This is a genomic window from Marinihelvus fidelis (assembly GCF_008725655.1).
GTDB lineage: Bacteria > Pseudomonadota > Gammaproteobacteria > Xanthomonadales > SZUA-36 > Marinihelvus > Marinihelvus fidelis.
The window spans coordinates 166193-220290 of sequence record NZ_VYXP01000004.1 but is presented as its reverse complement, the minus strand read 5'-3'; the positions used below and the strand labels follow the sequence as shown (position 1 = coordinate 220290).

General features: G+C 62.4%; 62 protein-coding genes and 3 tRNA genes (1 of these 65 cut by a window edge). 23 read left to right on the top strand and 42 right to left on the bottom strand.

The genetic code is table 11. From position 1 onward, the window contains the following. Positions 1-55: 55 nt before the first annotated feature. From F3N42_RS07465 to F3N42_RS07415, 11 genes are all read left to right on the top strand, one after another. Positions 56-313, top strand: a complete 258-nt coding sequence (locus tag F3N42_RS07465) for a type II toxin-antitoxin system prevent-host-death family antitoxin (protein WP_150863790.1) — start codon at positions 56-58, stop codon at positions 311-313. Next, on the top strand, positions 301-618 hold the full coding sequence (locus F3N42_RS07460) for a type II toxin-antitoxin system RelE/ParE family toxin (RefSeq protein ID WP_150863789.1): 318 nt from the start codon (positions 301-303) through the stop codon (positions 616-618). Before F3N42_RS07465 ends, F3N42_RS07460 begins: the two co-directional genes overlap by 13 nt. Before the next feature lie 89 nt (positions 619-707). Continuing rightward, complete coding sequence (locus tag F3N42_RS07455) at positions 708-1007, top strand: hypothetical protein (RefSeq protein WP_150863788.1); 300 nt, start codon at positions 708-710, stop codon at positions 1005-1007. Between the two features lie 102 nt (positions 1008-1109). After that, positions 1110-1475, top strand: a complete 366-nt coding sequence (locus F3N42_RS07450; protein ID WP_150863787.1) for a transposase — start codon at positions 1110-1112, stop codon at positions 1473-1475. Beyond that, entirely contained in the window at positions 1472-2326 is an 855-nt protein-coding gene (locus tag F3N42_RS07445) for an IS3 family transposase (protein WP_150863786.1), read from the top strand. The genes F3N42_RS07450 and F3N42_RS07445 overlap by 4 nt, the downstream gene beginning before the upstream one ends. Positions 2327-2461: 135 nt before the next feature. Then, positions 2462-2701 (top strand): addiction module protein, encoded by a 240-nt coding sequence (locus F3N42_RS07440; protein ID WP_150863785.1) that lies wholly within the window; start codon positions 2462-2464, stop codon positions 2699-2701. Continuing rightward, entirely contained in the window at positions 2698-2997 is a 300-nt protein-coding gene (locus F3N42_RS15905) for a type II toxin-antitoxin system RelE/ParE family toxin (protein ID WP_150863784.1), read from the top strand. The genes F3N42_RS07440 and F3N42_RS15905 overlap by 4 nt, the downstream gene beginning before the upstream one ends. 109 nt (positions 2998-3106) lie before the next feature. Further along, the gene (locus tag F3N42_RS07430) at positions 3107-3310 is read left to right on the top strand and encodes a type II toxin-antitoxin system HicB family antitoxin (protein ID WP_150863783.1); all 204 of its coding nucleotides are present in this window, start codon (positions 3107-3109) and stop codon (positions 3308-3310) included. Continuing rightward, positions 3307-3519, top strand: a complete 213-nt coding sequence (locus F3N42_RS15860) for a type II toxin-antitoxin system HicA family toxin (protein WP_150863782.1) — start codon at positions 3307-3309, stop codon at positions 3517-3519. The genes F3N42_RS07430 and F3N42_RS15860 overlap by 4 nt, the downstream gene beginning before the upstream one ends. A 226-nt stretch (positions 3520-3745) precedes the next feature. Further along, positions 3746-8035, top strand: a complete 4290-nt coding sequence (locus F3N42_RS07420; protein ID WP_224784792.1) for a DEAD/DEAH box helicase — start codon at positions 3746-3748, stop codon at positions 8033-8035. A 24-nt stretch (positions 8036-8059) separates the two neighbouring features. After that, entirely contained in the window at positions 8060-8596 is a 537-nt protein-coding gene (locus F3N42_RS07415) for a DNA-3-methyladenine glycosylase I (protein WP_150863781.1), read from the top strand. A gap of 31 nt (positions 8597-8627) precedes the next feature. On the opposite strand, the gene F3N42_RS07410 is transcribed toward F3N42_RS07415, so the two are convergent. Next, the gene (locus F3N42_RS07410; RefSeq protein WP_150863780.1) at positions 8628-9449 is read right to left on the bottom strand and encodes an endonuclease/exonuclease/phosphatase family protein; all 822 of its coding nucleotides are present in this window, start codon (positions 9447-9449) and stop codon (positions 8628-8630) included. 163 nt (positions 9450-9612) lie between these two features. On the opposite strand from F3N42_RS07410, the gene recQ reads away from it, so the two are divergent. Then, positions 9613-11415 carry a DNA helicase RecQ gene (gene recQ, locus F3N42_RS07405; protein ID WP_150863900.1) on the top strand — a complete coding sequence of 601 codons (1803 nt, stop codon included), beginning with the start codon at positions 9613-9615 and terminating at the stop codon, positions 11413-11415. Between the two features lie 42 nt (positions 11416-11457). Beyond that, positions 11458-12168, top strand: a complete 711-nt coding sequence (locus tag F3N42_RS07400) for a polysaccharide deacetylase family protein (protein WP_150863779.1) — start codon at positions 11458-11460, stop codon at positions 12166-12168. Between the two features lie 68 nt (positions 12169-12236). Here F3N42_RS07400 and acnA read toward each other — a convergent pair whose 3' ends face one another. From acnA to mnmA, 3 genes are all read right to left on the bottom strand, one after another. Continuing rightward, the gene (gene acnA / locus F3N42_RS07395; protein ID WP_150863778.1) at positions 12237-14996 is read right to left on the bottom strand and encodes an aconitate hydratase AcnA; all 2760 of its coding nucleotides are present in this window, start codon (positions 14994-14996) and stop codon (positions 12237-12239) included. Positions 14997-15064: 68 nt separating this feature from the next. Continuing rightward, on the bottom strand, positions 15065-15676 hold the full coding sequence (gene hflD / locus F3N42_RS07390) for a high frequency lysogenization protein HflD (RefSeq protein ID WP_191621294.1): 612 nt from the start codon (positions 15674-15676) through the stop codon (positions 15065-15067). Beyond that, complete coding sequence (gene mnmA, locus F3N42_RS07385; protein WP_150863776.1) at positions 15673-16770, bottom strand: tRNA 2-thiouridine(34) synthase MnmA; 1098 nt, start codon at positions 16768-16770, stop codon at positions 15673-15675. Before mnmA ends, hflD begins: the two co-directional genes overlap by 4 nt. 123 nt (positions 16771-16893) lie before the next feature. On the opposite strand from mnmA, the gene clpS reads away from it, so the two are divergent. Both clpS and clpA read left to right on the top strand, forming a co-directional pair. Continuing rightward, on the top strand, positions 16894-17214 hold the full coding sequence (gene clpS, locus F3N42_RS07380; RefSeq protein WP_150863775.1) for an ATP-dependent Clp protease adapter ClpS: 321 nt from the start codon (positions 16894-16896) through the stop codon (positions 17212-17214). Next, positions 17214-19517: an ATP-dependent Clp protease ATP-binding subunit ClpA gene (gene clpA / locus F3N42_RS07375; protein ID WP_150863774.1), complete on the top strand. Its 2304-nt coding sequence runs from the start codon at positions 17214-17216 to the stop codon at positions 19515-19517. The genes clpS and clpA overlap by 1 nt, the downstream gene beginning before the upstream one ends. Before the next feature lie 25 nt (positions 19518-19542). On the opposite strand, the gene infA is transcribed toward clpA, so the two are convergent. After that, positions 19543-19761, bottom strand: coding sequence for a translation initiation factor IF-1 (gene infA, locus F3N42_RS07370; protein ID WP_150863773.1), 219 nt, complete (start codon positions 19759-19761; stop codon positions 19543-19545). A 147-nt stretch (positions 19762-19908) separates the two neighbouring features. Between infA and F3N42_RS07365 the strand changes: the two genes are divergently transcribed. Then, positions 19909-19984, top strand: a tRNA-Gly gene (locus F3N42_RS07365). Between the two features lie 82 nt (positions 19985-20066). On the opposite strand, the gene F3N42_RS07360 is transcribed toward F3N42_RS07365, so the two are convergent. Genes F3N42_RS07360 through F3N42_RS07325 form a run of 8 tightly spaced genes read right to left on the bottom strand, consistent with a single transcriptional unit; the run spans position 20067 to position 26898 of the window. Then, the gene (locus tag F3N42_RS07360; protein WP_150863772.1) at positions 20067-20633 is read right to left on the bottom strand and encodes a YMGG-like glycine zipper-containing protein; all 567 of its coding nucleotides are present in this window, start codon (positions 20631-20633) and stop codon (positions 20067-20069) included. Between the two features lie 12 nt (positions 20634-20645). After that, a complete protein-coding gene (locus F3N42_RS07355) occupies positions 20646-21074 on the bottom strand; it encodes a hypothetical protein (protein ID WP_150863771.1) in 429 nt (142 codons plus the stop codon). 28 nt (positions 21075-21102) lie between these two features. Continuing rightward, positions 21103-21639 (bottom strand): hypothetical protein, encoded by a 537-nt coding sequence (locus F3N42_RS07350; RefSeq protein WP_150863770.1) that lies wholly within the window; start codon positions 21637-21639, stop codon positions 21103-21105. Then, a complete protein-coding gene (locus tag F3N42_RS07345; RefSeq protein ID WP_224784808.1) occupies positions 21632-22654 on the bottom strand; it encodes a DUF2955 domain-containing protein in 1023 nt (340 codons plus the stop codon). The genes F3N42_RS07350 and F3N42_RS07345 overlap by 8 nt, the downstream gene beginning before the upstream one ends. Before the next feature lie 31 nt (positions 22655-22685). Next, the gene (locus tag F3N42_RS07340) at positions 22686-23819 is read right to left on the bottom strand and encodes an HlyD family secretion protein (RefSeq protein WP_150863768.1); all 1134 of its coding nucleotides are present in this window, start codon (positions 23817-23819) and stop codon (positions 22686-22688) included. 4 nt (positions 23820-23823) lie between these two features. Further along, entirely contained in the window at positions 23824-25353 is a 1530-nt protein-coding gene (locus F3N42_RS07335) for an efflux transporter outer membrane subunit (protein WP_150863767.1), read from the bottom strand. Beyond that, positions 25350-25805 carry an ion channel gene (locus tag F3N42_RS07330; RefSeq protein ID WP_191621292.1) on the bottom strand — a complete coding sequence of 152 codons (456 nt, stop codon included), beginning with the start codon at positions 25803-25805 and terminating at the stop codon, positions 25350-25352. The genes F3N42_RS07335 and F3N42_RS07330 overlap by 4 nt, the downstream gene beginning before the upstream one ends. Positions 25806-25809: 4 nt before the next feature. Beyond that, positions 25810-26898, bottom strand: a complete 1089-nt coding sequence (locus F3N42_RS07325; RefSeq protein ID WP_150863765.1) for an AI-2E family transporter — start codon at positions 26896-26898, stop codon at positions 25810-25812. A gap of 176 nt (positions 26899-27074) precedes the next feature. Here F3N42_RS07325 and F3N42_RS07320 point away from each other — a divergent pair. The 3 genes from F3N42_RS07320 to F3N42_RS07310 all read left to right on the top strand — a co-directional run bounded on the left by F3N42_RS07320 (position 27075) and on the right by F3N42_RS07310 (position 28171). After that, positions 27075-27148 (top strand) — tRNA-Cys (locus tag F3N42_RS07320). Between the two features lie 124 nt (positions 27149-27272). After that, complete coding sequence (locus F3N42_RS07315; protein WP_150863764.1) at positions 27273-27479, top strand: hypothetical protein; 207 nt, start codon at positions 27273-27275, stop codon at positions 27477-27479. A 197-nt stretch (positions 27480-27676) separates the two neighbouring features. Next, positions 27677-28171: a PEGA domain-containing protein gene (locus tag F3N42_RS07310; protein WP_191621291.1), complete on the top strand. Its 495-nt coding sequence runs from the start codon at positions 27677-27679 to the stop codon at positions 28169-28171. A 252-nt stretch (positions 28172-28423) separates the two neighbouring features. Here F3N42_RS07310 and F3N42_RS07305 read toward each other — a convergent pair. From F3N42_RS07305 to F3N42_RS07295, 3 genes are all read right to left on the bottom strand, one after another. Continuing rightward, positions 28424-28510: transfer RNA gene (locus F3N42_RS07305), tRNA-Leu, on the bottom strand. 20 nt (positions 28511-28530) lie between these two features. After that, positions 28531-30084, bottom strand: a complete 1554-nt coding sequence (locus F3N42_RS07300; RefSeq protein WP_150863762.1) for a sulfotransferase — start codon at positions 30082-30084, stop codon at positions 28531-28533. Positions 30085-30169: 85 nt separating this feature from the next. After that, positions 30170-32197, bottom strand: coding sequence for a TonB-dependent receptor (locus tag F3N42_RS07295; RefSeq protein WP_150863761.1), 2028 nt, complete (start codon positions 32195-32197; stop codon positions 30170-30172). 356 nt (positions 32198-32553) lie between these two features. Between F3N42_RS07295 and F3N42_RS15600 the strand changes: the two genes are divergently transcribed. Then, positions 32554-32847, top strand: a complete 294-nt coding sequence (locus F3N42_RS15600; RefSeq protein WP_191621303.1) for a hypothetical protein — start codon at positions 32554-32556, stop codon at positions 32845-32847. Beyond that, positions 32825-33097 (top strand): DUF3653 domain-containing protein, encoded by a 273-nt coding sequence (locus F3N42_RS15900; protein ID WP_150863760.1) that lies wholly within the window; start codon positions 32825-32827, stop codon positions 33095-33097. Before F3N42_RS15600 ends, F3N42_RS15900 begins: the two co-directional genes overlap by 23 nt. Here F3N42_RS15900 and F3N42_RS07285 read toward each other — a convergent pair. From F3N42_RS07285 to F3N42_RS07245, 9 genes are all read right to left on the bottom strand, one after another. Then, positions 33004-34032, bottom strand: a complete 1029-nt coding sequence (locus tag F3N42_RS07285) for a zonular occludens toxin domain-containing protein (protein WP_150863759.1) — start codon at positions 34030-34032, stop codon at positions 33004-33006. The two genes, F3N42_RS15900 and F3N42_RS07285, sit on opposite strands and share 94 nt — an antisense overlap. Before the next feature lie 10 nt (positions 34033-34042). Further along, positions 34043-34348 (bottom strand): DUF2523 family protein, encoded by a 306-nt coding sequence (locus tag F3N42_RS07280; RefSeq protein WP_150863758.1) that lies wholly within the window; start codon positions 34346-34348, stop codon positions 34043-34045. Then, positions 34348-35193: a virulence factor TspB C-terminal domain-related protein gene (locus tag F3N42_RS07275; protein WP_150863757.1), complete on the bottom strand. Its 846-nt coding sequence runs from the start codon at positions 35191-35193 to the stop codon at positions 34348-34350. Before F3N42_RS07275 ends, F3N42_RS07280 begins: the two co-directional genes overlap by 1 nt. 550 nt (positions 35194-35743) lie before the next feature. Then, the gene (locus tag F3N42_RS07270) at positions 35744-35962 is read right to left on the bottom strand and encodes a major capsid protein (RefSeq protein WP_150863756.1); all 219 of its coding nucleotides are present in this window, start codon (positions 35960-35962) and stop codon (positions 35744-35746) included. Between the two features lie 59 nt (positions 35963-36021). Continuing rightward, on the bottom strand, positions 36022-36282 hold the full coding sequence (locus F3N42_RS07265) for a hypothetical protein (protein WP_191621290.1): 261 nt from the start codon (positions 36280-36282) through the stop codon (positions 36022-36024). Positions 36283-36294: 12 nt separating this feature from the next. Further along, positions 36295-36567, bottom strand: a complete 273-nt coding sequence (locus F3N42_RS07260; RefSeq protein ID WP_150863754.1) for a single-stranded DNA-binding protein — start codon at positions 36565-36567, stop codon at positions 36295-36297. A 15-nt stretch (positions 36568-36582) separates the two neighbouring features. Further along, positions 36583-37596 (bottom strand): phage/plasmid replication protein, II/X family, encoded by a 1014-nt coding sequence (locus tag F3N42_RS07255; protein WP_150863753.1) that lies wholly within the window; start codon positions 37594-37596, stop codon positions 36583-36585. Beyond that, positions 37593-37829, bottom strand: coding sequence for a hypothetical protein (locus F3N42_RS07250; protein ID WP_150863752.1), 237 nt, complete (start codon positions 37827-37829; stop codon positions 37593-37595). Before F3N42_RS07250 ends, F3N42_RS07255 begins: the two co-directional genes overlap by 4 nt. Continuing rightward, a complete protein-coding gene (locus tag F3N42_RS07245) occupies positions 37826-38113 on the bottom strand; it encodes a hypothetical protein (protein WP_150863751.1) in 288 nt (95 codons plus the stop codon). The genes F3N42_RS07250 and F3N42_RS07245 overlap by 4 nt, the downstream gene beginning before the upstream one ends. Before the next feature lie 283 nt (positions 38114-38396). Here F3N42_RS07245 and F3N42_RS07240 point away from each other — a divergent pair, with 283 nt between their 5' ends. After that, positions 38397-38843, top strand: a complete 447-nt coding sequence (locus F3N42_RS07240) for a hypothetical protein (RefSeq protein ID WP_150863750.1) — start codon at positions 38397-38399, stop codon at positions 38841-38843. 350 nt (positions 38844-39193) lie between these two features. Here F3N42_RS07240 and F3N42_RS07235 read toward each other — a convergent pair whose 3' ends face one another. From F3N42_RS07235 to sdhC, 5 genes are read right to left on the bottom strand one after another with little or no spacing between them, the layout of a single operon-like run. Then, entirely contained in the window at positions 39194-39439 is a 246-nt protein-coding gene (locus F3N42_RS07235) for an FAD assembly factor SdhE (protein ID WP_150863749.1), read from the bottom strand. Between the two features lie 12 nt (positions 39440-39451). Beyond that, entirely contained in the window at positions 39452-40237 is a 786-nt protein-coding gene (locus tag F3N42_RS07230) for a succinate dehydrogenase iron-sulfur subunit (RefSeq protein ID WP_150863748.1), read from the bottom strand. 33 nt (positions 40238-40270) lie between these two features. After that, positions 40271-42061: a succinate dehydrogenase flavoprotein subunit gene (sdhA, locus tag F3N42_RS07225; protein WP_150863747.1), complete on the bottom strand. Its 1791-nt coding sequence runs from the start codon at positions 42059-42061 to the stop codon at positions 40271-40273. Further along, positions 42061-42399 (bottom strand): succinate dehydrogenase, hydrophobic membrane anchor protein, encoded by a 339-nt coding sequence (gene sdhD, locus F3N42_RS07220; RefSeq protein ID WP_150863746.1) that lies wholly within the window; start codon positions 42397-42399, stop codon positions 42061-42063. Before sdhD ends, sdhA begins: the two co-directional genes overlap by 1 nt. After that, complete coding sequence (gene sdhC, locus F3N42_RS07215) at positions 42396-42788, bottom strand: succinate dehydrogenase, cytochrome b556 subunit (RefSeq protein WP_150863745.1); 393 nt, start codon at positions 42786-42788, stop codon at positions 42396-42398. The genes sdhD and sdhC overlap by 4 nt, the downstream gene beginning before the upstream one ends. Positions 42789-42889: 101 nt before the next feature. Between sdhC and ygfZ the strand changes: the two genes are divergently transcribed. Beyond that, on the top strand, positions 42890-43744 hold the full coding sequence (gene ygfZ, locus F3N42_RS07210) for a CAF17-like 4Fe-4S cluster assembly/insertion protein YgfZ (RefSeq protein WP_224784807.1): 855 nt from the start codon (positions 42890-42892) through the stop codon (positions 43742-43744). Here the strand turns inward: ygfZ and F3N42_RS07205 are convergent. The 12 genes in view from F3N42_RS07205 to F3N42_RS07150 are tightly spaced (at most 39 nt apart) and all read right to left on the bottom strand, a layout consistent with a single transcriptional unit that may run on beyond the window. Further along, a complete protein-coding gene (locus F3N42_RS07205) occupies positions 43723-44535 on the bottom strand; it encodes a class I SAM-dependent methyltransferase (RefSeq protein ID WP_150863743.1) in 813 nt (270 codons plus the stop codon). The genes ygfZ and F3N42_RS07205 overlap by 22 nt on opposite strands. Next, positions 44504-45724 carry a flavodoxin-dependent (E)-4-hydroxy-3-methylbut-2-enyl-diphosphate synthase gene (gene ispG, locus F3N42_RS07200; protein WP_150863742.1) on the bottom strand — a complete coding sequence of 407 codons (1221 nt, stop codon included), beginning with the start codon at positions 45722-45724 and terminating at the stop codon, positions 44504-44506. The genes F3N42_RS07205 and ispG overlap by 32 nt, the downstream gene beginning before the upstream one ends. After that, positions 45721-46329, bottom strand: a complete 609-nt coding sequence (gene pgsA / locus F3N42_RS07195; RefSeq protein WP_150863741.1) for a CDP-diacylglycerol--glycerol-3-phosphate 3-phosphatidyltransferase — start codon at positions 46327-46329, stop codon at positions 45721-45723. The genes ispG and pgsA overlap by 4 nt, the downstream gene beginning before the upstream one ends. Positions 46330-46368: 39 nt before the next feature. After that, entirely contained in the window at positions 46369-48189 is a 1821-nt protein-coding gene (uvrC, locus tag F3N42_RS07190; protein ID WP_406600459.1) for an excinuclease ABC subunit UvrC, read from the bottom strand. A 22-nt stretch (positions 48190-48211) separates the two neighbouring features. Beyond that, entirely contained in the window at positions 48212-48685 is a 474-nt protein-coding gene (locus F3N42_RS07185; RefSeq protein ID WP_150863739.1) for a low molecular weight protein-tyrosine-phosphatase, read from the bottom strand. Continuing rightward, positions 48682-49335, bottom strand: coding sequence for an SCO family protein (locus tag F3N42_RS07180; protein ID WP_150863738.1), 654 nt, complete (start codon positions 49333-49335; stop codon positions 48682-48684). The genes F3N42_RS07185 and F3N42_RS07180 overlap by 4 nt, the downstream gene beginning before the upstream one ends. Next, the gene (locus tag F3N42_RS07175; RefSeq protein ID WP_150863737.1) at positions 49332-49751 is read right to left on the bottom strand and encodes a copper chaperone PCu(A)C; all 420 of its coding nucleotides are present in this window, start codon (positions 49749-49751) and stop codon (positions 49332-49334) included. The genes F3N42_RS07180 and F3N42_RS07175 overlap by 4 nt, the downstream gene beginning before the upstream one ends. Continuing rightward, the gene (kdsB, locus tag F3N42_RS07170) at positions 49751-50545 is read right to left on the bottom strand and encodes a 3-deoxy-manno-octulosonate cytidylyltransferase (RefSeq protein WP_150863736.1); all 795 of its coding nucleotides are present in this window, start codon (positions 50543-50545) and stop codon (positions 49751-49753) included. Before kdsB ends, F3N42_RS07175 begins: the two co-directional genes overlap by 1 nt. Beyond that, positions 50538-51569: a tetraacyldisaccharide 4'-kinase gene (gene lpxK, locus F3N42_RS07165; RefSeq protein ID WP_150863735.1), complete on the bottom strand. Its 1032-nt coding sequence runs from the start codon at positions 51567-51569 to the stop codon at positions 50538-50540. The genes kdsB and lpxK overlap by 8 nt, the downstream gene beginning before the upstream one ends. Beyond that, entirely contained in the window at positions 51566-53332 is a 1767-nt protein-coding gene (msbA, locus tag F3N42_RS07160; protein WP_224784790.1) for a lipid A export permease/ATP-binding protein MsbA, read from the bottom strand. The genes lpxK and msbA overlap by 4 nt, the downstream gene beginning before the upstream one ends. Before the next feature lie 7 nt (positions 53333-53339). Next, positions 53340-53768: an ExbD/TolR family protein gene (locus tag F3N42_RS07155; RefSeq protein WP_150863734.1), complete on the bottom strand. Its 429-nt coding sequence runs from the start codon at positions 53766-53768 to the stop codon at positions 53340-53342. Positions 53769-53771: 3 nt separating this feature from the next. After that, positions 53772-54098, bottom strand: the 3' portion of a protein-coding gene (locus tag F3N42_RS07150) for a MotA/TolQ/ExbB proton channel family protein (RefSeq protein ID WP_150863733.1). Its footprint extends 306 nt past the window's final position; only the last 327 of its 633 coding nucleotides appear in the window; its start codon lies off the right edge, out of view — the gene reads right to left on this strand; its stop codon occupies positions 53772-53774.

Genomic DNA, 54098 nt, shown 5'->3' with positions numbered 1-54098 from the left:
CAACGTTAGCTTTACAGTGATTGCTCATCGCGAAGTGATACTTTAGTATCACAGCATGAGAACTGAACTCGTAACGACGCTCAAGCGAAAAGCGACTGACTTGTTGGCCGATCTTGAGCGTGAAAAAAAGCCTATCCTCATTACACAACACGGCTTACCGTCCGCGTACCTGGTTGATGTTGAGAGCTTCAATCGGCTCCAGTCCCGAATGAGCATCCTGGAAGGTATCGCACGAGGCGAACGAGCTATTGACGAAGGAAGAACCCTGACTCACGAGGAAGCCAAGGCCAAAATGTCGCGATGGCTGAAGTAATCTGGACGGATCCTGCGCTATCGGATCTGGACGCTATTGCAGACTATATTGCGATTGAAAACCCGGGCGCCGCCAGGGCGTTGGTTCAGAGAGTTTTTGCTCACGTTGAGAAGCTCGAGCAGCATCCAAAATTAGGGCCGGTCCCAAGTGAGCTCGAAGATTCGCGCTATCGTCACTTGGTCGAGTCTCCATGCCGAATTTTTTACCGCGATACTGGAAATAGCGTATTCATCCTTCATGTTATGCGATTCGAGCAGTTGCTGAAGGAAGACAAACTTGAGAGGGGCCCGGGGGATGAAAGCTAACAATCCATTTAAACCGCAGCCCAGGGGCTGCTCAGACGTCCGCTACGCAGCCGCTATTTAATTCCAACGTTAGGCAACAGGGGCAACGAGTGGCCAACGGTAAACCACATGACAATCCGCTTTCCGATCTCGTGATACATGGAATGAGTTCTTTTCCTGCTGAGATGGAGAGCCTTTTGCTTCAAATCAACGAGTTGGGGCGTATGCAAGGACGATTTCCCCTGGGAGAGAATTGGCCTTTCTCACACAAAGAGTTCGATTGGGCGAAGGGTCGAGCGATCGACGCTGGGATGGTGCTGCTTCAGGAGTTACTGGAGAAAATGCAGCAAGGCCAGGGAGATGATGTCTTGCTAAATCCAATCACACAGCGGCCGCTGAGCGAGGGCTAGGCAATGTTGCCTAACAAGTCATCAAAGACGGACGCCGCAAGCGGCGCTGAACTTGCACCACTTTGATGGACAGTCATTTCTGTCAATCAAGGAGGTCAAGGCATGGGCCAGACCCGCAAGCGTCACTACGATCGATATACCCTTGGCTACAAGCTCACCGCCGTTAGGCTAGCCAATCACCCTGAAGTTATGTCCAAGACTGTGGCCGAGTGCCTCGGGCTTCATCCGGTCATGCTCTATCGCTGGCAGATGGAGTACCGTAGGGGTGAGTTGCGCGAGAACCGTCACATGAAAACCAAAGATGACTCACCCAAGCGTCGCCGGGCCGATCCTGGTCAGTCCAAGGCAGAGGAACTCACTGCAGCGAAGCGTCGGATTAAGCAGTTGGAGAAAGCTCTGGCCCAGCGCGAGGAGGAGCTGGAGCTGTTAAAAAAAGCCAAGCAGTTCTTCGCGAAAACAAAAAGGTGAAGTTCGCCTTTATCGAGGAGAACCGCAAAACCAGCAACATACGCCACTTGTGTCACTTACTGGGGGTATCGCGCAGTGGTTACTACGCCTGGCGCGCACGCCCGGTCAGTGCACACCGACGCCATGATGAACGACTCAAGGCGGTCATCGGTGAGCTACACCAGGGCTTTCGCCGCTGCTACGGCGCACCCCGCCTGCACCGCGCCCTGGTGCAGCGCGGTTGGCGCTGTTCACGGCGCCGCATTAATCGGCTGATGCGGGAGCTGGGCATCAAGGCCTCCAGCACGGGCTTGTATCAATGGCGGCCCGGTCGGCAGGCGCTTTACTCCTCCACCAGCAACCGCCTGGCGGAGCTGGATACGCCGCGCCGGCCCGGGCATCAGTGGGCCGGAGACTTTACCTACGTGCGTACCCGACAGGGCTGGCTGTACCACGCGGTGGTGCTCGATCTGTACAGCCGCCAGGTGGTGGGCTGGTCCTTCGGGCGCAAGCGCGGTACGGAGCTGACTACCAGTGCATTGAATATGGCGCTGGCCAGGGCACACCCGGTTCCAGGGTGCCTGTTCCACTCCGATCAGGGCATCGAATATGCGGCTCATGAGTACCGTGACTTACTGAGGTCGGCAGGACTGGTGCGTAGCATGAGCCGCAAGGGCAAACTGCTGGACAACGCCATGGTGGAGTCTTACTTCCACAGCATGAAAAGCGAATGCGTACGGCGCCGAACTTTCAATGATCGCATCGAGGCGACGGCGAAAATCGTCGCATATACTGAGTTCTACAATCGGGAGCGACTTCACTCGTCACTCGGTTATCGCACGCCACAGGAGTACGCAAAACTGTGTGCGTAAAGTGTCCACAAAAGTGGTGCAAGATCACGCCGCTTAATTCCAACGTTATGTGCAGAGTAAGTTGCGCCACAACATGCGCAGAATAGTTCAACGGGTGTAAAGTGGTTCCCACGCTGATTCAGTTACGAGGTGAAAATGTCCGCTTCCGCAGAATCGATTGAGTCCGAAGCGCTTACGCTTTCCTTTGATGAACGTGCTCGGCTAGTTGCTCATTTGCTGGAGAGTCTTGAGACACGCCCAAGCGTTGATCCTGCTCGGATTGAACAGGCTTGGCTTCAAGAAGCCGACCGCCGGTTTCAGGCTTATTTGCAGGGCAAGGAGGAGGCGATTCCGGCAGACGAGGTATTTTCGTCACTGCGGGCAGATGACCTTTGACGCCAGTTCGTTTTCTGGCATCCGCCCGTGAGGACATTCGTCGAGAAAAGGCGCACTACAGGGACATTCAGCCCGAGCTTGCCCGGAGGTTGCAGATTGCAATTGAGCAGGCTGTCGAATTACTCGCAGAACAACCGCTTGCCATGCAGGAACGCGAGTTCGGGATCAGGTGCTGGCCTTTGGAAACATTTCCACATGGTTTGCTCTACCGGGTTGAGGGTGATCTGGTGCTTGTTCTCGCGCTCTTTCACCCAAGTCAGGCTCCCGATCGATGGCGCGATCGGGTTCGCACATAACAATCCATTTAAATCGCAGCCTGGCGGCTGCTCAGACGTCCGCCACGCGGCCGCTGTTTAAGTCCAACGTTAGGCATGCAATGGTGCGTCGCTGAGGTAAGATAGTTTTATGAACTTCACCATCGAAACTGAGCAAGAGGTTGACGGTCGCTGGATAGCAGAGATCGTTGAGCTACCAGGCGTTATGAAATACGGCACCACCCGGGCCGAGGCCATTGCACAGGCAGAGGCGCTGGCGCTTCGTGAGATGGCTGCAAGAATTGAGAGTGGCGAGCAACTTTCGTCTCCTCTCACCATTTCCTTTGCTGCGTGACTGACTGGCCAAGTACGAAAGCCCGAAAGGTCCTGCGCGCATTGCTCAAAATAGGTTGGTCGGTAAAGCGAACATCGGGTTTCCACAAGGTGCTGCAGCGCCCCGGCTTTTCCAACTATGTTTTCGCTTTCCACGATCGCGATGAGATCGGACCTCGCATGTTGGCGCGCATCGCCAAACATACTGGTCTGGAACCGGGTGATCTCTGATGCCTAACAATCCATTTAAATCGCAGCCCAGGGGCTGCTCAGACGTCCGCTACGCAGCCGCTGATCTTGCACCACTCTGATGGACAGTCATTTCTGTTAATCAGGGAGGTCAAGGCATGGGCCTCCTCGATGATCATGTCATACTGAATTGGCGTATCAACCGTTGGTTGCCAGCGCCGCGTGGGCGTTCTCAACTTATGAGAACGCCGTGCGCTAGACTCTGTCCGTGAGCCAAACATCTGCCAGGAAGCTGTTCAGTGAGCCAGTCGCGACCTGGTTTGAGGGCGCGTTCGACGGCCCGACGGATGTGCAGGATGCGGCCTGGCAGGCCATTGCCGATGGCCGCGACACCCTGGTCGCCGCGCCGACCGGCAGCGGCAAGACACTGGCGGCTTTTCTCAATGCCATCGATGACCTGGTCCGGCGTAGCCACCGTGCGCCGTTGCCGGACCGCGTGCTCGTGCTCTACGTGTCGCCGCTCAAGGCGCTGTCCAACGACATTCACCGCAACCTCGAGGCGCCACTGGCGGGCATCGAGGCCGCGCTGGCGGGGCAGGGTGCCCCGGCGGCCGGCATTCGCGCCGCCGTGCGCACCGGCGACACTCCGGCTGGGGAGCGCGCGAAAATGGCCAAGCGGCCGCCGCATATCCTGGTCACGACGCCGGAGTCGCTGTACCTGCTGCTGACGTCGGATTCGGGGCGGGCGATGCTCGAGGGTGTCGAGACCGTCATCGTCGATGAAATTCATGCCGTGGCCGGCAGCAAGCGGGGCAGCCACCTGTCGCTGTCGCTGGCGCGGCTGGATGCGCTGTGTGCGGCGCGGCCGCGACGCATCGGCCTGTCGGCCACGCAAAAACCCATCGAGGTGGTCGGGCAGTTCCTGACCGGGGGCGGCGACTGCGCCATTGTCGATACCGGCCACCGGCGGGCCATGGACCTGGCACTGGAGATGACCGACTCGCCGTTGACCGCGGTCATGGCCAACGAGGCCTGGACCGAGATCTATGACCGGCTGGCGGAACTGGCCGACGGCTACCGCACCACGTTGATCTTCGTGAACACCCGACGGCTGGCCGAACGCGTGGCCCGGCACCTGGCCGAGCGCCTGGGAGAGGACGCGGTCACCGCGCACCACGGCAGCCTGTCGCGCGAGCACCGGCTGGAGTCGGAGCAGGCGCTGAAAGAGGGTCGGCTGCGTGCGCTGGTGGCCACGGCTTCACTGGAACTGGGTATCGATATAGGCCATGTCGACCTGGTCTGCCAGTTGGGCTCGCCCGGCGGTATTTCAGCGCTGTTGCAGCGCGTGGGCCGGTCCGGGCATACCGTGGGCGGCCTGCCGCGCGGGCGCCTGTTCCCGCTGTCGCGCGATGACCTGGTGGAATGCGCCGCGCTGTTGCGCGCGGTGTCGCAGGGGCAGCTGGACGCCATTCGGATGCCGGAGGCGCCGCTGGATGTCCTGGCGCAACAGCTGGTGGCCGAGGTCAGCGCGCGCGAGTGGCGCTGCGACGAACTGTTCCATGCGGTTCGGCGTTCCTGGCCTTACCGTGAGCTTGCCCGTGAGCAGTTCGACGGTGTGGTACGCATGCTGTCCGAGGGTTACGCCACCCGGCGCGGTCGGCGCTCGGCGTGGCTGTTCCACGATGCCGTCAATGGCCGCCTGCGGGCGCGGCCCGCGGCACGCCTGACGGCGCTGCAGAATGGCGGCGCGATACCCGACCAGTTCGACTACGACGTCATCCTGGTGCCGCGCGGCGTGCGTATCGGTACGCTGGGCGAGGACTTTTCCTTCGAGAGCCTGCCCGGGGACATTTTCCAGCTGGGCAACAGCAGTTTCCGCATCCTCAAGGTGGAACAGGGCAGGGTGCTGGTGGAGGACGCCGCCGGCCTGCCGCCCACGCTGCCGTTCTGGGTGGGTGACCGGCCCGGGCGCAGTGATGAGCTGAGCGAGGCGGTGTCGTCACTTCGTGGCTTTTTGCAGCAGGCCTTCGAAACGGGCGATACCCAGGCCGCGCGCAATCAACTCGCGGACGACGGCCTGCCCGCCGTAGCCGTCGACCAGTTACTGGAATACCTGCAGGCGGCCTGGCAGGCCATGGGTACCTTGCCCACGGATGGCCGGATCGTGCTGGAGCGCTTTTTCGATGACACGGGCGACATGCACCTGGTCGTGCACGCGCCGCTGGGTTCCCGGCTGATGCGTGCCTGGGGCCTGGCGCTCAGGAAACGCTTCTGCCGCCAGTTCAATTTCGAGCTGCAGGCTTCGGCGCTGGAGGACGCGCTGATCCTGTCTTTGGGGGAGACCCACAGTTTCGAGCTTGCCGATGTCGCCGGCTACCTGAAACCCGCCACCGCCGAGAGCGTGTTGACACAGGCGCTGCTGGACGCGCCGATGTTCGACGCACGCTGGCGCTGGGACGCGACCATCGCGCTGGCGGTGCAGCGCATGCGCAATGGCCGCCGCCTGCCGGCGCAGTGGCAGCGTAACCAGGCCGAAGACCTGGTGTCCGTGGTCTTCCCGGACCAGATTGCCTGCGCCGAAAACCTGGCGGGTGCGCGCGAGATACCCGACCACCCCCTGGTCCACCAGGCCATTGACGACTGCCTGCGTGACACGATGGATGTCGATGGCCTGGTGCGCCTGCTGGAAGGGCTGCAGGCCGGTGACATCGAGGTCCATTGCGCCGACTTGACCGGCCCTTCACCGTTGGCTCGGGAGATCATCAACGCACGGCCCTACGCCTTCCTCGATGATGGCGAGGCGGAGGATCGGCGGACCCGCGCGATTTCCGCCGAGCCCGATGACCTGGGGCGGGCCGACACGCTGCGCATCATCAGTGTCGAGGCCACCCGCCAGGTGCGCGAGGAGGCCTGGATCCGTCCGCGCGATGCCGACGAACTGCATGACGGCCTGCTGCAGCTGGGTTTCCTGGCCCGGCATGAATACACCAACGGGCAAAGCCGTGATGGTGCCGGTGGCCATGCAAGCCGTTGGGCCGCCTGGTTCGAGGCCCTGGCGGATGATCATCGCGCCTGCCGCGTCACCACGGCGGATGGCTGGGATGCCTGGGTTGCGGCCGAGCGCCTGGGCGAGGTCCTGGCCGTGCATGGCGGAAGCGAGCGGACTCCCGGGATCGAGCCCATCGGCCCGGTCGCCGAAGACGAACAGGCAGCATTGGTCGCCTTGCTGCGCGACCGCCTGACCGGCCTGGGCCCGGTCGCTGCCGAATCCTTGTCGCTGGATTTTGGCCTGCCACAGCCGCGGTTGCTGTCCGCGCTCGAAGTGCTGCGGGCCGAGGGCTTCGCCATTCGAATGGAGGGGCAGAACCTGTGGTGTGAGCGTCGCCTGCTGGCGCGGATTCACCGCTACAGCCGCGAGCACCGTCGCCAGTCGGTGCGCCCCGTATCGCCCGAGGCCTTTATGCACTTCCTGGCGGCCTGGCACGCGCTGTCCGAGCCCGTCGGCCTGGACCAGGCGCTGGGGCTGCTGGAAGGCTGGTCGGCGCCGGTGGATGCCTGGGAAAGCGCCTTGCTCCGTGCACGGTGTGGGCCGGTGGAGGTGCCGGAACTGGACCAGCGCTTCCTTTCCGGCACGCTGGCCTGGTTCAGGCCGCTGCAGGGCCAGCCGTCTGCGCAGCAGGTGGTGGCCTCGTCACCAGTGGCGCTGGTGCCCCGTGGCCATCTTGCGCACTGGCGCCAGCCCCATGCCAGGGCCGCAGGAGAAGAAGGTAAAACAGGTTTAAATACATCGGGATATGGCACTAAAATAATCCAGTCTCTCACGTCTGGTGGCGCCCTGTTCATGGACGACCTGGAGCGCGACACTGGCATGTTGGCGCCGCAACTGGAAGACGGGCTGAAATCGCTGGTCTACCAGGGCCGGATTCATGCCGATGCGTTCTCACCGCTTCGCTGGCTGTTACGACCGGAAAGCGCCAAGCGACGCCAGCAATCCCGCCGCCGGGGCACGCACGCCGTTGGGCCGGTGGGGCGCTGGAGCCTGCTGCCGGACCTGCCTGCAGATACCGACCGTCCCGCGGACCAGGGCCAGCAACGCATGGCCACGGTCTGCGACGCGCTGCTGCGGCGTTACGGCGTTGTGTTCCGCGCCGTCCTGGCCCGCGAACCGATGGCGCCGCCCTGGCGCGACATCCTGCGCTACCTCCGTCGGATGGAGGATCGCGGCGAGGTGCGTGGCGGCCATTTCGTCGATGGTTTTTCAGGCGAGCAGTTCGCCTTGCCCGAGGCCATCGGTGCGCTGCGCCAGGCCGCGGTGCCCGTGGAGCGACCGGCACTGGCCGTCATCTCGGCCACGGACCCGCTCAACCTGGGGGGATACCTGGTTCCCGGCCCGCGCACACCGGCCACCATGGGTAACCGCATCCTGCTGGAAGGCGGCTTGCCGGTGGCCCGCCTGGTCAATGGCGAGGCTGAGATGCTCCCGGGCATCAGTGATCGCGCACGGCGCAGCGCCTCAGAGCGCTTAACCATTGTGACCCCCTGGCGCAAAGCCAGGTAGCAACCCCATTTACGGAGCACAGGCATGTCGAGCTATTGCGATTTCGCCCCCGATCACCCGGTCCACGGGCCGTATCACGATGATGAGTACGGCTTTCCCATCACCGATGACAACGCCTTGTTCGAGCGCCTGGTGCTGGAGATCAACCAGGCCGGCCTGTCATGGCTGACCATCCTGAACAAGCGGGACGGCTTCAAGCAGGCCTACGCCGGCTTCGACATCGACGCGGTCGCCGCATTCGATGCCGGTGACCGCGAGCGCCTGCTCTCCGACCCGGGCATCATCCGCAACCGCCTGAAGGTCGACGCGGCCATTCACAATGCCCGCGTGCTTCAGGGCCTGCGCGAATCACACGGCGGTTTTGGCGCCTGGCTGGATGCCCATCACCCCCTGGACAAGGCCGGCTGGGTCAAGCTGTTTCGCAAGACTTTCAAGTTCACCGGTGGCGAGATCACCGGTGAGTTCCTGATGAGTACCGGCTACCTGCCGGGCGCGCACCGCGAGGACTGCCCGGTGCAGGCTCGAATACGGGCCACCGGACCGCGCTGGCAGGGTGCATGAGCCACCAGCGCCGATATCAACTTCGCCACCATCAGGTATGGATCTCGCCGTAGAGCAGCGCATGGTCCGAGAAGTTGTCGATCCAGGCTCGCTTCTGCGTCAGGGTGTTCTTTTCCGGCCAGCCGTGGACCCGGATATCCGCGCCGTCAAAGGTCTTGAAGGACAGTTCTTCACTGGCAAAAACATGGTCCAGTGAACTGGGTGCCCAGTTGTCCCTGCCGTTCCACCAACTGTCCGGATGGGTCTTTGAAAGCAGCCGCATGTCTACCGCGCGGAAGCGCTTTTCCAGGAACGCCAGTTCCTGCGCGCCATCGATATCGCTGACGTCGTTGTAGGCCGCGCTCAGGCCCATGGTGTTCAGGTCGCCCAGCACCAGCAGACGGCCGTTCTCGCCATCACCCGACAGCTTGTCCAGCGTGCGTTTCAGGCTGGCCGCGTGCTTGAACATGTCGTCGCGAAGGCCCCAGGCCAGGGGGTAATCGAAAGATTTCACGTGCAGGAACAGGAAGCAGGTGTCGACCCCATTCTTGCGTAGTGTGGCCAGGGCACCCGGGCGCAGGCTCGGCATCTTCGCCTTGAACTCTTCACGCTGGGTGACAAAGTGCTGGATGCTGCGGCGAACACCCACCAGGGTTTCGGTCGCCAGCGGGTTGGTGGTGTTCTCGGTGATGGAGAACGAGTGCGTCGGCATGCCGTCCATCAGTGCGCCGAACACCGAGCCGCTCTTGACCTCGTACAGCGCAAACACGTCGGGGTTCACTTCCTTGAGCAGGTCCACCACGCGGGCGACACGCCCGGGCTCACCGGAAAAGTGCTCCACGTTCCATGATGCGAAGGAGTACAGCTTGGCCATCGTCAGGGTCCCCCGTGATTGAGTTGATGCACCAAGAATACGCGGTCAACCGCGAAAAGTTCGGACGGCCGGGTAGGAAGAGCGTGTCGATGCCCGTAGGAAGACCCCGCGAGTGGCGTTTCGGGCCACCGTGGGTTACGCCGTTCCCGTATACTCCGGTGCGATGAGCAAGATGCTGGACACGCTGCACAACGTCTTCGGGCTGCAGGAATTCCGACCCCACCAGGAAGCCATTATCCGGCGCGTCAGCGAGAGCGGTGACGCCTTCGTGCTGATGCCCACCGGCGGTGGCAAATCGCTGTGCTACCAGCTGCCCGCGCTGCTTCGCGACGGCACCGCGATCGTGGTCTCGCCGCTAATCTCGCTGATGAAGGACCAGGTCGACGCCTTGCTGGCCAACGGCGTGCGCGCAGCCATGTACAACTCGTCGCTGGCCCCGGACGAGGCCAGGGCGGTGATGTCGGCCCTGCGCGCCGGCACGCTGGACCTGTTGTATGTCGCACCCGAACGCCTGATGGCGCCGGGTTTTGCCGACCTGCTGGGCGACCTGGAGATCGCGCTGATCGCCATTGACGAGGCTCACTGCGTGTCACAGTGGGGGCATGATTTCCGCCCGGAGTACGCGGCGCTGGGCGAACTTCAGGCCCGCTTCCCCGGGGTGCCGCGCATCGCACTCACCGCGACCGCCGACCCGCAGACCCGGGCCGATATCGTCAATGTGCTCGGCCTGCAGCAGGCCGAGATGTTCGTGACCAGCTTCGACCGACCCAACATCCGTTACACCGTGCTCGAGAAGCACCAGCCAAAGCAGCAGCTCGCACGTTTCCTGGCCAGTCGGGAAGGGCAGTCCGGTATTGTCTACTGCCTGTCGCGCAAACGCGTCGAGGAAGTTGCCGAGCACCTGCGCTGGAAGGGCTATCCGGCCGAGGCCTACCACGCCGGTCTGGCGGCGCCGGTGCGCAGCGCCGTGCAGGAGCGTTTCATCAACGACGAGACCGGCATCGTTGTCGCCACGGTCGCCTTTGGCATGGGTATCGACAAGCCCAATGTCCGTTTCGTCGTGCATTACGACCTGCCGCGGCATCTGGAGGGTTACTACCAGGAAACCGGCCGCGCCGGGCGTGACGGCCTGCCGTCCGAGGCCCTGCTGCTGTATGGCGCCCAGGACGCCGGCACGGCCCGCTACCAGATCGAGCAGGGCGGTAACGAGGAACAACGCCGGGTCGAGGGCCACAAGCTCAACGCCATGGTGGGTTTCGCCGAGAGCCTGTCCTGCCGTCGTCGCGTGTTGCTGGGTTACCTGGGTGAAGACCTGCGCGAGGACTGCGGCAATTGTGATATCTGCCTGGACCCGCCCAACCGTTTCGATGGCACGCTGGCCGCGCGCAAGCTGCTGTCCTGCATCTACCGGGTACGACAGTCGTTTGGTATGAAGCACGTGGTCGACGTGCTGCGCGGTGCCGACAACGAGCAGGTGCGCCGCCACGGCCATGACCGGCTGTCGACCTATGGGATTGGCACCGAGTACTCCAGCGCCGAGTGGATGTCCTTCCTGCGCCAGTTGATTCACCAGGGTTATGTCCGCCAGGACATCGCCGCGTACTCGGTCCTGCGCCTGACACCGGAGGCCGGCCCGGTGCTGAAGGGTGACCAGGACCTGGAGCTGGCGGAGCCCCGGCTGAAGGCGAAACCGGCCCGCAAGCGCTCCCGTGCCGCCGTGGAACTGGCCGATGACGACCTGGCGCTGTTCGATACGCTCAGGGCCCTGCGCAAACGCCTGGCGGACGAGGCCGGTGTGCCGCCGTACGTCATTTTCGGTGATGCCGCCCTGGTCGACATGAGCCAGGCCCGGCCACGCAACGAGAGCGAGTTCCTGGCTGTCAACGGCGTGGGCGAGGTGAAGCTGGAGCGCTACGGCGATGCCTTCCTGGAGGCCATCGCGGAAGCTGCCCCGGAAATGGCATGATTTGGCCACACCGTGGCCGCATGACCTGGCCATGATCAGGCCATGAAACGCATCTTCAGAATTCTATCGATGGTCACGGCCGGCCTGCTGCTCGCGGCCTGGGGCACCTGGCAACTGAGCCGCAATGCCTCGTACCAACTCTATGGCGGCCTGACCGACCGCGTCGACACCGCGCAGCCCCGGGTCGCGCTGACCTTCGACGATGGTCCCACGCCGGGGCACACCCAGGCCATTCTCGACCAGCTGGACGCGCTGGGGGTCCGGGCCACGTTCTTCCTGGTGGGTGATGCCATGGCCCGTCACCCGGAACTGGCCGCGCAGATCGTCAGGGCCGGGCACCAGGTAGGTAACCATTCACGCACGCATTCACGCATGGTGTTCATGCCTGCCGCGCAGGTTCGTGAAGAGCTCGATACCACCGACCGGCTGATCCGCGAGGCTGGCTACACCGATGAGATCCTGTTCCGGCCGCCCTATGGCAAGAAGCTCCTGGTGCTGCCGTGGGTGCTGCACCAGCGTGGCACGCGCACCATCACCTGGGACGTGGAGCCCGAATCCGGGTCGGGGGCCGAGCCACCCGCGGACGATATCGTCGAGCGGGTACTGGAGCAGTCGCGGCCGGGTTCGATCATCCTGATGCACGTGATGTTCGACAGCCGGGCGACTTCGCTGCAGGCCGTGCCGGGTATCGTCGCCGGGCTGCGCGAACGGGGTTTTGAGTTCGTCACCGTCAGCGAACTGCTGGACGACTGAATCGACCGCCCAAGAAAAAGGGCGCCACCGGGGCGCCCTTGTTTCATGCCGTCAGGCAGGCCGCGTAATCAGGCGGCTGCGCGTGACGGTTCGTTCTCACCGGCCAGCTGGCGCAGCACGTAGTGCAGGATGCCGCCGTGACGGTAGTACTCGACTTCCTTCGGCGTATCCAGGCGCACCCGCGCGGTGAACACGGTTTCTTTGCCGTCTTCCGCCACCGCGGTGACGGTCACGGTCTCGGCGGTACCGTCACCCAGGCCAGTGATCGAGAAGGTCTCGGTGCCTTCAAGGCCCAGGGTGTCGGCGTTTTCGCCGTCTATGAAGTTCAGCGGCAGCACGCCCATACCGATCAGGTTGGAGCGGTGGATGCGCTCAAAGCTGGCGGTGATCACGGCCTTCACACCCAGCAGCTGGGTGCCCTTGGCGGCCCAGTCGCGTGATGAGCCGGTGCCGTATTCCTTGCCGGCCAGCACCACCAGCGGCGTGCCCTCGGCCTGGTACTTCATGGCCGCGTCGTAGATGAACATCTGCTCGCCGCTCGGCTGGTACTGCGTCCAGCCACCCTCGGTGCCCGGGGCCAGCTGGTTGCGCAGGCGCACATTGGCAAAGGTGCCGCGCATCATGACTTCGTGGTTGCCACGACGTGAACCGTAGGAGTTGAAGTCCGGCTTGGCGATGCCGTGGGACTTCAGGTACTCACCAGCCGGCGTATTTTCGCCAATGGCGCCGGCAGGAGAGATGTGGTCCGTGGTGATCGAGTCACCCAGCTTGGCCAGGCAGCGCGCGCCGGTGATGTCGGCGACGCCCGGCGGGTCCATCGTCATGCCGGTGAAGTAGGGCGGGTTCTGGATGTAGGTCGAATCACCCTGCCAGGCGAACATGTCGCCAGTTGGGGCGTCAATGTTTTTCCAGCGGTCATCGCCTTCGAACACGCTGGCGTAGCCCTTGCGGAACATGTCGGCGCTGACGGTATCGGCCACTAGGTCGTGAATCTCCTGGCTGGACGGCCAGATGTCCTTCAGGAACACGTCGTTGCCGTCGCGGTCCTTGCCCAGCGGCTCGCTGGTCAGGTCGACGTCCAGGCTGCCGGCCAGGGCGTAGGCCACCACCAGCGGCGGTGAGGCCAGGTAGTTCATCTTCACATCCGCGTGCACGCGGCCTTCGAAGTTGCGGTTGCCGGACAGCACCGAGCCCACCACCAGCTGGTTCTCACGAACCGCGTTGCCAATGGCTTCCGGCAGCGGGCCGGAGTTGCCGATGCAGGTGGTGCAGCCGTAGCCGACGACGTTGAAGCCCAGGGCTTCCAGGTCGTCCAGCAGGCCGGCCTTGACCAGGTAGTCGGTCACCACGCGCGAGCCCGGCGCCAGCGAGGTCTTCACCCACGGCTTGACGTGCATGCCCTTGGAAAACGCGTTGCGGGCCAGCAGGCCGGCGCCCAGCATGACGGCCGGGTTCGACGTGTTGGTGCAGGAAGTGATGGCGGCGATGACCACGGCGCCGTCGGTCAGGTCAAAAGTCTGGCCGTCGTACTCGACGTTGGCCACCGGTGGCGGCGGGACGATTTCGTCGTGAATGGCGGTATCGCCACCTTCGTTCTCGAAGCGGTCTTCCTGCTTCGTCTGGCGACCCGATGACAGGTCGCAGCAGTGCTCGCGGTAGTTGGACTGCATGTCGCTGAGCAGGACGCGGTCCTGCGGGCGCTTGGGGCCGGCCAGGCTGGGAAGCACGGTGCCCATGTCCAGCTCCAGCACTGCGCTGTACTCGGCTTCAACGCCGCCGTCTTCACGCCACAGGCCCTGCGCCTTCGCGTAGGCCTCGACCAGCGCGGCCTGCTCGTCGGAGCGACCGGACAGCTTCAGGTAGCGGATGGCTTCGCCGTCGATCGGGAAGATGCCACAGGTGGCGCCGTACTCCGGTGCCATGTTGGCGATGGTCGCGCGATCGGCCAGCGGCATGTTGGCCAGGCCGTCCCCGAAGAACTCAACGAACTTGCCGACCACGCCCAGCTCGCGCAGCATCTCGGTCACGGTGAGTACCAGGTCGGTGGCGGTGGCGCCTTCCGGCAGCTTGCCGGTCAGGCGGAAGCCCACGACCTGCGGAATCAGCATGGTGATCGCCTGGCCCAGCATGGCGGCCTCGGCTTCGATGCCACCCACGCCCCAGCCCAGCACGCCGATGCCATTGATCATCGTGGTGTGCGAGTCGGTACCCACCACGGTATCCGGCCAGGCCATCAGCTCGCCGTCTTTCTCGTCACCGAAAATGACGCGGGCCAGGTGCTCGAGGTTGACCTGGTGGACGATGCCGGTGTTGGGCGGCACCACCTTGAAGTTGCTGAACGCGTTCTGGCCCCAGCGCAGGAAGGCGTAGCGTTCCTGGTTGCGCTTGAACTCGATCTGGTTGTTCAGGTCGAGCGCGTCCATGGTGCCGAAACGGTCCACCTGCACCGAGTGGTCGATGACCAGTTCGGCCGGGGACAGTGGGTTGATCAGGCTGGCGTCGCCGCCCAGGTTAGTCATGGCGTCGCGCATGGCGGCCAGGTCGACGATGGCCGGCACGCCGGTGAAGTCCTGCAGCACCACGCGGGCCGGGGTGAAGGCGATCTCGGTCGACGGCTCGGCCTTCGGTTCCCACTGGGCCAGCGCCTCGATGTCACTGGCGGTGACGTCCACGCCGTTTTCATGACGCAGCAGATTCTCAAGGAGAATTTTCAGCGAGTAGGGCAGCTTCGAGATGTCAAAGCGGTCGGACAGCGCGGGCAGGCTGTAGTAGCCATGCGATTTGCCGTTGACATCCAGTGTGCGGTGGCAGGAAAACGAGTCGGCCATGCGGGTCTCCAGTCAGTTCGATTTCATTCAGGTGCGTGGGTTAGCCGGTTATTATCGCCCATGAGGGCTCAACCGGCCAGCAGGCGATGGGCCTGTTCGAGCGCTTTTTTGCGTCCAAACAGCAGGCTGAAGCGCCCACCGCCCACCTGGCGCCACAGCACCGCCGAGCGCAGGCCGGCAAACAGCAGGCTGCGAACCCAGCTGACGGTGCGCGGATTCTGCAGGTATTGCGGCCGGCCATGCACCACGATACGCGGCGTCAGTGTCGACAGTGTTTCAGAGTACAGCGCGGCGATGGCGTCGGCCTGCAGGTCCTGGCGCTCATGCTGTGACAGCGCCTCGCCCAGGGCTGCCGCGTCCGCCAGTTTCTCGCCGACCAGCGCCTGCATGGCGCCGTCGCGCATGAAGCGGCGCTGCAACTGCATCAGGCCGACGGTGTACTGCAGCGACTCGGCGTGGCGCTGTTCGCCCTCGAGAACGGCCGCCAGCGTTTCCAGGCCCAGCCGCAGCTGCGACTTGCCGCCGAAGACATCCTCGGCCGTGTCGGCCTCGAGCCGGAACAGGCTGTCCAGGCAGGTGGTCGCGGCATAGCCTGACCAGGTGCCGTGGTGAGCGGCCTGGCGAACCAGTTCGGTGGCCTGGAATACGCCGGCCAGGGCAAGCACCTGTTCAGTGTTCATGGTGTGTACGCGTTCATGGTGTCGATGATTCCGCCTCCCAGGCATTCATCATGGTCATAGAGTACGACGGATTGGCCCGGTGTCACCGCTCTTTGTGGCTGGTCGAAGACCAGCGCCATACGGTCGCCTTCAACCGACTCGACGATGCAGGCCTGGTCGGCCTGCCGGTAGCGCACCTTGGCTGTCAGCCTTGCGCCTTGTTGGGGTGCCGCGCCGGTCACCCAGGCCAGTTGTGAAGCCGACAGTTCGGTTGAGCGCAGCCACTCGTGGTCATGGCCCTGGCCGACATAGAGAATGTTGTTGTCCAGGTCCTTGTGCAGCACGTACCACGGCGCGTCGGGGCGGCCGCGGACGCCGCCGATGCCCAGGCCCTGGCGCTGGCCCAGTGTGTGGAACGCCAGGCCGTTGTGTTCGCCGATCACCCGGCCGTCATCGGTCCGGATTTCGCCCGGCTCGGTGTCGACATACTTTGCCAGGAAGCCGTTAAAGTCGCGCTCACCGATAAAGCAGATGCCGGTGCTGTCCTTCTTGTCATGCACCGGCAGGCCGGCGTCCAGCGCCGCCTGGCGGACGTCGCCCTTGTCCATGTCGCCTACGGGGAACAGGGTATGCGCGAGTTGCTCGTGGCCCACGGCGTAGAGGAAATAGCTCTGGTCCTTGTTGGAATCACGGCCGCGCAGCAGCCGATGCACGCCGTCGCGCGCCTCGGTGCGGCAATAGTGGCCGGTGGCGATGGCATCCGTGCCCAGGTCACGGGCGTGGTCCAGGAAGGTCCGGAACTTGATCTCGCGGTTGCAGAGGATGTCCGGGTTGGGCGTGCGGCCGGCGCGGTACTCGGCCAGGAAGGTCTCGAAGACCTGGTCCCAGTACTCCAGAGCAAAATTGCGGGTGTGCAGTTCGATGCCCAGGGCCTGGGCCACGGCGCGCGCGTCGTCGGCATCCTGCTCCGCCGGGCAGACGCCATCGCGGTCGTCTTCCTCCCAGTTCTTCATGAACATGCCGGCGATGTCTTCACCGTCCTGCTTAAGGCGCCACGCCGAGACCGAGGAATCCACCCCGCCCGACATGGCCACCATGATGCGACGCTTGCTCATTTGCCACTGAATCCACGGACATTCATTGCCCTTCCAAGTGGGGTTGATCGCGTTAATTATCAATCCGGCGATGCGGGGACGAGGTGGCTTTGAGGCCCGGCCATGGAGGAGTAGAATCAGGTCATGGGTAAAGAAATGGAACATCGCCAGGATCGCGGCGTCGCGCTGGAAGAAGCGCGGCCCGAGGTCAGTAAGCCACCACTGTTCAAGGTGGTGCTGTTGAATGACGACTTCACGCCGATGGACTTCGTGGTCGAGGTGCTGCAGGTTTTTTTCCGCATGGGCCACGATCGCGCCACGCAGGTCATGTTGCACGTGCATACACGCGGCAAGGGCGTTTGCGGGGTCTTCACGCGCGAGATCGCCGAGACCAAGGTGGCGCAGGTCAACGAGTATTCGCGGCAGAATGAACACCCGCTGAAGTGCACGATGGAGAAAGCCTGATGTTCAGCAAGGAACTGGAAGTCACCATCAGCGAGGCCTACCAGGAAGCCCGCAACCGCCGGCACGAATTCCTCACCGTCGAGCACCTGTTACTGGCGCTGCTGGACAACGGCGCGGCAATCAGCGTGCTGCGGGCCTGTGATGCCGATATCGACGCGTTGCGGCGCGAGATTCGCCAGGTCATCGAGGAAACCGTGCCGGAACTGCCGGGCGACGAGAACCGCGACACGCAACCCACCATCGGCTTCCAGCGCGTGCTGCAGCGGGCGCTGTACCACGTGCAGTCGTCCGGCAAGCAGGAAGTGACCGGCACCAACGTGCTGGTGGCGCTGTTCAGCGAGAAGGATTCCTACGCGGCCTACTTGCTGAACAAGAACGACATCAGCCGGCTCGACGTGGTCAATTTCATTTCCCACGGCATCAGCAAGATCGAGGATGGCCAGCCTGAAGAAGACGCCACCCAGGCGCCCGAAGGCGCGGAGCCGGCGGCCGAGGCCGGAAAAAACCCGCTGGAACTGTACGCAGAAGACCTCAATGAACGCGCCAGGGCAGGGCATATCGACCCGCTGATCGGTCGCGACGCCGAGATCGAGCGGACCATCCAGGTACTCTGCCGCCGGCGCAAGAACAACCCGCTGTTTGTCGGCGAGGCCGGCGTGGGCAAGACCGCGATGGCCGAGGGCCTGGCCCTGCGTATCGTCGAGGGCGAGGTGCCGGAGGTGCTTTCCGACGCCACCATCTACGCGCTGGACCTGGGCGCGCTGCTGGCCGGCACCAAGTACCGCGGCGATTTCGAAAAGCGCCTGAAGGCCGTGCTGGCCGAGCTGAAAAAGGACGAAGGCGCGGTCCTGTTCATTGACGAGATCCACACGATCATTGGCGCCGGTGCCGCCTCGGGCGGCGTCATGGACGCCTCCAACCTGGTCAAGCCCGTGCTCGCGTCCGGCCAGCTGCGCTGCATCGGCTCGACCACGTTCCAGGAATTCCGCGGCGTGTTCGAAAAGGACCGGGCGCTGGCGCGGCGATTCCAGAAAATCGACATCACCGAGCCCAGCGTGCCGGAAACCGTGGAAATCCTCCGTGGCCTGAAGAGCCGCTTCGAAGACCACCACGGGGTCAGGTACACCGACGAGGCGCTGGTGGCCGCGGCCGAACTGGCGGCGCGGCATATCAATGACCGCCACCTGCCGGACAAGGCCATCGACGTGATCGACGAGGCCGGCGCGCGCCAGCGCCTGCTGGCCGAGGACGAGCGCAAGGCCACGCTGGACGAGCACGACATCGAGGACATCATCGCCCGCATGGCGCGCATTCCGCCCCGGCAGGTCTCACGCTCCGACCGCGACGCGCTGAAGAACCTGGATCGCGACCTGAAGCTGGTGGTGTTTGGCCAGGACGACGCCATCGGCGCGCTGACGGCCTCCATTCGCATGGCCCGCAGCGGCCTGGGCGAGGAAGACAAGCCCATCGGCAGCTTCCTGTTCGCCGGCCCCACCGGCGTGGGCAAGACCGAAGTCAGCCGCCAGCTGGCGCTGACGCTGGGCATTGAGCTGGTGCGTTTCGACATGTCCGAGTACATGGAGGCGCACTCGGTTTCGCGCCTGGTGGGCGCGCCGCCGGGCTACGTCGGTTTCGACCAGGGCGGGCTGCTCACCGAGGCCGTGACACGCACGCCCCACGCCGTGCTGCTGCTGGATGAAATTGAAAAGGCCCACCCGGACCTGCTCAACATCCTGCTGCAGATCATGGACCACGGCAAACTCACCGACGCCAACGGCCGCGAGGCGGATTTCCGCAACGTGATCCTGGTGATGACCACCAATGCCGGCGCCCGTGAGAGCGCGCGCAGGACCATCGGTTTTGCCGAGCAGGACCACGCCACCGATGCGATGGAGGTGCTGCGCAAGGCCTTCTCGCCGGAGTTCCGCAACCGCCTGGACGCGATCATCCAGTTCGCACCGCTGGAGTTCCCGGTGATCCTGCTGATCGTCGACAAGTTCCTGCTTGAACTCGAAGCACAACTGGCGCAGAAGGATGTGGGCCTGGGTGTCTCGCCGTCGGCCAGGGAATGGCTCGCCCGCCAGGGCTTCGATCCCAAGATGGGTGCGCGACCCATGAAGCGGGTGATCCAGACGCATATCAAGCGTCCGCTGGCCGACGACCTGCTGTTTGGCAAGCTCGCCGACGGCGGCGAGGTGCAGGTCGAACTCAATGACAGCGGCGATGAACTCGTGGTCACCACACGCGCGCACGACAAGTCGCCGAAAGCGTTGCCGGCGTCGAGCGAGGAATCTGCGGAATAGGGCGGAGCGGGCGCGCTCCGCGGTCTTACTTCATGCGGTAGGTGATGCGTCCCTTGGACAGGTCGTAAGGGGTCAGTTCGACCTTGACCTTGTCGCCGGTGAGGATGCGGATGTAGTTCTTGCGCATGCGCCCGGAAATATGGGCGGTCACGATGTGGCCGTTGTCGAGCTCGACCCGGAACATCGTGTTGGGCAGGGTTTCCAGTACCCGGCCTTCCATTTCAATGACGTCTTCTTTAGCCATGTTAACCAGTGGTTGCGAAAAAGAGGCGGTATTGTGCCACAGGCGGCGTCAATATGGGCTTTCGCGTCGATCTGCGACACGGATTAAAAAAATCGTCATCCAGCTATTGACACGGCAGGGTAATTCTCTAGAATACGCATCCCTCAGGCGGGTGTAGCTCAGCTGGTAGAGCATCTCGTTGCCAACGAGAAGGTCGTCGGTTCAAGCCCGATCACCCGCTCCAAATATTTCCGGGGTTCCCCCGGATAGAAAAAGGCCCGGTCTTCGCCGGGCCTTTTTTGTTGTGCGCTTTTTCGCACTGCCGTTCAGAACTTCGCAATGTAGTCCTTGCCTTCCATGCAGGCGCTGAAGGCCTTCTTGAAGCCGTCGATCTGGGCCGCAGTATGCGCTTCGGCCTGGCCACTTTGTTCAGCGGCGGCCATCTGAGACTCGGCGCGCTCGCGGTTGCCACGACGGTGGCCGCGTATGGCGCCCAGGCCGGCGCCCCAGGCTGCGCCCTTACCGGCGTCATCGTCGGCGATCTCACCGATCAGGGCGCCTACGGCGGCGCCACCCACGGCGCTGCGTGCGGTCGAGCCCGAGCCCGCCTGCGCAGCCTGCTGTTGCGCCGCGGCGGCCTGCTCGGCATTGGCTTCCTGCTGTTTCTGCGCATCGAAAGGGTCAACACCGGAGTTCGACACGGCCCACTTGTAGCAGGCCGCTTCGTCTTCTGACTGCTGGGTCGAGTCCTGCCCCTTGGACGGGAAAACGTAGATCCCCAGGGTGCCGGCCAGTGATTGCTGTCCGCCCTGTGCCCAGGCCGCCGGGGCCGCCAACAGCGACAGGGATGCCAACAGGGCCAGGCCCACGAGGTATTGGTAACGTTGTTTCATGTTCAGCCCTCCTTATTCATCCGTAGTGCAGGCGCCAAATACCGTGACACTCTGTGCCCGGGTCGCCGCCGCAAACGTGGCAGTTCCCGTGGTGGCATCAACGACAAGACTGAATGACCGCCGGTTCTCGACACCCTGCAGGATGATCTCACCGTCCTGTTGCGTCACCGACGTGGCCGTGGAAACCCGCTGTTCATGGCTCGCCGCCGTCGTGCTCATTTCGCCTGAGCGCGTATCGACGCGAATGAAACGGGGCACGTTTACGGCCTCGGGGCTCTGCCAGTCGCAGCCTTCGCCTGGCCTGCAGACATGAACATCCGATGTGGCACACAGCAGGTGACGGGCGCCGGAAACATCATCGGCAAAGCCACTAATCGATACCAACAGGCTGCCGGCCAACACCAGCACAGGTGCCATACACATCTTGAGCGTTATCTTCATCTACGTTCTTCCATCAATTTGGGAAGGGTCAGTCCCCTTCCTTTGCTGCAGGTTGCCCGGCCGTCATCATGAAGGCCCTGAAGCGGTCAGCGCCCACGGCGCGGTATATCTCGACCGCGGTGACCATCGGCACCAGGATCAGCCACATCAACAGCATGGGCGCGATGATGTCGAGCGGTGCCTCGCTGAACAGTTCGGCCACGGAATCGGCCGCCGATTCATGGTGAAACCAGCCGACGATAATCTCCTCGAGGACCTTGAACACGAACAGCAGCACCAGGAAGGCAACACTCTTCCAGATGATCCGGTGGAGCAGGGGGTGATGATTCGCGCGGTGGCCGATGTTGACCATGTCGCCGATCAGGATGAACTTGCCCAGCACCAGCGCCTTCACCAGTGCGATGCCGTAATGCAGCGCCTGGGTGCCATGATCTTCCGCAAGGATTGCCGCCCTGTTCAGCAGGATCACCGCGAAACAGACCCACAGGTAGAGGCTGATCACGGCATATTTCTTTAACTCTTCTACCAGGCGCTCGCGCGCCGTCGGCTTGCCGGCTTCAGTCATCGTTACTCTCCGGTTTGAAAAAGGCATCGAAAACGCGCACCGCGACCGTGCCGTAGACCGCGATGACCATGAACAGCCACAGCCGCATGCCGAAACTGACGCCGTCGCTCAGCGGGCTGTCGGTGACCGCCGGACCGATCAGCACCAGCATGGTCACGAAAGCATACGTCCACTTGGAAAAATCCGGGTTAACGGCAATACCGCTGAACACGAACCGTCCGAACACCAGGCCTGCCAGCAACGTCAGTAACGTGAACATGATGATGGATGGCCATGCGGTCAGCAGGCACCAGGCCAACATCGCAGCCACGCCACCCCACCAGGTCGATTCCAGCAACGACAGGCCAATGGAACGGCTGCTTTCAACCGTCGCCTGCTGGCCCATACTCGCAACCTTGATCATGACGGGTGTATAGGCGGCGCTGGCGCTACTGAACAGAAACAGGAGCACCAACGGCAGGACCACCAGCAAGGACCTTATCGCGCTCCTGCCGGCCTTCCTGTAATCCGGGGCCGCCTTTGGCGGCTTAGGCAGTACCGGGGTGCCCGGCAAATCCGGCAACAGCCAGTGAGCCACCCACACGAAACCCACGCCGACCAGCGCATTGGCGGCAAAGGCCTGGATCAGGTTCATGAGAATGACCGTGTTCACGGAGCCGATGGTCACGACGACCGTAATACCAATGGTCATGAAGGTGCCCAGCACCGCCGGTCCGCCACGGGCGGTGAAATAAAACGTGTAAAACAGGGCCAGGGTGACAAGCCCGATACCCGCCCATCGTGCGTGCTCCAGGAAAGGCAGCATAAAGGTTGCGCCCAGCATCGGCACAATCAGCGCGATCACGAAGCCCAGCCCTTTTTTCAGACCAGGCGCCGGCACCGGCAACCCAAGCAGGAGAAACGTCAGTACCGGGGCGACAAACGGCAATGAAATTCCCATGACCTGGCTGACCACGAGTGACAGGGCGGAGCCCGCCGCGAGGCGGTAAATGCGTCGGACCGCGACCGGATGCATGGCACCGGCCGTGGCAGCAACCTGGGCTGTTTCAATAGGCATAAGTCAGCCAGGACACCATTCGAATCACGAACGCGCCTAGCCCATTGGTGATCGGGTGCTGGTCCGTGTAAACCACCAGGGAAGCCTGGGAGCCGACCTTGAGCGGTGTCGGATTCAGGTCGGCGGGGCGCTCAAAATCGACCAGAACCGGGTATCGCTGCGCCTGGCGCAGCCAGTTGGGGTCATTGCGAATGGTCGGTAGTTGGCCGAGCGGTGCCTTGTTGACTGCCACACCGTAACCCACTTCGCGCACCTTACCGCTGATCACGCGCCCGGGAATCGCATCAAAAACGATGGCCACCGGGTCGCCGGGGTCCAGATGCCCCAGGTTGTTCTCAGTGAACTCGGCTTCCAGCCAGACGTTCTCCGTGGACACGAAGGTCATCTGGGGTGCACCAGCTCCGGCGAAATTACCGACATCAAGGCGCACATCGGTGACCACGCCGTCCGATGGTGCCTTCGTGGTGGCGCGTGACAGGTTTAGCTGTGCCTGGTCCAGCGCTGCCTTGGCCTGAAGGATCCGAACATTGCGTTCGCCGTCATCACCCAGGTTCTGGATGGCCTGTTCACGCTGCGCCTTGGCGGCATCCAGCTGGCTGCGGGCGATGGCCAGGGAGGCCTCTTCCAGTTCCACGCGGCGCATGGAAATCGCCCCTGAGTCCTGGTCATGGATCGCCTTGGTCCGGTCGTAGTCCTTCTGCGCCTTGTCCAGGTTGGCCACCGCGGCGGCGACACCGGCATTGGCCGCCTCGACGGCGGCTTCAGCAGCGCCAACGGCTTGCCTGGCGGCCTGGTAATTCGCTTCCGCGGTCTCCACGGCCAGGCGATAATTCTCAACATCGACCTCGAACAGCGGGTCGCCCGCATTGACCCACTGGTTGTTGCCCACGAAGACCCGGGTCACGCGCCCGGCAACGTCAGAAGCGACTGGCACAACCAGGGCATTAACGCGTGCCTGGGAAGTGTAGGGGGTGACCCGGTCGGCGCGCAGGTACCAGGCCAGCAGCAGGGCGATCACGACCAGCACGACCAGCGTCGCCCGCCTGACCGGGTCACGGGCCTTCTTCGGTTTCGCCGCTGCGGCTTGTGGCTGTTCGGCGGGCTCTTTCACTTCATCGTTCATCGGTTCATTCCTGCGTTGCCGCGTCGTCGGGGGCTTCAACCAGGTCCCCCCAGTTCGTGCGCTCAGTCATCTGGCGGCGCGTGTCTTCATCGAGTTCCGGGTCACCCGGCAGCGCTTCCCAGCCGCCACCAAGTGCCTTGTAGAGTGCGATCAGTGAGCCGACGCTGGCGCCCTGGGCCGCGACCAGGCGTTGCTGCTGCGAAAAAAGCGCCTGCTGGGCGTCGAGCACGCGCTGGTAGTCCGAATAGCCCTCGGCATAGCGCAGCGTAGCCAATTCATTGGACCGGCGAGCCGATGCCACTGACTGGACCAGGATCGCGGCCTGCTCGAGATTGCCATCCCAGTCGGCCAGTGCGTCCTCGGTTTCGCGCGCTGCCGACAAAGCGGTCTCGGCATAGTTAACCAGCGCTTGCTGCAACCTCGCGTCCTGGACACGGATGTTGTTGCGGATGCGCCCATAATTCAGGAAGGGCCAGACGAAGGACGGTCCGATCGACCAGCTGAAGGCATCGCCATCGAACAGGTCGCCGAAGGAGTCATTGCCCGGCGCGCCCGATGCCAGGCCGATGGAGCCGGCCAGGCTGAAGCTGGGGTACAGGTCAGCTTCGGCCAGCCCGACCTGCGCATTCAGCGCCATCGCCGTCAGTTCCGCCTGGCGCATATCCGGGCGCCGCCGCAGCATGTCGGCCGGAAAACCCACGGAAACCGACTGGGGGAGCACGGGAATACCCTTGCCGGCGGCCAGCCGCTCGGTGACGGAGCCCGGCAGTTCACCAAGCAGCAAAGACAACGCGTTGCGCGCCTTGCGCAGGTCGGCGTCGATGGCCGGAATGGCGGACTGGGTGGCGAGCAGCAGGGTTTGCGCCTGTTGCATATCCAGCTCGGAATCCTGACCCTGATCGTAGAGCACCTTGGCGATATCGTAGCTGCGTTGCTGCAGCGCCAGGTTTTCCTGCGCGATATTGCGCTGCTCTTCGATCGTGCGCACGGCGGCGTAAGCGCCAACCACGGCCGCCGTCAGCAGCACCCGGGCCTGCTGGTAGCTGGCGATCGAACCCAGGTAGGCCGCATTCGCGGTCTCGATTGCGCGCTGGTAACGGCCCCAGAAATCAATCTCCCAGTTGACCGTCGCGCCCAGCGTGTGTTGCCAGTAAGCCGAGGTCACACCGGTATTCTCCGGCGGCGAGAGCAGGGTGCTCTGGCCGGCGGCGACCTGCGTCTGCGGCCACTGGGAGCCCGTGGCAATACCCAGCTGGGCCCGGGCTTCAAGGACAGAGAGGGCCGCAATCTCAAGGGTATTGTTGGCCGCCAGTGCGTCGTCGACCAGTTCGTTCAACAATGGGTCTTCAAAGACCTCCCACCAGCGCGCCAGGTCGGCGTCGCCACTGTCCAGCCCGTTATCGAGGTCAACCGACCAGTCGGGCAGGGTGGGCGCCTGCGGTGTCTCGAAATTCGGCCCGACCAGGGTACAGGCGCTCAGCATCAGGGCGGAAATTGTGGCCCCGATCCGCGCCAGCGACTGACGGATGGTCATTCGTGATCCTTGTTAAGGATGTCGGCGAGATTGGTCCGCTGGACAAAAAGATGGTTCATCACCGACAGCACCGCACCGGCCGAAAGGCCAAACATCAGCACCCCGTTGGCCGCCTCGAGCCCACCCAGCAGGCGCCAGCGTTCACTCATGACGATGTCGCCGTAGCCCAGCGAAGTGAAGTTCACCGAAGAATGGTAGAACGCCGTCTCGAAATCCTGGAACTCACCGATAAAGACGAACAGCAGGGCCCAGGCCGCGAATTGCAGCAGGTGGCCCAGGAACAGGACGCCGAAAATGACGCTGACGACCCGGAAGTTGGTGCCGATGCCCGGCCTGATGCCGCCATCCCCGATACGGCGGATGTACATGCCGATCACGGTGACCACGGCATAGACCTGCACGACCATGTTGATGACCAGGATCAGGCTGCCCAGTAGTAAAGGCGCTAACATGGCCTTATTCCCGGTCTGCGGTTTCCGGCGGAATCCGGCCGGCATCGAACCATGCCACCACCAGCTTGTAGCCGATCGCCAGCACCACGGCGCCGATGAACAGCCCGACGATTCCGGAATGGATCAGGCCGCCGATGGCGCCCAGCAGGATCACGGGCATGGGGGCTTCGACGCCGCGACCAAGGAGCATCGGCTTGAGCGCCATGTCGGCAAACGAGACGATAATGCTCCAGACAGCGAAAATAATGGTGGCGACCGAACTCCCCTGCGTGGAGAACACGTAGAAAATGACCGGCAACAGCACCAGCCAGGGCGGCAGCTGGGCCACGGCGACGACCAGGATCAGCAACGCCAGGAAGCCGGCGGCCGGAACATCCATCAGAACCATGCCCAACCCGCCCAGGAACGCCTGGATGGCGGCAATGCCCAGCACACCCACTGTCACTGAACGAATGGTGGAAACCGCCAGGGTTTGCATCTCATCGCCCATTGGGCCGGCAAGCCGGTGGAAAAACTTGTTCACCACGCCCTCGGACGACCTGGCGTTGGCCAGGAACAGTGCGGCGATCAGGGTCGCGGCAATAAACTGCAATACCGTCATCCCCAGGCCGGTCACCTTGTGAATGGCAGCATCGGCGACCTTTCGCGCCTGTTCACCATGCTCGTTCAGCCAGCCGGAAAAGTTGCTCGCCGCGTCGGTCCAGTTGGTGTAAATCTTGTCGCCGATCACTGGAACGTTCTTGACCCGCTCATTGGCCGCGGGAATGGCCACCTGACCGCTCTGCAACTGCTCGCGCATATCCTGCGCGCTGCTGAGCAGTGATTCACCAAACAGCCAGACCGGGGCAATGATGATGCCCAGGCCGATGACGATAAACAGGGTTATGGCCAGCTTGCCGCGGTTGCCCAGCGCAGCACGCATCTTCAGGTAAGGGGTATGCACGGATACCGCGATGATCACGCCCCAGATGAGGAAACTGATGAACGGTGAAAGGATCTGCAGGCACCAGCCGATGATGCCGAATATCAGGAGCAGGTAGACCGCAATCTCGATACCGTATCGAACGGGCCTGGACAGGATGGGTTCGCTCATTTTTATTCCCCCTCAGTTGGTCCCTGAATTCTCAACGCCCGACGGGGACGGGTCAAGGAACGCTTGCTTCTTACGTGAAGGCTTTTTTGGATGGTACACATTGGGGCTGACATGCCCGGCGCACGATAGTAGAATACCGCGCTCCCGGCTTCCCGGCCGGGTGACTCTTCCCTGATGGCCAGGTGGCAGAGTGGTTATGCAGCGGCCTGCAAAGCCGTGTACGCCGGTTCGATTCCGACCCTGGCCTCCAATTTTCCCGCTTGACCGGGCAGTGCCCGTCAATGCCCTGTCTGAATTCGACAAGCCGTGATTTCACGGCCGGTTCAGCATGTGCGGTATGCGTTCAACGACACGGGGGCTAACAGAACAAAACGATGGATAAGCGTAACGACAACCTGTTTCATTTCCTGGTCAGGTACTCGCCCTATGGGATGGTGCCTTTGGCGTGGTTTGCCTATATCGCTGGCAGTTCACCGTGGCTGGGCGCCGCCGCTGGGCTGGTACTGACGTTGCTGGTCGGTGTACCGCAACGCCTGGAGCGATTGGCGAGCACACGACCGCGTGTGTCGCGGCGACCCTGAAAGAAAACGGGCGCAAGGGTGCGACCCTTACGCCCGTTTTGCCACGTCTGCGTCGACCCCCACAGCGTCGCGGCTGGAATTTTGACGCATTGATAGGCGATGTCAAGTTCCGGTATTCGGAATATCGATGAGATGATTTCCAAATGGTTTCCGTTGGTATATTTAGTCGACTTACACATGCAAGGAAGCAGAAAAGAGTGAGCTTGGTACCGATCAAAAAGCCCACCCCATGGATCATGCTCGCGCTGCTGCCGCTGCTTGGCGCCTGCACGCCACAGACTCAGCTGACCATTCGTTCGGAACCTTCCGGTGCGACGGTCTATGAAGGCGAGGAGGCGTGGGGCGTAACTCCGGTCACGCTTGATTACACCACGGCAGCCAAGGAAGCCGGGAATGGCTGCGTGGCGACTCGCCCCATCAGTGTGCGTTGGGAAAGCGGTGCCAAGGCACGTGTCAGCACCATCAACGTCTGTACCGGCGCCGGGGGCGCAACGTCCTACACCTTTGTGTACCCGGAAGGGTTCCCGGGTGGGAGTGGCGGCCTGGAGCACGAAGTCGCCAGCCGGTCCACAGGCAACGTAACCGCCGACGGCCAGCTCTACTATGACGTCGCCCAACCGGACAGCACCAATGTACTGAAATGCTTCTCCGATCTGCGTGGCGACCAGGTGATTACACACTGCGGCGGATGAAACGCCTGATTAGGTAGGCTTGGCGGCATCTTCAAGGATGTTTCGCCAGTGACTGCGACGAGTACGAAAGCAAACGGTTCCAGCCCCTTTGCGCGGTCAGCCAATTCCGGCCCTGGTTTTCCCGGGGTCATACCTCCTGTTACTGGTGCTGAATACCAGTCCTCTGGACATGCCTCCCGTCTGGGATGCCGCGGCCGGGTTGTTCGCCCCAGCCATATACCTGTATCTCACGGGTGCCGTGAACCAATTGACTGGTGCCCGGGGCCGGGCTCGAACCGGCACGGTGTTGCCACCGAGGGATTTTAAGTCCCTTGCGTCTACCAATTTCGCCACCCGGGCGCCGCGGGCATTCTACCGTGTCAAGGCGGGGCAGGGTGGCTGTTCCGCAATAAAATGCGCTCCATTGCGTCAATTTCCTCGTCCTTGAACATGGCCACGGCCGGCCGGGCACGGTCTGGGTTCACCATGTCCATAATGTTTCGTCCCACGGGTGGCCGGCCCAGCCATTCTGCCATTTGGCACAGGACGGTCTCGGGCTGCGTAACGACCTCTTCAAAAGACAGCTGTAGAAAACGGGATGACGGCAAAGTGGCCGCGAACCGGTGAACCAGGTCTCTCTGGTGGAGCGTGGTGTAGGCCATCCTTTCCGGATCCGAATCCGTCAGTATGTGAGCACGCGACCGCCCGGCTGCATCGTAGGCCAGTTTCAGCGCCAGCCGGCCGACGTGGTTGTCCACCCTCGCCGTCATGTGCGTCCGCCTGGCGCAGGTTGACCATGAGCTCCTGGACAGGAAAACGTATCGCGCTGAAGGAAAGGCGGCATCAATTTCCAGCAGCAGGAACAGGCTCTCCGGCAACTTGAATCCCCAGTCCGCGCCCGGCGCGGCCGCCGCCTGAACCGCCAGCGCGCCGTGCTTGACCCGCTCGAATCGCTGCGCTGCCTGCCAATCAGCTGAGCAAGTATGCTTTTCCATCAGTGCCCTATAGAACGGCATGATGACTTCCCGCGTATCCAGGCTGGGCGAAAGGTCTTCCCCCAGGAACACGCCACAGTCGAGGGCCAATTGGCTGAGCAACCGTGAACCCGATCCCCCCCTGGCCAGCAGGACCAGGGGAGGGCGCATCTCCGGCTCCGCCATCGTACTGGCCGAAGGTGGCGCACCGTGCGCGAGGCGCGCCCAGCGTGGCCACTTCTTGGCAATGTAGTCATCAGAGCATGCCAGGTCGGCCTGGTAAGTTAGGGAGCCCCTGTCCACGATCTTGCTGGAATCACCCGCGGATAGGATTGGGGTCCCGTTCCCATCCAGCATCTTGTGGGTGGTTGGCGCATTGATTGCGTAGGTCTTTCGTCCCCGCGACCGCAATTGTTCCGAAAGATCGCGACCAATGTTGTGAATGCTTGGCAGGTCCGGGTCGAAGACCACTCCCGAGTTACGCCGGAATATCAGGATTTGCTCGTCGAGTCGGACAACTTCCGCGAAAGGGGAGGCGTTTTCGGCAAACGTGTTCCCGTACTGATGCGGGTCGCTCCAGTGACCCTTGACCTGCTTCTGATTGTCCCAACCAACAGCACCCACAAGCCCCCAGTCCGGGTCGGACTCTTCGAGTTGCATGAGAGACTGCTCCAGGCATTGCTGCCAACCATCGACCAGGTGAACATCTTCGTGGACCACGGCAACCAGGTCGTGTCGGGCCTTGTCTACGCCGTGGATAATCGCTTGCGTAAGGTGGTCAAAATGGACGTTTGCGCTGTTGTCCACAATGATGAGTTCATTGCATTCATCATGCACACAGCTGGACCGCAGAAGGTTGTGCTCCAGTTCGGAGCTGAACCTGATCGTAACGAATGAAATGTTTCTGCTGGGTTTGAACTGTGGTGTGGGCAGTACGGGAAACTGTCGATCAGGCTTCATTCACTCTCTAATTATTGCGGTCGCGATACCGTATTGTAACGTCCCGAAAAAAACGTTGCCCTGAGATTTTTTACCTCTGTACCATTCAATGGCTGTAGCGCCACTCAAGGTATACACGCCGCCCGGCTCCCGGAAAATATCGGTAGTTACCGAATGCGTAGTCCGCGCGCTCCGCATAATACGTATCGAACAGGTTGGTGACACGCACCGAGAGCCGGTGGCGGTCTCCGCGCAGATCGTGGAAGGCCCGGAGGGCAAACAGGTCGTGGCCCTCGTACTGGTGTTCATTGGCTGGATCCAGTTCGTATGCACCCACATGCGTCCATTCCAGTTCCAGGCGTAACCGTTGCAATGGGCGGTAATCCAGTCTTGCGCCAGCCAGCCATTCCGGTGCGGTATCGACCCGGTTGCCGTCAACAATTCCGGACGCAGGGCGGTCAAACGCGTATTCGTGGATGGCCCAGCCGGCATTGGCGGACAGGCGCCACTGGTCGTTCATACGCCAGTCGACGGCACCTTCGATTCCGTAGTGTCGTGTCTTGCCGTCACTCACATTGTTGCCGTCTGCGTCACGAAAAATGAAGTGACGTTTCTTCATGGCAAACGCGATCGCGTTCCAGTGGATGTCGTCGCTACTAAACTCGAAGCCCAGTTCTGCTGTGTCCAGCGTTTCGGTTTGCAGATCGGCCACCTGCTGGCCGCTCTGCAGGCGGTAGAGCTCCGTGGCCTGCGGCGCCCGGAAACCGCGCGCGATTCGTGAGACCAGTCGCGTCCGCTCACTCAGTTGCCACTGCAGGCCGAGTTCCGGCGCCAGGTTGCTGAACTGGTCCCCCTGACTTTCCGGACGCGTGTAGAGGCAACCGCCGTAACCGCAGGTTGTGCCGTCATCCCGCGTGTTGCCGGAAATCATTCGGTTGCGATAACCGTAATCGAGGAATTCACCTCTTAAACCTGCCGTAACTATATGTATATCCATTATTTTATGTTCATACTGCGCCCATGCGGCGGCCATCAGGGAACGCACTTCATAGTCGTAGTGAAAACCCTGCGGCCGGGTCTCTACAAGAAAGTCCGAGCCTTCGGTCGGGTGCGCCTGGAACTCAACCAGTTCACCATCGGCCCACTCAAAGTCGATCCCCGCAGACCACCCGGTATCGTTGCGCCAACTGAACAGCATGCCCGCGCTGGTCTGGCCATTGCTTTCCGTCGGTTGCCCGGGCAGGAAGTGCTGGAGGAACTCCATGTCGCTGTAACGGGCGTAGGGTATCCATTCAAACTCGGAGCCGGGGGAGGGCAGCCAGCGCCATTGGCTGGTCAGCCGCCAGGCCTCGGCTTTGCGGTAGGCCTCCGGGTTCTGGTTGCTGGTGCGCAATTCCGGATCCCGCCAGGCATCCTTGCCTTGTACGAAACCCGCGGTCTCCTGGTCAATGCCGGCGTAGGCCAGTCGGGTCACGATGTCCGCGCCGCCGGCCTGGCTGGCCATTGACGTGTTAAGGAAGCCCTGCGTGAAGGACTCGTCGTCCCTGAAACTGCCGCTATCGGTGTAGTTGGCGGCCAGCGCGAAGCGCGCGCCGGCATATTCGACACGACCGCGGTAGTAGTCGTCCGTACCAACCTCCAGGCCAGCGCCCAGGGTCGTGGATCCACTGCCTGGCGCCAGTGAACGGGCATCCAGGACACCGTGGAGCGCGTTCGAACCGTAAAGGACGCTACCGGGGCCGCGCACAACATCAACCGCCTGTGCCTGCAACAGGTTCACCTCGAACAATTCGTTGACGTTGCAGAAGCCCGTAGGCCGTATCGATACATGGTCCTCCATGACCATGAATGCGCCGCAAGCGCCGGGGCCGGTCAGCACGGGCGAACGGATGGCCATTAACTGTTCCTGGCCGGAGCCGCGACTGATCCAGGTGGCGGGCACACGATCCAGCAACTCATTCGCGTGGGTTACGGATTCGTCGTCGATGTCGTCCAGGCCCAGCGTCGATATACCGGGAATCGATCCCGCAACAGACTGGGCCGGCGCTGAGCGCACCTCGACGATTTCCATGGCCTGGGGGGCGGCAGTCGTCGTCGCTTGCAGTAACAGGTAAGGGATCAGGGAACTGAGCATCCGCACAACGTACGGATTCGCCGCAGGATTACAAGTTCCGCAAGGGCGCGGTCATAAAACATGATGACAGCGACACGGCGACAGACCTAAATCACATTATAAGATCTGCCATGTAACACCATGTATATGCGCGGTATATTCGCGTGAAACATGGCTGTTTCCTAACGGTTGCGTCGATACACCTCTGTAGTGCTATTGCCAGGCGGCAGGGTGACTGCGCAGCGTATACAGGCACGCTGAGCTCCATTTCCCATGCCTATATTTAACATAATATACATTATGCGCAGTTGTGTTGATGTGGTTTATGTGGCGTTTGCGTTCTAAGTTATTGTTATCACTCGGCCGGTGCTTTGCCCATGTCTACATCGTTACAAAAAGAAATCGACAAAACAGTTTCTGCCATAGTGGCCGCAATTATCGCGGGTATTGTCGCGGTCGCCCTTATGATCGGATACGCTGCGTTATTCCTTCCCGAGCCTTCATCTGACATCGAAAGCGCGTTTGCCCCTCTTCAATATCTTGGCTCCCTGATTCGGCACCAACCGCTAATTATCATTGCGGCTCTCGTTTTCGCATTTGCGCTTGAGGTTGTTATCTACAGAGTCTTTTTTGCACGGAAGCATAAGAATGAACATCGAACCAACGGGTAAATGGGATGGATGGTCGTTTGAGGATGGCCGTCTAATATCACCAGCTGGCGATGCCTTCACGCCGAGCTGCATCATGGCATGTTTTTTCGTGCGGCAGATGAAACGCTTTGGCTTGGCCCGCACTTGCGCCAGCACCCTTCCGGCGAATTCGTCGCGCTATTCGCCAAATAATGATGTTGATTGTTCTCCGCCGTCGCCGCCGCGCGCGGGCGTAGCCCGCTCGCGCTGGCGGCGATCTGACTTGGTGTAATCAAACCAACCATTTATTGCGATGTCAGCGCAGACGTCTAGCGCGACATTTTGCAGTTTCGTGGCTTGCTGCGAGTAGCAATGGCAGTTTGTCAGGCTGACCCCTTCCCTAACTTCTTCCTCGACCAAGATGCAATGCGGCTTGGGAAACGTTCTGACCTGGGCGACGGCTTGGTAAGCCGGAGCCGTCCACGGAAGCCCCTCGATTTCCGGTATGAATTGCTGTGCGTAAGCTAGCCTTGTGACCTGTATGTCAGCCACACGCGACACGTTTTGAGCCTGTTCAGGCTCATCGCCACCGTACTTGTCGCCGAAATATAGAAACGTTCTGACCAGCCACACTCCTGAAGCCACAATGAGTATCGCCAAGACCGGCAACCATAGAAAGCGACGGGGCAGTTTCCGCTTAACCGTGTGAATGTCGGCGCTTTTATAGTGGTCGAAAATAGCCGGGTTGTACTTGTACGAATAGAGGTTGATTTTTCCCCGCTGGGTGTTCCTGTCTGTTGGCTTCGGCTCGTAATTTCCATACTCGTAAACGTTGGCGCGATGTCCACCAAATAAGCGATGCACATGAAGATGGCGACCAGCCAGCTTGCGGATATGAACGTCAAGCGTCGTCGCATCCTGTGTGAGCAGTAGGATGTCGAACCCACGATGCCGGTGGGTTTCAAACTCGGAGCATTTCTTGGGGACTTCACTCCCGGCCTTTCTTAGCGGAAATACCTTCTGCGCTTCGTCGATAACGATGACGGAGCCTTCCGGCATCTCGTACCATTTTTCCGGGTCTTCAAGTTCTTGGGATTTGAAGTGATCGTGATCGAGGCCGGGTATGCCGTACACGAAAATTTTCCGGCCCCGATACTTGGGCAATTCCTTGTCGAGCGTGTAGAGGGTTTTCCCGGCGCCGGGAAGCCCTGTAATGATGTTAAGCATTGTTGACCCCTCACAGCAGTGGGTTGAGCTGCATTGCGTATTTGACGCCGTTTCGCATGCCTTTAAGCGTCAGGTATCCGGCGAATGATGACAGCGTGATCGTGACGTATTCACCGAAACCGCAAAGCATCGCCATGTTGAAAACGTCTGCCGGCAGTCCGGCCAGATTCGCGTATATGACCTGCTCTGTTCTGTCGATCATGTCACCCAGCCCGGTAAACGCCACGTAGGCGATTCCCAAGAAGATGAGCGATTTCGTGATGATGTACTTGAGTAGCCAGCGTGCGGCTATCGCTAGGACTGTGACCAACGGCATTAGAAGGCCCTCGTCAGTAGATACGCGGCTTGAATCCAAGCGGCAATGATGACGAACACTTTAAGAATAGCGGCGAGGTCACACATGCCTTCCATGTTGAGTTCAAAGCTGATGTTCATCACGGCAACGGTTCGGTTTGCCGGGCAGCTCCCGCCGCCCATGCCGGAATCGTCAATCATTTCGTACGTGGTTAGCTCGGTTGCTTCGGACTTGAGGTCTCGGCCCCAATCGGGGTCATCTTCCCACGGTGGGCTATTGTCGCCGGTGTCCAGAGCACCGCAGCTTGTTTTCCAATTCTGAATCAGGATGGCGCAGTTGATTGGGTCGCCTGAACAGGTTGGCGGGCCGTCATCGCAACCGCCCTTTGTTTCCGCTGTGCGTTCTGCGGGACAGTCCACGCCGGGCGTACATGATTCCTCCGGCCCATCTTCTCCGGGTGTGCCAGGGCCATCGCTACTGTCACCCGGCCCGTCTGAACTACCGGGGTCGCCGGTGTCGATCGGGTTCTGCGGGTCGGGCGTCGGGTTATTGGGGTCCTGCCCCGGCGGGCAGTACATCACTCCGCCTGTTGTTACGTAACACCCCGGCGGCGGATCTTCCTCCGGTGGGGGCGCTGGGTGCTGCGGCCAATCCTCACATACCCTTGTGTCACCAACCTCGATGCAATTTGGCGGCAGCGGCGGTTCTTCGGGGTCTGGGCCTTCGTCCTGATAGCAAGCCGGACTGCCTTCGTTGCCTTCTGAACAGTCACAACTAATCGCGCCTGATTCGGTGTTGTATGCACAGTTTTCCGGCAAGTCTTCTTTGTCGCTGTCCCCGGTGCATTCGCCCCCCGGATTGTCCATCGTGTAAACGCACCAATACCCGCCGCTTCCATTGTCGCTGCAATTGCCCGTTGTCGGCTCGTAGATGCACCCGTCCGGGCCGCATTGGGCCGGTGGCTCAAGTTGGTTATAAAACCATGCCTCTCCTGTGTGCGCGCCCTCCCCTGCGTCACAGGTAAATTCTTCGGCATACCAGAAAATACGATTTCTCGGAGGGCTATTTACCCAACTTGACGGGCACGCTCCTTCGGGTGGCCCTACTGTCGTCTCGTATATTCTTGATTGGTAGCCCCCGGCGTATGTTGGGTGGGTCAGCGGTGCACATTCCGCGTTGCATACCGTCCATGCTGAATTACTACCGTAGCTGTGGGACGCCAAATGAGCCTCACACGCGGCCAACGCTTCCGCTTGTGTCTGGTATTCCTGCGCGTGCGCTTCAATCCCGAAGATACACGCAAGAAAAAATGCCGCCTTAATCGTCAGAGAACGCATAGTTAAGCAGCAGCATGAGAAATATGATGATGATGAGTCCCATAGAGTCAGGGGAGGCCCGGAGGCCCCCCCTACCCCGTTAGCCCTTCTTCACCGCAGCCTTGACCATGCGGTAGCCGAGAAACGCGCCGTACGCAACGATCAGGGCGGTCATGACGGTAATCACACCCGTCTGACCATCGGTGATAGCGCCGGTGGCTCCGGTCACGTCGATCTGTGCGAAAGACGTTACGGGGGCAACCATCGCCGTCAGGACGAGAGCCGCAGAGCGACCCTTCTTAAAGTTACGAATCTGCATAACCTTATCTCCCTGTTGCTGTAATCCACGGCGCTTACAGCTTGCGCCTGACCCCCGTACTAACCTTGTTCGTTTACCTCGGTACGAAGCGCCCTGACTACCAGCTTGATTCCGGCCACGGTTCCATAAGCGGTAATCATTGCCAGCACCAGCAGGTTGAAGGGTTCACTTCCGGGTTCAAGTTCGATTGCGAGTTGTGCCCAATACGTCATCGTGTCGTATTCAGATGGCGCGATGAGCATGAATTCAGAGCAGTCCGGTGCTGTGCTTAACGTGTCCTGGACCACTTGGCCGGACGCGTTGATTTCGACACACAGCACCGGAAACCGCCTTTAGCCCGTTTTCCGCTGTTCAGCGTTGGCCGCAATGGGCAGCAGCTTGATGCCGTACGGGTCGATCTCCAGATCGCCGTAGCGGCCCTGCCGGAAAGTACTACCGGCCAGCCGGTATTCGCCCGGCTTGTATGCTGATCGCACCGTCAGGTAGAAGGGCAACGGGAACGAGCCGTCACCGGGGTCCACCGCAGCCTGTTGCTTGGTGATGATGTTGCCCTTCGAGGTTGTTTCCTCACGCAGGTCCATTGATTTAATAATTACCTTGGTCATGCCTACTCCTTCGGCTTACGCCGTTTTCATCAACTCGCCCCACGACTTAACGGGGGCGTTCAAAATGACGCGACGTCGCCGTATCGGTACGACATTCCGCGCCGCAAAATCGGCGTAGCTAAGTCCGGCTTCACGAAGAATCTTTTTGTGTTTGAACATCGTTGAGCGGGGCGTTTTGTCCTGCCAAAACTGGAAGCCCTCGCTGCGAATTACGCACCACGCCATCGCGGCCGCTTTTCCGTATCCCTCGGTCATGCCAAGGCGAATCGCCGCCGCTATGCATGCCTTCTCCATGTCGGTTTTCTCGTCGATAACCACATCGCCAACCAGCCTTCCGAAATAGTCAGAGTGGTATCGGTCCAGTTCGGATTCTGTGACCGTCCACCAATCGCGTTCGAGGCGGTCCCAAAAATGCCGCCGCAGTTGAAGTTCGAGTCTGAGTAGCCGGTCGCATGCTTCAATTTCCTGATCGGACACACCGGCAGTGCCCTTCTTTTTCAGGTGCCGCAGGTGCGGCCCTTTCGCGTAGGCTTTTCCGCTACGCACGGTTGAATTCTTGGACCAGTACACCGACTCGGCACTGGTGTTTACTTGGTATCGGTCACCCTGAACGTGACGGAGCATTTCCAGCGCCGTTTTAACGTTCGTGAGGTTGCCAAGGTCGTAGTTATGCGTGATGTCGAGTTTCTTAAGCTTCCAGCGCTTGTAGTGCGGAAGCTCAACCCGTTCGACGTTGCGGACAAAGTTAATCATCCGTCGGGCGCACTCCTCGATGTCTCCTGAGCCAAAGACGTTATCCGTGCGAATAAGGCCGACTCTCGCTGGTGAGCCGTACACCCGAAGATCAGCGCCCATTTCGACGGTAAGCTGGTGAGAGTCGGACCGGACGGACTTACGTTCCGGCTTCATCCAAGAGATTTCGCCTGTGGCGTCTACCTTCATGACCATTCCGACTTCGCGGGTTAGCTGGTCGCGGACTTCTGGCGATACGATTTCGCCTGGGCAGACCAATGTGAGCCAGTCAATCACTTTGACTTATCCCGGAGCAGACGATTCACCATCCGTAAACCGATGGCCGCCGCTGTGTGCGCTAGAATGAATTCTTGAGGATTCCGGTTGTACCAATCGGCCAAGTTCTCGGATTCGGTTGATTCCACCCACCCGCCGTGGCCGTCCGGCTTGACCGCTTCGACTTCCCCGGAATTGATAGCGTCGATGCCTTCGTCGAGGTCAGAGAACCGTTTTTTACTGTAATTACTCACAGCTGATTACCCTGAAAAGTCTCGCCCACGAGACTAAATCCCGGTGTTACTAGAACCGGGATTTGACCTTCCCGGAGAACGAACGGAATTTCACCCGGCTGTCCGGCGACCAGAACGCCAAGTTTCGGGAACACGATCATGCGGAAGTTTGGCGTCAAAAAAGAAACCCGCCCCCTTTCAGGGGCGGGCTGGGGTCGGCAGAAGGGGGTCAACCTTTTCTGCACGGCCGCGCTCTGACTGACAGGGGCGTTCACTTCGGGCGGCGTGATCGGGTCAAGCTTCATTGCTTCCGATAACCTGCCCATTCTGCTGGTGATCACTTCGGCCCCTCTATCCATTGGGGACGCGCCTCCGGCGCTCGGCTTGCGCCTTCCCATCCCCGGTATGCGATCAGCGCTATAACGCTCATGACTACGGCTGCCGTTGCCCATGGCAGCCAGAAGGAAACGAATAACAGAATGTGTGGCATTTGCGCGGCCTCCCAATCCAACTTGGAATAGAACCTAATCCAAGTTGCACTAGGAGTCAATAGCGGCGCAAAATTCGCCCTGGGGAATGGAGGAAGCCATGAACATCAAAGAATTGATCGACGTTGCGAAAAAACGCCAGAACATACCGTCTGACTTGCAGCTCTCAAAAGCGCTAGGTGTTTCTTCCCAAACGGTTTACAACTGGCGGGACGGGGTTTCTTTCCCTACCCCATCGCATGCGTACAAGCTCGCTGAAATGGCTGGTGTTGACCCTGCCGGGGTAATCACCGACGTTTTAGCCAAAGCCGAGAAGAACCCCGACGTTAAGAAGGTTTTCGAAGCGATTCAGAAGTGCGTCACTGCGGCGGCCGCCGCCATCGTTTTGACAGCCTTACCAGTGTCAGAGTCAACAGCTTCTTCTAAGTCGATGATTTACCAAGAATATACATTATGCGCAGTTGATGTCAGGAGATTTTCCACCGCCATTGGCACCACCAGACCTTCAGGCGCCGCCACTCCTCGTCGTCCTGCAACGCACCGATAACCAGAAAGTGACATCGGCGACCCGATTCCATGCGCACGGTCATCGTGCATACCGGCCCGGCCAACCAGCCACGACACACCTGGAACCCGTCAACGGTCGTTCCGTCCAGTGTCCGGTAACGCACACGCCCATCACCGTACAGGCGCAGGTTTCCTTTCCCGTGTGCCGTATGATCTGTCGGAAACGAAATGCGTGAAAAAATGGCGAGGAATATAGAGCCGGTGAACAACACGGGCCATGAGGTACCTGATGCCAGCAGCGCGATGAATGAAAGCGATACCAGGAACGCCCACCACCCAATCCGGATACGCCGGCCAACGCCGGTCAACACCTTCAGGCAGGCATCATGTTCACTGTGAAAGCGCGCTGAGAATGTCCCTGAATGCCTGTTCGTCCGGTGTGTCACGCCCCTGCAACCAGTCCCAGAGTTGATCGTCTTCAGACTGCAAGAATCGCTCGAATTGGGGCCAGGCGCCATCGGACAAAGCCGTGGATTCGCGTAGGACAAACGCTTCCAGGATGACGTCCAGCTCTTTCATGCCGCGGCGGGTGAGCCACCGCAGGCGGGACAGGCGGCGAGGGCCGTCGACAGACATGCCCTGCCCGGTTCAGCGGCCCTTGCGGGCCAGCATCATCTTCTTGGTTTCCGCGATGGCCTTGGCCGGGTTCAGGCCCTTGGGGCACGTGGCGGTGCAGTTGAGGATGGTATGGCAGCGATAAAGGCTGTAGGCGTCCTCGAACTGCGACAGGCGGTCCTCGGCGTCGGCGTCACGGCTGTCGGCCAGCCAGCGGTACGACTGCAGCAGGATGGCCGGCCCCAGGTACTTGTCACCATTCCACCAGTAACTCGGGCAGGCCGTTGAGCAGCAGGCGCAGAGAATGCATTCGTACAGGCCGTCGAGCTGCTCACGCTCAGCCGGCGACTGGCGTCGTTCGCGCCCATCCGACGGCTCGTCGTCGTTGCGCAGCCACGGCTTGATGCTGGCGTACTGGCGGTAGAACTGGTTCAGGTCCGGCACCAGGTCTTTCACCACTGGCATATGCGGCAGCGGGTTGATGACCACGTCGCCAGAAATATCTTCAATCGGCTTGGTACAGGCCAGCGTATTGGTGCCGTCGATGTTCATGGCGCAGGAGCCGCAGATGCCCTCGCGGCAGGAACGACGGAACGTCAGCGTGGCGTCGACTTCGTTCTTGATCTTGATGATCGCGTCCAGCACCATCGGCCCGCAATCGTCCAGATCGAGCTCGTAGGTGTCGATGCGCGGGTTACTGCCACCGTCCGGATCCCAGCGGTAGACGTTGAACTTGCGCACCCGCGTGGCGCCCTCGGGCGCGGGAAAGTGTTCCCCCTTCAGCGGGCGGGCTTCCTTGGACAGTCTGAGTTGCAACATGGTCAGTTCCGTGCGAATTCGTCAGTACGCGAATCAGTAGACGCGGGCCTTGGGCGGCACCACTTCAACGTCATCGGTCAGCGTGTACATGTGGACCGGGCGGTAGTCGATTCGGACACGACCGCCCTCTTCCAGGTATTCCAGCGAATGCTTCATCCAGCCTTCGTCGTCGCGCTCGGTAAAGTCCTCGCGCGCGTGCGCGCCACGGCTTTCCTTGCGGTTCTCGGCGCCGTACATGGTGGTCACCGCGCAGGCCAGCAGGTTGCGCAGTTCCAGGGTCTCGGCCAGGTCGGAGTTCCACACCAGTGAGCGGTCGCTGACCTTGATATCGCCGAACGCATCGTAGGTTGCGGAGATCAGCTCGCAGCCTTCCTTCAGCGTTTCACCGGTACGGAACACGGCGGCGTGATTCTGCATCACGTCCTGCATTTCCTCGCGGATGCTGGCGGTCGAGCGCGTGCCATCGGCATTGCGCAGTGCGTCAAACTCGGCCAGCGCCTTGTCCAGTGACGCCTTCGGCGTTTCCGGGTGCGGCGTGCCCGGCTTGATGACTTCTTCGCAACGGTGCGCCACGGCGCGGCCGAAGACGATCAGGTCGAGCAGCGAGTTCGAGCCCAGGCGGTTGGCGCCGTGAACGGATACACAGGCGGCCTCACCGATGGCGAACAGGCCAGGGACCACCGCGTCCGGGTCGCCGTCTTTCAACGTGACCACTTCGCCGTGATAGTTGGTCGGGATGCCGCCCATGTTGTAGTGCACCGTCGGCAGCACCGGGATCGGGTCCTTGGTGACGTCGACATTGGCAAAGATCTTGGCCGTCTCGGCAATACCGGGCAGGCGCTTGTGGATCACGTCCGGGCCCAGGTGCTGCAGGTTCAGGTGGATGTGGTCCTTCTTCGGCCCGACTCCCCTGCCCTCGCGGATTTCCATGGTCATGGAACGGCTGACCACGTCACGGCTGGCCAGGTCCTTGGCATTGGGCGCGTAGCGCTCCATGAAGCGTTCGCCGTCTGAATTGGTGAGGAAGCCGCCTTCGCCGCGCACACCCTCGGTAATCAGCACGCCGGCGCCATAAACGCCTGTGGGGTGAAACTGCACGAACTCCATGTCCTGGAGCGGCAGCCCGGCACGAACGACCATGCCATTGCCGTCGCCGGTGCAGGTGTGTGCCGACGTGGCCGAGAAGTACGCGCGGCCGTAGCCGCCCGTCGCCAGGATCACGGCGTGTGACTTGAAAAGGTGCAGCTGGCCCTCGGCCAGGTCCCAGGCGAGAACGCCGCGACAGGCGCCGTCCTCGTCCATGATCAGGTCGACGGCGAAGTACTCGATAAAGAACTTGGCGTCGTGCTTCAGTGACTGCTGGTACAGCGTGTGCAGGATGGCGTGGCCGGTACGGTCCGCCGCGGCGCATGTGCGCTGCGCGGTGCCTTCGCCGAAATGCGTGGTCATGCCGCCGAACGGGCGCTGGTAGATCTTGCCGTCTTCCGTGCGTGAGAACGGCACACCGTAGTGTTCCAGTTCAATCACCGACGGCACGGCCTCGCGGCACATGTATTCGATCGCGTCCTGGTCGCCGAGCCAGTCGGAGCCCTTAACGGTGTCGTACATATGCCAGCGCCAGTCGTCCTCGCCCATGTTGCCCAGCGCGGCGGACATGCCGCCCTGCGCGGCCACGGTGTGGCTGCGGGTCGGGAACAGCTTGGTGACGCAGGCGGTGGACAGGCCCGTGGCGGCCATGCCGAACGTGGCGCGCAGGCCAGCGCCGCCGGCGCCGACGACGACCACGTCGTATTCGTGTTCAATCAGTTTATAGGCGTCGCTCATCAGGCGGCTCCCGTCGAAATTGTGTAGACAGACCAGGCCACCACGACAACGCCAGCCAGGCAGGCGCCGCGGGTCATGCCCACCAGGAAGCGGGACAGGCCCGGGGCGGGCACGTAGTCTTCGATGACTTCGCCGATGCCGGACTGGATGTGCCAGGCCGTGGCGATGGCGAACAGCACGGCCAGCATGGCGTTATACCAGGCGCCCATGAACGCCGTGGCGCCAGCGTAATCCTGGCCGGCCACGGTCACCCCGGCCCATAGCAGCCACAGGCAGAGCGGCACCAGCACGATCGAACTGATGCGCATACGGAACCAGTGTGTCGTCGCGCCGCTCATGATGCACACCACCAGACCAGCGCGGTCAGGACGAAGGTGCCGATAATCACCGCCCAGCCGCTGGCACGAACCGAGGCCATCTCAAAACCCTTGCCCGCGTCCCACGCCAGGTGGCGCAGGCCATTGAGCAGGTGAAAGCTCAGGCACAGCAGGCTCACCGCCAGGACCAGTTTGCCGCAGATGCCGGAGAACCAGGCCTGGGTCGCCGCGAAACTGTCGGGGCCGGCCGCCAGGGCCAGCAACCAGGCCAGCAGGGCCGGCAGCGTCACCGCCGCCAGCAACATCCCGGTGATACGACCGGAAATGGAAAGCAGCGATGTGATCTGGAATCGGTAGTACGGCCCCAGCATGTACGGCGACAGGGGGCGCTGTCTGGATGGGTCATTCATTGGATTTGTCGATTGATCGGTGTCGGGGGTTTCATTCCGGGTCGAATTCTACCGCATTTTAACGGCCCGGGGCCGGGGCTTCGCGATACAATAGGCCGGTGATGACTCCCCTTCCCTACCTGGCCGCCATCCGCGTTGACGGTCGCGACGGCCGCGACTTCCTGCATCGCCAACTGAGTGCCGATATCAACGGCCTGGCCAGTGGCGAAGCGACTTTCGCCTGCCTGTGCCAGCCCAAGGGCCGGGTGATCGCGGTGGTGGCCGTGATCGCCGGCGAGGACCGGCAGTGGCTGCTTTGCGCCCACACCCTGGCCGAAAAGGTCAGCGGCTGGCTAAGCCGGTTCGTGTTCCGCGATGACGTACGTTTCAGCGCCGACGACGGTGACACAGTCATTGGCGACACCGCGCCGTTCAGCGGCGCGAGTACGCCACTGGACGGACTGCAGTACGCCGTCTCGACAGATACCCGGAAAGAGGTTGAAAGCGACAGCACCGATGCCATGGCGTTTCGCGCCCACGAACTGGCATCAGGGCTCAGCTGGCTGGATCAGACCAGCAGCGAAGCCTTCCTGCCGCAGATGATTGGCGCCGACGCCATCGGTGCGCTCAACTATCGCAAGGGTTGCTACCCGGGCCAGGAAATCGTTGCCCGCACGCACTACCTGGGCAAGCTGAAACAGCGCCCGGCCCTGGCCTGGATCAAGGCCGCGCCATCCTTCACGGTCATGGACAAGATCATGCTGCGCGGACCCGGTGGCGATATCGACGCCCAGGTTGTCGATGGCGTCACCGCCGATGATGAGACCCGGCTGCTGCTCGCCGCCCGTTCACCCGCCGCGGTCGAGGTGGACCAGGTCGTGATCGGTGAATCGTCTTTACCGGTGACGGTCAGTTGGCCGGATGTTCCGTCCCGCCAGGGTCCGGGCGAAAACCGTCAGGCTTCGGCCACCACGTAGCAGACCCAGCCCGGGTCGGCATCCCCCGTGGTGGCCGGCCGATAGATGCCATCACCCTCGCCGGTGTCCGGGTCGGTCCCTTCCCAGTACACCGTCACTTTCGAGAACCCCGCCTCTTCCAGCAGTTCGCGGATCTCCGGCAACGTCCATAGCCGCCAGTGATAATCGAACGCCCCCTCGATGCGGCTGCCATCGTCGAATTCGAAATGAATCCGGCAATGCATGCGCGAGTCGATCGGGTTGAAGGCAGCCTGCTCCCAGACGTAGGTAAAGCCGTCGCACTCGCGCTTCTCCTCCAGCACCATGGGCGCCTCGTAGCCCCCATAGGCGTCGAGGAAAAATACGCCATCGGCGGCGATGGATGCGTGCACAGAGCGGAAGTAACGCAGCAGGTCGGCGCGATCCATCAGCAGGTAGTAGCTGAAGTTCATGGCCAGGACGATGTCCGGCGTAACCGGGGGTGGTGCCGCAACATCCGCCGTGACGAGTTCCACGCGACCGCGGGCCTCGGCCGGCAGGCGCGCGATGTTGTGTATCCGCCCCCAGTCCTGCACCGAGGCATCGAAATCCACGGCGACGCCGCGGTTGTCGCGGTGCCGGCGCACCCACTCACAGGTGGTGTTGGCGGTACCGCCGAAATCCTCACGCAACAATCGAGCCGGGCGATTGCGCAGCGCGGCCCAGGTCTCACAGACGAAATCGATTTCCGCCACCACGTCCTGCACCGCGCGCTGGTACAGGTCGTGCAGGTCGGCGCGGTCAGCCTGTGGGCGCGTAGCGACGTCGGACATAATCGTCAATCAGCTGCAGGAACTCGGCCGTCAGATCCTCGCCACGCAGCGTGGCGGCCTTCTCGCCGTCGATAAACACCGGCGCCACCGGGGCCTCGCCGGTGCCCGGCAGGGAAATGCCGATATCGGCATGGCGACTCTCGCCCGGGCCGTTCACCACGCAGCCCATGACGGCCAGAGAGAGGTTTTCCACGCCCGGGTATTTCAGCTTCCAGGTGGGCATGTTCTCACGCACGTGGGCCGTGGTTTCACTGGCCAGTTGCTGGAAAAACGTGCTGGTGGTGCGGCCACAACCGGGGCAGGCAGTCACCAGCGGCGTGAAGGCCCGCAGGCCCATGGTCTGGAGCAATTCCTGCGCGACGATCACTTCATCGGTGCGCGGCTGGCCGGGTGCAGGGGTCAGGGAAATACGGATGGTGTCGCCGATGCCTTCCTGCAGCAGCACCGACAGCGCCGCCGTTGAAGCGACGATGCCCTTGCTGCCCATGCCGGCCTCGGTCAGGCCCAGGTGCAACGGGTTATTGCAGCGCGACGACAGCTCGCGGTACACCGCGATCAGGTCCTGCACCGCGCTGACCTTAGCCGACAGGATGATGGCGTCCGCGGGCATCCCCAGCGCCTCGGCCTGCTCCGCGCCCTGTAGTGCCGAAACAACCAGCGCCTCGCGCATGACTACCTCGGCATCGGCCGGCCTGGCCTGCGCCGCGTTCTCGTCCATCATGCGGGCCAGCAGCTTCTGGTCCAGGCTGCCCCAGTTCACGCCGATGCGCACGGGCTTGCCGTATTCGATTGCCTTCTCGATGATGGTCGCGAACTGGTCATCGCGCTTGCGGCCGAAACCGACATTGCCGGGGTTGATGCGGTACTTGGCCAGGATCTGCGCGCAATCCGGGTACTTGGTCAACAACGTGTGGCCGTTGTAGTGGAAATCACCCACCAGCGGTACGTCGCAGCCCATCATGTCCAGGCGCTCACGAATGGCCGGCACGGCGGCCGCAGCGGCCTCGGTATTGACGGTAATGCGGACCAGTTCGGAACCCGCCCGCGCCAGCTCAGCGACCTGTTTCGCCGTCGACTTGATGTCTTCGGTGTCCGTGTTGGTCATCGATTGAACAACGACGGGATTGCCCCCGCCCACGCGCACGCCGCCGACGTTGACTTCGCGGGTGCTCCGGCGCTCGATGGTCATGACTCGGGTCTGCCCTCTTCCTTGTCCGCTTCCACGGGCCCGCTACCGGTGGCGGCCGCCATTACCGGCCAGGCCGAATGCAGGTAAACCCACATCGACCACAGCGTCAGCGCGGCCGCCAGGTACAGCAGGATCTCACCGATGAACGGCACGGGGATGCGCCAGATGTCTTCGCCATAGAGCAGGAAGCTGATGGCGACCATCTGGAAAATGGTCTTCAGCTTGCCAACATTGGAGACCTTGACGCGGCCGCGCTCGCCCATCTCCGCCATCCATTCGCGCAATGCGGAAATAACGATCTCGCGGCCGATAATCGTCGCCGCGGCCAGCGCGAACAGCACCGTCGGCTGGCTCTGCACCAGCAGCACCAGCGCCGTAGCCACCATCAATTTGTCCGCCACCGGGTCCAGGAAGGCGCCAAAATGGGTATACAGGTCGAACCGGCGGGCGATATAGCCGTCGGCCCAGTCAGTCACCGCGGCCAGCACGAACACGGTCACCGCCGCGAAGTTCGACCAGCCGTAAGGCAGGTAGAAAAACAGCACCAGTACCGGGATCAAGGCGATCCGGAGCAGTGTCAGGATGGTGGGCGCGTTCAGGGTCATTCCGCTGGTTCCAACTCGGGGGTGCGTATTATCACAGATTCAGTGCAGGGCGTCGTAAATCCGCCGCGCGAGTTCGGTACTGATTCCCGGAACGCTGGCGAGTTCCTCGACCCCGGCCTTGCGCACTCCACGAATGCCGCCAAAGTGGCTGAGCAGTGCGCGCCGCCGTCCTGCCCCCACGCCGGCGATGCCCTCCAGCGGCGAGGCCACGGCCGCCTTCTGGCGCCGCCCACGGTGACCGCTGATCGCAAACCGGTGGGCCTCATCGCGAATCGCCTGCACCAGGTGGGATGCGGGCGATTCGGGGCCGGGCTCCAGCGGGCGCGCTCGCCCCGGCAGGACCCAGTCCTCGTAACCTGCACGCCGGTCCGGGCCCTTGGCCACTCCCATCAACGGGATGCCGTCCAGCCCCAGCTCGGCGAAGACCTCCAGCGCCTGCTTCAACTGCCCCTTGCCGCCATCGACGATCACCAGGCCGGGTGCTTCGCCCTCGCCTTCAGCCAGCTTGCGGTACCGCCGCTCCAGCACCTGGCGCATGGCGGCATAGTCATCGCCCGGCGTGATGCCTTTTATATTGAAGCGGCGATACAACGACTTCACCGGACCCTGCCGGCCGAACACCACGCAGGACGCCACGGCCTGGTTGCCGGCCGTGTGGGATATGTCGAAACACTCCATGGTTTCCGGCGGCTCGCTCATGCCCAGCAGGTCCGCCAGCACTTCGAACTGCTGCTCGATCCGCGCATCCGAGGCCTGGTGAATCGACAGCGCGTTCTCGGCGTTGCGCTTCGCACCCTCGAGCCACTGCCTGCGGTCACCACGGGGGTTGGGCTGTAACGTCACCCGCTTGCCGGCCCGCTCGCTGAACACTTCCGCGAACACCACGATACTGTCGACGCTGTCGGAAAGAATGATGTCCGACGGCGGAATGCGCTCCCGGTAGTACTGCCCCAGGAAGGCTTCAAGAATTTCGCTGGCCGTGGCCTCGCCCACCTGCGTCGGGAAATGACTGCGCTGGCCCAGGTTTCGGCCACCCCGGAATGACACCACCTGGACGCAGGCCCCGCCGCCGCCGATCGCCACCGCGATGATGTCCGCATCGCCATTGCCGGCCGACACGAACTGTTGTGACTGCATCTGCTTAAGGCTCTCGATCTGGTCGCGAAAAATCGCCGCCTGCTCGAACTTCTGCTCCGCGGCCGCGGCCTCCATGCGGCCGATCAGCCGCGTGATCACCTTCTGGCTCTGGCCCTTCAGGAACAGCAGGGCATCATCCACCTGGGCCGCGTAATCGTTCGCGCTCACTTCGTCCACGCACGGCGCGGTACAGCGCCTGATCTGGTACTGCAGGCAGGGCCGGGACCGGTTGGCGAAGTAGCTGTCCTCGCAGTTGCGCACGCGGAAAATCTTTTGGATCAGGTTAATGCTTTCGCGCACAGAGCCAGCCGAAGGATACGGCCCCAGGTAGGTCCTTTTCGGGTCACGGCGGCCGCGATGGAAAGCCACGCGGGGGAAATCGTGGTCGGTCGTCAGCACGATCCACGGGTAGCTCTTGTCATCGCGTAGCAGGACGTTGTAGCGCGGCCGGTGGGCCTTGATCCACTCGTTCTCGAGCAGCAGCGCCTCGCCCTCGGTGCGGGTCAGTGACACCTCGATATCGGTGATGCGCGCAATCATGCGCATGATCCTCGAGCCCTTGGGCCGGGCATCGAAATAACTGGCAACCCGTTTGCGCAGGTTGGCGGCCTTGCCCACGTAGAGCACGCTGCCCTCGGCATCCTTCATCAGGTAAACCCCGGGCCCCGTCGAGAGCCTGCGCGTAAAGGCCTTGCCGTCGAACGCCCGCGCCTCCGCGCCGATCTTGTCCGTGCTGGCGCGCTTTTCAGCCATCGCCCTCCGCCCGCAATGCCGCCAGCAGACCGCGCGTGGCCGAGTCCAGCAAGCCGCACATGAGTTCGAAGCCCTCGTCGCCGCCATAGTACGGGTCCGGCACTTCACGCCGGTCCTGGCCGGGGGCGTAGTCCAGCATCAGCCGCACCCGCCCCGCATGCTCGCCGGCGAGTTGCCGCAGCGCCGCCAGGTTCTGCGTATCCATGGCCAGCACATGGTCATACTGCTGCAGGTCCGCCGCGCTCACCTGGCGGGCAGACAGGCTGGAAATATCGATCCCGTGGCGTGCGCAGGCCGTAATGGCCCGCGAGTCCGGCGGCCGGCCGACGTGGTAGCCGTGAGTGCCGGCCGAGTCGATGTCGAATTCGTCCTCCAGCCCGGCCGCTTCAACGTGGTGGCGGAAATAGCCTTCCGCGGATGGGGAGCGGCAGACATTGCCCATGCAGACGAACAGGACCGAGGTCATCCCCCTGCCCCGCCGTGATCATCGCGGATGGCGCGGAAACTGCTGGCGATGTCTTCCGCGATGAGCGGGGTCGTGAATATTGCGTGGACCTGGCCTTCCGGGTTCAGCAATGTCAGTGTCGAAGAGTGGCCGACCAGGTAATCATCGCTGACCGGCGCTTCCGGCACCTGGTACACCACGCCGGCGGCGCGGGTGATGACGTCCAGCGCCGGCGTGTCGCCGGTCAGGCCGCGGAACTCGGGGCCGAAATAAGTGACGTACTCCTCCAGCCGTTCTGGGGTGTCGCGCCTGGGGTCAACAGAGACCAGGTAGAACGTCACGCCGGGCGACTCACCACCTTCCCTCAGCATGCCATCGACCTGCGCCATCACGGCCATGGCCGCTGGGCAAATGTCGGGGCAGTACGTGTAGCCGAAATAGATCAGCGACCAGTCGCCCCTGAAGCCCGCGCGGCTGAAGGTTTGCCCATGCTGGTCAACGAGGCTGAACTCCGGCAGCGCCCTCGGCTGGTCCAGGACGTAGCCGTTCATGTCCACCGGCGACGAGCTGCCCGGCGCGGCGGTGCGAAAGCCGGTACTCCACCAGCCGCCAAACGCGAAAGCGACCAGGGCAACCGCCACCAGCGCGATGCCACGACCCAGTCGACTCATTGTCGCGCGTCCCGGATTTCGACCGTGATGGTCCTGTCTCCCGCCTGGGCGAAATGCAGCACGAGCTGGAACGATTCACCGGCTACCAGCGGCGCATCCAGCCCCAGCAGCATCAGGTGCAGGCCACCGGGCTCGAATGTCGTCGTGCCGTTGGCAACGTCAACGCCGTCCTGGCGTTCCATCTTCATCATGCCGTCGGCGTGGATATGGGCGTGAATCTCGATCCGCTCCGACACCTTGCCGGAGACGGACTCCAGGCGGTCGGACTCGCCGCTGTTGTTGATGTACAGGTAGGCGGCGCCGTTACGGGCGCCGGGTGGCGTCGCGCGCGCCCAGGCCTCGGTGGCTGTGATCTCGGCCTGCGCGGTGCCGGCCAGTCCGGCGAGCAGGCACGCCAGCAATCTCAAACGTGTCATCAGGTGTTTCCGTTGGGGTTTGGGGTGCTATTGGCCCCTGGTTCAAACAGTGCCCGGACTTCCGCCAGGTCTTCGGGCGTGTCCACGCCGGGCGGAATGGCCTCGTCGGCCACGGCAATACGGATGCCATGGCCGTTCTCCAGAAACCGCAACTGTTCCAGCCGCTCCAGTTGTTCCTGCGGGCTGGGCTCGAGTTGGGCAAAGGCTTCGAGGTGGCCATACCGGTACGCGTACAGCCCCAGGTGGCGATACCAGCGCACACCGGCGGCCATGGCCGCTTCCGTTCCGGGCCAGTCGCGGGCATGGGGAATGGCTGAGCGACTGAACCAGAGCGCGTTGCCATGGGGGTCAAAGACCACCTTGACGACATTCGGGTTACCCACCTGCGCGGCGGACTCGATGGGCCAGCACAGGGTGGCGGCAGCGGCATCCGGTGCGTCGGCCAGCAGGCGCGCGACCTGGTCCAGGCAAGGGGCCGGCATCAGTGGTTCGTCACCCTGCAGGTTGACGATCAGGCGGTCGGCGCCCCAGCCACGCTTGCGCGCGCACTCGGCGATACGGTCACTGCCGCTGGTGTGGTCCTTTGATGTCAACACCGCCTCGCCGCCTTCGCGCTCGACCGCGGTGACGATGCGCTCATCGTCCGTGGCGACGACAATCTCGGTCGCCGACGACTGCCGGGCCCGCTCCAGCACACGGCAGACCATTGGTTTGCCGCCCAGGTCGAGCAAGGCCTTGCCGGGCAGTCGCTCGGATGCGTAGCGGGCCGGAATGACGATGGCGTAATCAGGCATTGCCCTGGCGCTCCGATGGGTGGTCCAGGTGCCCCAGGATCGTCGTCAACAGTTGCGCTTCCCACTGTTCCGGCAAGCGGGCGCCAACCTTCAGGTACCAGGCGTTGTCCAGGCCCAGGCCCGCGCATTTCACCGCGTCCTTTTCCGTCATCAGTATTGCGCCCTCGAGCCCTTCGAAATCTGAGCGAGTGAAGGCGTGGTGGTCATTGAAGCGCCGCTTCACATCGGTCTCGATACCCAGCGAAGCCAGCGTGTCAAAGAAACGCCCCGGGTTGCCGATCGCCGTGACCGCGCTTGCCGCACGTTCCTGCAGTCGGTCGGCCGCTTCGCAAACGGCCAGCTGTTGATCACTGTCGAGTGCGAAAAAGCCCTGCGGTTCAAGACTCATGTCGACGCGTTTTTGTCGAATATTTCCGCCGAACTCGCCCCGTCCGTTAACGACCACCCAGTCGACCGTATCCAGCCGCTCGACCGGTTCGCGCAGCGGCCCCGCCGGCAACAGCCGGCCGTTACCGAAGCCACGGTCGCCATCGACAACGCACAATTCCATGATCCGTGGCAGGCGCAGGCGCTGCAGACCATCGTCGGCGATGACCACGTCGGCGCCTTCTCCAAAGGCCTGTCGCGCCGCGGCTTCCCGGTCGCGGTCGACGTAGACGGTCACGCCGGCCCGCCGGGCAATCATCGCCGGTTCGTCGCCGCCTTCGCGCGGTGACGTTGCGGCGTCGACACGGACCGGCGCCCTGCCCTCGCGTCCATAACCACGGCTGACAACCGCGACGGCCAGCCCGGCACCCCGGAGCAGTTCGCACAGCCGGACCACCAGCGGGCTCTTGCCGGTTCCCCCCGCCGTAATATTGCCGACCACGATGATGGGCTTGCCGACCAGGTCTTCGGCCTGCTGCTGACGTTCTTTCGCGCGCCGCCGGGCCGATACGCCACGGTAAACCCGCTCCAGCGCGCCCAGCAGCGGACCGGGTGCGCGGTCGCCGTACCAGACCCGGTCCAGCGCGGCCTGGTTCACGCCTGCAGTTCCCCGAACTGGGTGCGGTACAGTTGCGCGTAGGCCCCGCCATCGGCGAGCAGCGTGTCGTGATCGCCTCGCTCGACCACCCGGCCGCCATCGAGCACGACCACCTGGTCGGCATTTTCAATGGTCGACAGACGATGGGCGATGACGATCACCGTGCGGTCCTTCATGACTTCTTCCAGCGCCTGCTGGAACGCCCGCTCGGATTCAGAATCCAGCGCCGACGTCGCCTCGTCCAGGATCAACACCGGGGCGTCCTTCAGCAGTGCGCGCGCAATGGCAATCCGTTGCCGCTGTCCGCCGGACAGCCGTGCGCCGTTCTCACCCACCGGGGTGTCGAGCCCCTCCGGGAGTTGTTCGATGAATTCCATCGCGTGCGCATCGCGGGCGGCTTTTTCGATGTCCTCGCGGGCGGCACCGGCCAGCGCGCCATAGGCAATGTTGCCCGCCACCGTGTCGTTGAACAGCACGACGTCCTGGCTCACCAGCGCGATCTGCCGGCGCAGGTCATCCAGGCGATAATCCTGCAACGGCTGGCCGTCCAGCAGGATCTGGCCCTCGAATCCGGTGTAAAAACGCGGCAGCAGGCTGGCCAGCGTGGTCTTGCCACTGCCCGAGCGGCCGACCAGTGCGGTCACACTGCCGGCGGGAACCTCAAAACTGATGCCTTCCAGGGCCGGCCGTTCGTCATGGCCGTCCGGGTAGCGAAAGCCGACATCGCGGAAAACAAGTTCCCCACCCACCCGATCGACTCCGACACCTTCATCGGCACTTTCACGTTCGTCATCAACCACGCGGAAAATGCTCTCCGCGGCGGCGATGCCCTTCTGCACCTTGCTCTGCACGCTGGTCAGCCGCTTCAGTGGCGGAATGGTGGCCACCATGGCGAAAAACATCGCCGTGAACGTGCCGGCAGAAATTTCCTCGAGCATGGCCGGGCGGCTCGACACCACCATCAGCACGACCATCGCCAGGCCTGCCGAAATCTGCACCATCGACGACGACGCCATGTGCGTGGCTACCATGCGCATATGCAGGCGGCGGTTGCGCTCGTTCGCGGCCTTGAACCGCGCACGCTCCTCGTCCTGGCCCTGGAACACCTTGACCACGCGCTGCCCGACCACGGCCTCCTCGGTGATATGCGCGACATCGCCCATGGAATCCTGGATGCGGCCACTGATCTTGCGGAAGCGTCGGCTGATCACGGTCACGACGATCGCCACCGCTGGTGCCAGCAACAGCATGACGCCGGTCAGCTTCACGTTCAGCGTCAGCATCAGGATCAACAGGTACAGCAGCAACATCACGTCACGGATGACCGCGATGATGGCGTCGGTCGCGGCATTGGCGACCTGCTCGCTGTTGTAGGTCAGCTTGGAAATCAGCTGGCCAGCAGTGAAACAGTCGAAAAACCGTGCCGGTAACTCGAGGTAGCTGTCGAATAGTTCACGGCGCAGGTCGGCCACCACCCGGCGACCCGTCCATTCCATTCCGTAGGCGCCGGCAAAGTGGCCCACCACGCGCAAGGCGACCACCACCATGATGGCCCCGGCCAGCCACAGGCCGAACTCGGAATCCTTGTCGACGAAGACGCGGTCGATCAGTGGCTCGATGAACTTGATGAACAGCGCCTGCATGGCGGCGTCCAGGCTGACACCCAGCACGCCGACCAGCAGCATCGGCCAATAGGCGCGCGAGTAGCGCCACAGGCGGCGATACACCTGCCCGGGTGCGTATTCCCGAGTGGAATCGTTCACGCCCTGCTCACGGCTGGGCGTCGTCGACGCGTTCGGTGGCGATGGACAGGCGGGTGAAACCCAGCTGGCCGGTCACATCCATGGCCGTGACGACAAAGTGGTGCGGCGTCTGCGCATCGGCACGAATGATGATCGGCAATTCACGACCCTCACCGGCCAGCTCCGCCAGCGCCGAACGGATGGTCGCCGGCCGGTTGTCCACGAGTTGGGCATCGTTCAGGAACATCCGCCCCTCGGCATCAATCGCCAGCTCCAGCTGCCGCGGCTGCTCAGTGGGCTCTTCCTGCGCCGATGCCTCGGGCAGGTCGATCTTCAATGCCGCCTGGCGCTCAAACGTCGTGCTGACCATGAAGAAGATCAGCAGCAGGAACACCACGTCGATCAACGACGTCATGTTGATTTCCGGCTCTTCCTCCTTGCGCGGGTTCAGTTGCATGATTCAGCTGCCACGCGCCTTGATCTTGGCGACGTTGCCTCGCTCAATGGCGCCAATCAGCGAAATGGCCTGCTCTTCCATCGACACCACGTACTCCTCGACCACACCACGGAAATAGCGGTAGAAGAAATAGCTGGGAATGGCCACGGTCAGGCCGGCCGCCGTGGTGATCAGCGCCTCGGAGATACCGCCGGCGAGTTCGTTGGCGTTGCCAACACCATGAATCATGATGGCCGAGAACACGCGGATCATGCCGACCACGGTACCGAGCAACCCCAGCAACGGGGTGATGCCGGCAATCGTGCCCAGCGTATTGAGGAACCGGCTGAG

What these genes read in the sequence shown, in the direction of transcription:
- F3N42_RS07465 (WP_150863790.1), top strand. Translation starts at nt 56, where the DNA reads ATGAGAACTGAACTCGTAACGACGCTCAAGCGAAAAGCGACTGACTTG.
- F3N42_RS07460 (WP_150863789.1), top strand. Translation starts at nt 301, where the DNA reads ATGGCTGAAGTAATCTGGACGGATCCTGCGCTATCGGATCTGGACGCT.
- F3N42_RS07450 (WP_150863787.1), top strand. Translation starts at nt 1,110, where the DNA reads ATGGGCCAGACCCGCAAGCGTCACTACGATCGATATACCCTTGGCTAC.
- F3N42_RS07440 (WP_150863785.1), top strand. Translation starts at nt 2,462, where the DNA reads ATGTCCGCTTCCGCAGAATCGATTGAGTCCGAAGCGCTTACGCTTTCC.
- F3N42_RS07430 (WP_150863783.1), top strand. Translation starts at nt 3,107, where the DNA reads ATGAACTTCACCATCGAAACTGAGCAAGAGGTTGACGGTCGCTGGATA.
- F3N42_RS07415 (WP_150863781.1), top strand. Translation starts at nt 8,060, where the DNA reads ATGTCGAGCTATTGCGATTTCGCCCCCGATCACCCGGTCCACGGGCCG.
- F3N42_RS07410 (WP_150863780.1), bottom strand. Translation starts at nt 9,449, where the DNA reads ATGGCCAAGCTGTACTCCTTCGCATCATGGAACGTGGAGCACTTTTCC.
- recQ (WP_150863900.1), top strand. Translation starts at nt 9,613, where the DNA reads ATGAGCAAGATGCTGGACACGCTGCACAACGTCTTCGGGCTGCAGGAA.
- F3N42_RS07400 (WP_150863779.1), top strand. Translation starts at nt 11,458, where the DNA reads ATGAAACGCATCTTCAGAATTCTATCGATGGTCACGGCCGGCCTGCTG.
- acnA (WP_150863778.1), bottom strand. Translation starts at nt 14,996, where the DNA reads ATGGCCGACTCGTTTTCCTGCCACCGCACACTGGATGTCAACGGCAAA.
- hflD (WP_191621294.1), bottom strand. Translation starts at nt 15,676, where the DNA reads ATGAACACTGAACAGGTGCTTGCCCTGGCCGGCGTATTCCAGGCCACC.
- mnmA (WP_150863776.1), bottom strand. Translation starts at nt 16,770, where the DNA reads ATGAGCAAGCGTCGCATCATGGTGGCCATGTCGGGCGGGGTGGATTCC.
- clpS (WP_150863775.1), top strand. Translation starts at nt 16,894, where the DNA reads ATGGGTAAAGAAATGGAACATCGCCAGGATCGCGGCGTCGCGCTGGAA.
- clpA (WP_150863774.1), top strand. Translation starts at nt 17,214, where the DNA reads ATGTTCAGCAAGGAACTGGAAGTCACCATCAGCGAGGCCTACCAGGAA.
- infA (WP_150863773.1), bottom strand. Translation starts at nt 19,761, where the DNA reads ATGGCTAAAGAAGACGTCATTGAAATGGAAGGCCGGGTACTGGAAACC.
- F3N42_RS07360 (WP_150863772.1), bottom strand. Translation starts at nt 20,633, where the DNA reads ATGAAACAACGTTACCAATACCTCGTGGGCCTGGCCCTGTTGGCATCC.
- F3N42_RS07355 (WP_150863771.1), bottom strand. Translation starts at nt 21,074, where the DNA reads ATGAAGATAACGCTCAAGATGTGTATGGCACCTGTGCTGGTGTTGGCC.
- F3N42_RS07350 (WP_150863770.1), bottom strand. Translation starts at nt 21,639, where the DNA reads ATGACTGAAGCCGGCAAGCCGACGGCGCGCGAGCGCCTGGTAGAAGAG.
- F3N42_RS07345 (WP_224784808.1), bottom strand. Translation starts at nt 22,654, where the DNA reads ATGCATCCGGTCGCGGTCCGACGCATTTACCGCCTCGCGGCGGGCTCC.
- F3N42_RS07340 (WP_150863768.1), bottom strand. Translation starts at nt 23,819, where the DNA reads ATGAACGATGAAGTGAAAGAGCCCGCCGAACAGCCACAAGCCGCAGCG.
- F3N42_RS07335 (WP_150863767.1), bottom strand. Translation starts at nt 25,353, where the DNA reads ATGACCATCCGTCAGTCGCTGGCGCGGATCGGGGCCACAATTTCCGCC.
- F3N42_RS07330 (WP_191621292.1), bottom strand. Translation starts at nt 25,805, where the DNA reads ATGTTAGCGCCTTTACTACTGGGCAGCCTGATCCTGGTCATCAACATG.
- F3N42_RS07325 (WP_150863765.1), bottom strand. Translation starts at nt 26,898, where the DNA reads ATGAGCGAACCCATCCTGTCCAGGCCCGTTCGATACGGTATCGAGATT.
- F3N42_RS07315 (WP_150863764.1), top strand. Translation starts at nt 27,273, where the DNA reads ATGGATAAGCGTAACGACAACCTGTTTCATTTCCTGGTCAGGTACTCG.
- F3N42_RS07300 (WP_150863762.1), bottom strand. Translation starts at nt 30,084, where the DNA reads ATGAAGCCTGATCGACAGTTTCCCGTACTGCCCACACCACAGTTCAAA.
- F3N42_RS07295 (WP_150863761.1), bottom strand. Translation starts at nt 32,197, where the DNA reads ATGCTCAGTTCCCTGATCCCTTACCTGTTACTGCAAGCGACGACGACT.
- F3N42_RS15600 (WP_191621303.1), top strand. Translation starts at nt 32,554, where the DNA reads ATGTCTACATCGTTACAAAAAGAAATCGACAAAACAGTTTCTGCCATA.
- F3N42_RS15900 (WP_150863760.1), top strand. Translation starts at nt 32,825, where the DNA reads ATGAACATCGAACCAACGGGTAAATGGGATGGATGGTCGTTTGAGGAT.
- F3N42_RS07285 (WP_150863759.1), bottom strand. Translation starts at nt 34,032, where the DNA reads ATGCTTAACATCATTACAGGGCTTCCCGGCGCCGGGAAAACCCTCTAC.
- F3N42_RS07280 (WP_150863758.1), bottom strand. Translation starts at nt 34,348, where the DNA reads ATGCCGTTGGTCACAGTCCTAGCGATAGCCGCACGCTGGCTACTCAAG.
- F3N42_RS07275 (WP_150863757.1), bottom strand. Translation starts at nt 35,193, where the DNA reads ATGGACAATCCGGGGGGCGAATGCACCGGGGACAGCGACAAAGAAGAC.
- F3N42_RS07270 (WP_150863756.1), bottom strand. Translation starts at nt 35,962, where the DNA reads ATGCAGATTCGTAACTTTAAGAAGGGTCGCTCTGCGGCTCTCGTCCTG.
- F3N42_RS07260 (WP_150863754.1), bottom strand. Translation starts at nt 36,567, where the DNA reads ATGACCAAGGTAATTATTAAATCAATGGACCTGCGTGAGGAAACAACC.
- F3N42_RS07245 (WP_150863751.1), bottom strand. Translation starts at nt 38,113, where the DNA reads ATGAAGCTTGACCCGATCACGCCGCCCGAAGTGAACGCCCCTGTCAGT.
- F3N42_RS07240 (WP_150863750.1), top strand. Translation starts at nt 38,397, where the DNA reads ATGAACATCAAAGAATTGATCGACGTTGCGAAAAAACGCCAGAACATA.
- F3N42_RS07235 (WP_150863749.1), bottom strand. Translation starts at nt 39,439, where the DNA reads ATGTCTGTCGACGGCCCTCGCCGCCTGTCCCGCCTGCGGTGGCTCACC.
- F3N42_RS07230 (WP_150863748.1), bottom strand. Translation starts at nt 40,237, where the DNA reads ATGTTGCAACTCAGACTGTCCAAGGAAGCCCGCCCGCTGAAGGGGGAA.
- sdhA (WP_150863747.1), bottom strand. Translation starts at nt 42,061, where the DNA reads ATGAGCGACGCCTATAAACTGATTGAACACGAATACGACGTGGTCGTC.
- sdhD (WP_150863746.1), bottom strand. Translation starts at nt 42,399, where the DNA reads ATGAGCGGCGCGACGACACACTGGTTCCGTATGCGCATCAGTTCGATC.
- sdhC (WP_150863745.1), bottom strand. Translation starts at nt 42,788, where the DNA reads ATGAATGACCCATCCAGACAGCGCCCCCTGTCGCCGTACATGCTGGGG.
- ygfZ (WP_224784807.1), top strand. Translation starts at nt 42,890, where the DNA reads ATGACTCCCCTTCCCTACCTGGCCGCCATCCGCGTTGACGGTCGCGAC.
- F3N42_RS07205 (WP_150863743.1), bottom strand. Translation starts at nt 44,535, where the DNA reads ATGTCCGACGTCGCTACGCGCCCACAGGCTGACCGCGCCGACCTGCAC.
- ispG (WP_150863742.1), bottom strand. Translation starts at nt 45,724, where the DNA reads ATGACCATCGAGCGCCGGAGCACCCGCGAAGTCAACGTCGGCGGCGTG.
- pgsA (WP_150863741.1), bottom strand. Translation starts at nt 46,329, where the DNA reads ATGACCCTGAACGCGCCCACCATCCTGACACTGCTCCGGATCGCCTTG.
- F3N42_RS07185 (WP_150863739.1), bottom strand. Translation starts at nt 48,685, where the DNA reads ATGACCTCGGTCCTGTTCGTCTGCATGGGCAATGTCTGCCGCTCCCCA.
- F3N42_RS07180 (WP_150863738.1), bottom strand. Translation starts at nt 49,335, where the DNA reads ATGAGTCGACTGGGTCGTGGCATCGCGCTGGTGGCGGTTGCCCTGGTC.
- F3N42_RS07175 (WP_150863737.1), bottom strand. Translation starts at nt 49,751, where the DNA reads ATGACACGTTTGAGATTGCTGGCGTGCCTGCTCGCCGGACTGGCCGGC.
- kdsB (WP_150863736.1), bottom strand. Translation starts at nt 50,545, where the DNA reads ATGCCTGATTACGCCATCGTCATTCCGGCCCGCTACGCATCCGAGCGA.
- F3N42_RS07155 (WP_150863734.1), bottom strand. Translation starts at nt 53,768, where the DNA reads ATGCAACTGAACCCGCGCAAGGAGGAAGAGCCGGAAATCAACATGACG.